A 57671-nucleotide genomic window follows, 5' to 3' on the forward strand; every position below is an offset into this window, starting at 1 on the left:
GGCTCGGGTTCTGCCCCCTCTGCCGCCAACTCGTCCCAACCTAACAAAGCACTACTAGTGCTCTGACCACGAACGTTCGGGGTGTTGGATGACACGCCGTCCGGGGTGCCGGCCGCTGGGCGTGGGTGGTTCAGGCTGTGGTGGTGGCAGAACCTGTTCGTGTTCGGCGGCTCAGTGACCATGAGGGTCAGCAGGACGGCCACCCGCTCGGCGCACCGTGGAGCCCTGCCCTGACCACCGTGCCACAGGACTTCGTAGACGTCGGGCGACGGGCCTTCGGCGAGGTGGTCGCCACCATGGGGAAGGCCCGCCGCCGCAGAACACCTCCGGCACCCCCAGTTGCTGATCCGGGAGAGCAGTGGACCGCCACCCGAGGCCAAGCGCAGCTGACAGTCTCCCGACCGGCGAAGGGGAACCGTCGCGCCGGGCCCGTGTCGCCATGGCGTTCTCCGGCGATCTGGTCAGGCCACGGGCACCCGCCGGTCGCGACCCGCGATCCATGCGGCCACGACCGTGGCTACACCGAAGGCGACGAGCATCACGACGACGTAAAGGTTGACGCCCGCCGACGAGGGTGCGGAGCTGCCGGTGATCGCGGTGGCGCTCAGCACGCTTCCACCGACAATGTTCAGCACGACCGTGCCGACGCCCAGCATTACCTGCACGAGGGCGGCGACGACGCCCTGCCTTTCCTCGCTCACGAGCGTCGTCGAGAGGTTGAAGCCCGAGGTCACCACCGCGCCCGCGGTGAATCCGAGGAGACCGGCGCAGATGACGGCGGGCACGAACGATGCGGTCGAGAACAGGAGGCCGAGCGCCGAGATCGTGCCGATGAGCACGCCGCCGACGAGCGTGCGCGCGGGGCCGGTGCGGCCTCCCAGCCATCCCGTGAGTACTCCGCCGGTCGCGGCACCGAGCGCCGGCGCCGCGAACAGGAGGCCCAGCGCACCGGTCTCACCCGCGAGACCGTAGCCGAGGCCGTCGGCCGGCGACGTCTGTCCGATGATGCCCATCAGCTGCAGAAGTGCCTGGTAGGCGCCGGCGCCGAGCATCACGACCAGCAGCGTCGCGATCACGGGGCGCGTCAGCATGCGCAGATCGACGACCGGCTCGGGGATCCGCAGTGCCGTGAACGCCCATGCCACCAGCAGCACGGCGCCCGAAACGAGAAGGAGGATCAGTCCGATGTTCGCCCAGCCCGCGGCGGGGCCGAGACTGATATAGCTGAGTACTCCGGCGAGACCGAGTCCGAGCAGGAGGGTGCCCACGACGTCGACACGACCACGTGCGTGCACGGGCGACTCGGGGAGGAACACCCGCACGGCGGCTGCGGCCACGAGTGCGAGTGCGGCGGACAGCACGAACACCGCGCGGAAGTCGAACGCCTCGACCACCGCTTCGAAGAGGAAGGGGGACACGATCCCGAGGATCGCCGACCCCGAGGTGACGATGCCGACCGAGGTCATACCCACGCGCGCGGGAAAGACCTGGCGGATGTACACGACAGTGATGAACACCGAGCCCACGGCGGCTCCCTGAATGACCCGGCCGAGCAGGAAGATTCCCACGGTGGGCGCGACGAGGCACACGAGTGCGCCGACGCCGCCCACGAGGAGTGCGAGCACCAGCACGCGACGTTTGCCGTAGACGTCAGCGCTCTTGCCCAGGAGCGGCGCCCACATCGCGCCGGCGAGGATCGCGCTGGCGTTGAGCCAGGCGCTCTGGTCGGTGCCGAAGAACTCCGCCATCTGCGGCAGCACGAGCAGCGGCGCGACTATGACGGTGTCGACGAGCGTGTTCGCGACGATGAGGATCGCGACCCACCACACGATCCGGGCGTTCCACCGGCCGTCGTCTCGGGCCGAGAACTGATGAGTGCTCGCGGTTGTCTGCGTCATTGTCCACTTCCAGGAGTCCGGTACGACGCCTTCTGCGCCGAAGATTTCGGCCATTCTTGTGTGAAGTAGTTCCGGTGCGTCGAAGATGCAGGAACTGGGCACTCATCACCTACGTGGCGCAGTAATCCTCACTTCCACCCGAAAGCGCGAGCGAAACAGCAACCGCCGGCTGCGGGTTTCCGGAAGCCGTCGCGCGACGGATAAGGTCGGGAGGCGTCGAACGGAGGGCCAGGGCGCATGACTGGGGACGGATCACGGGCGCGTCGCCCCGGCGGGCGAACGCGTCAGGTCACCGAGCGGCTGTCGGCTGCAGCGCTCGACATCCTCGCCGAGAAGGGCGTCGACGGACTGCAGTACGAAGAGCTCGCCGCCCGCGCACAGGTCGGGCGCGCGACGGTCTACCGACGGTGGCCGAACCGAGACGATCTCCTCCGCGACGTGCTCGCCCGGTTCGCCGAGGCATCGGTGCCGATCGCCGACACCGGCGACGTCGTGCACGACCTCACGACATTCCTGCATGCGTTCGCGGAGGCCTCTGCCACGCCGACGGGTCGTGCAGTCCTGCAGATCCTCGTCCGACGCTCCGACGAGGGAGACGGGCTGCACCGCATGGGGCTCGAACTCCTCGATCGTCGCACCGACGACCTGCAGCGGCGCCTCGACCGGGCAACCGAGGCCGAGCAGCTACCGCCCGTCAAGGCACCTTTCGTCAACATGATGCTCGCAGGCCCCGTGCAATGGTTCGTCCTGCGCCGGTCACGCCCCTTCACGCTCACCGACGCACGCGAGATCGTCGAACTCGTCGTAGCCGGATTGTGGCGGGATCACCGCGACTGAGACCCGTAATCTTCGTCGACCGGCCAGTCAGGGTCCATTCCCTGCGATGTTCGTCCGGGTGCGCACGGCCGCTCGCCTTAGAGAGATAGGTTGTCTCATTAGCGGGCGGGAGGGCTCGCTCCGACGAAGGGACTCACCATGGTGGACACGTCGAGCTTCGGATGGGACGGCCACGTGGCCCCCACGCCCCTCGAGGAGTACTCGCGGCGCTACGCCGACTTCTTCGAGATGCGCCGAGAGGACGGCATCCTCGAACTGCGCCTGCACACGGACGGCGGACCGTACGTGCACAACTGGGCCGCCCACAACGCTTGGAACCGCGTATGGCAGGACGTGGGCAACGACCCCGAGAACCACGTGCTCATCATCACGGGCACGGGGGAGACCTGGTTCCAGGGCGACCCGCGACAGACCTGGCCCAAGCCGCTCGTCGAGGAAACGCCGGACTACATCTTCCAGCAGACGATCGACGCGTGGAAGCTGATCGAGAACTTCGTCAACAACATCGACATCCCCACCATCGCGGCGGTGAACGGACCCGGGATCCACACCGAGTTCGCGCTCATGTGCGACGTGACGCTCGCGGCAGAGGACGCCGACTTCATGGACCCCCACTTCATGGCCGGTACGGCACCGGGTGACGGTCTCGCACTCGCGCTGCAGCACCTCATGGGCACGAAGCGCGCCGCGTACGCCATCTACGGCGGGACCTCGATTCCCGCACGGAAGGCGCTCGAGTACGGGCTCGTCAGCGACGTGCTGCCCCGTGAGGAGGTCGTACCCAAGGCATGGCAGCTCGCGCGCGACATCATGAAGCGCCCGCGGTTCGCGCGCTGGGCGACGCACAACATCCTCAACCGCCCGTGGCGCAAGCTCGTCGCCGAGGACTTCGGCTTCCACTTCTCGCAGCAGTCGCTCGCCACGGTGGCGTCGAAGGCGCTCATCCCCGACCCCGACCTGGTCGCCGACGCCCGCCAGCGCAAGGTCTGGTAGCGCGGATGAGGGGAGGCGAAGCGTCACGTGTCTCCACCGGCGACGGAGTGACATCATTCCGCGTCGAGGGCGCCGGGCCTCCCCTCGTCCTCGTTCACGGGCTGCAGGTGGGGCAGAAGATCTTCGCCGAACTGCTGCCGCACCTCGTGTCCGCTTTCACCGTGATCACGTATGACCAGCGGGATCGGGGCGAAACCGCCTTCGCGCCGGTGCCCTACACAACCACGATCTGGCCGATGACCTCGCCGCGCTGATCACGGCGCTCGGATTCTCGCGCGCGCACGTTCTGGGAACGTCGTTCGGTGGGATGGTGGCGCAGGCCTTCGCGTTGCGTCATCCCGACCTTCTCGACACTCTCGTGCTCGGCGCGACCTCGCAGGCCCCGTTCCGACCCGAACGGCTCGCGGGTCCCGTGGCGGGGCTTCTGGGCGCGCTGGAGGCCGGCGACGACGAGAAAGCCCGTGCTCTCCTCGCGCGGATGGCGCCAACCGTCGCCTCCGCCGCCCAGGATGGGGGCCTCCGAAGCGCGCCCGCCCGCAACGACGCGCTCATGCGTCGCTTCGCGGCGACGCGTGCCTTCGACACCCGTGGGTGTCTGGCTGCGATCGGCGCGAGAACCCTTGTCGTGCACGGACGCGACGATGCGATGGTGCCGATCCAGGATGCGCTGTCGATGGCGGGGGAGATCGCACACGCCGATGTCCTCGTGCTCGCGGGGGCCGGTCACGCGTGGGAGAACGACCAGCCCGCGCGCGCTGCGAGCGCGATCGCCGCGTTCCTGGCGGACACGCGGTGACCACAGTCGCACCCGGTGACTGCAGTCGCGTGCCGTGACGCCGTGCCCTGACGTGGCGCCGTGACGTGGCGCGACGTTCGTCACCTCTCACGCGCTGCCTCAGGTCACCGTACGCGCTGCCCGCCGAGGCTCACGTGGCGGATGCGGTCGCGCAGTCCCCGCAGGTCGTCGAGGCGGCCGTCCACCACGACGAGATCGGCGAGCATCCCCGGGGCGATGGCGCCGAGGCCGTCCTGCCGGAGCAGGGCGGCAGCACTCGAGGTGGCAGCCCGCCACGCGTCCTGCGGTGTCATCGACGATGCCTCGGTCATGAGCTGCAACTCGTCGAGGTTGCTCGCCGAGGGGTGGGCGTAGGGCGGGGAGTCGGTGCCCATCGCGATCTTGACGCCCGCGTCCACCGCTCGGGCGAAACTCGCCCGGTGCGCCTCGAGAGCCTCACGCGCGAGTGCCAGGCTCTCGGCGGGGATCGGCACGCCGCGGTCGGCAGCGTCGACGATCGCGCGGGTTGCCGAGAGCGTCGGCACGAGCCAAGCGTCCGCGCGCAGCATGAGATCTATCGCCTCGTCGTCGAGGTGATACCCGTGCTCGATCGAGCGCGCCCCGTGTCGGAGCGCCGCCTTGATCCCCTCGGTGCCCTGCGCGTGCGCAAAGAAGTCGGTCCCCGCGGCCGCTGCCTCGGCGGCGATCACCTCAAGCTCGTCGTCGCGGAAGTGCGTGTGTCGCGGATCGTCCCCCGGCGACATGACGCCCCCGGTGGTTGCGATCTTGATCGTGTCGGCCCCCGCGCGCAGCACCTCTCGCACACCGCGGCGCACGTCGTCTACTCCGTCGCGCACCGCGCGCGGCCGCCCGGGGTGCGGCATCATCATCGACATCGAACGGCTACCGCCGGAGGGGAGGTGCAGATCGCTGTGGCCTCCGGTTTGGGACAGCATGACGAGCGCGATCTGCAGGCGCGGCCCCTCGATGAGCTTCTGCTCGATCGCCCGCTTGACGCCCAGGTCCGCACCGGCTGCATCGCGCGCCGAGGTGATCCCCTGATCGAGGAGGAGGGACAGATTGCGCAGAGCCTCGTAGTACTGGAGAGAGAACGGCTCCTGTTCGGCACGGGAGATGTTGAGGTCTCGCACCATGACGTGCACATGGCAGTCGAACAGCCCGGGAACGATCGACATCTCCGAGCAGTCGACGACGTCATCGCCGTCCAGGCCGGTTCCGACGTCGACGATGCGGTCACCGCTCACGGCGACGTCGACCCGCGAGGTCGAGGCTCCGTCGAACACGGTACCTCCCGCGAACACCGTGCGCTTCCGCATGTCGACCCTCGGCCCGTCAGCCTCCGTCAGCACTCGACCACGTTAACGGCGAGGCCACCCAGCGCCGTCTCCTTGTACTTGTGGCTCATGTCTGCGCCCGTGTCGCGCATCGTCGTGATCACCTGGTCGAGCGAGACGCGGTGCTCGCCGTCGCCCCACAGGGCCATTCGCGCTGCATTGATGGCCTTCGACGCGGCGATCGCGTTGCGCTCGATGCACGGGATCTGCACGAGCCCGCCGATCGGATCGCACGTCAGACCGAGGTTGTGCTCCATCGCGATCTCGGCGGCGTTCTCGACCTGGCGAGGGGTCCCGCCCATGATCTCGGCCAGGCCCGCCGCCGCCATCGACGACGCCGATCCGACCTCCCCTTGGCAACCGACCTCGGCACCCGAGATCGAGGCGTTGGCCTTGTACAGGGTGCCGATCGCCGCCGCGGTGAGAAGGAACCGCTCGATGACCTCCTCGCGAGCGCCCTCGGCCGTCGATCGACCCGCGGGCGTGTAGTGCAGCGCGTAGTAGAGCACGGCGGGCACGATGCCCGCCGCCCCGTTCGTCGGCGCGGTCACGACCCGCCCGCCGCTCGCATTCTCCTCGTTCACGGCGAGGGCGATGAGGTTCACTCGCTGTTGCCAGTGCTCGCTGTCGTGGTCGGGATCCTCCGCTGCCAGTCGCGCCGCCCAGTCGCCCGCCCTGCGGCGTACCTGCAAGCCGCCGGGCAGCACGCCCGCGCGACCGATGGACGAACGCACGCATGCTTCCATGACGTCCCAGATGTGCTTGAGTCCCGCCCTGATCTCGTCGTCCGAGCGTCGGGCGCGCTCGTTCTCGCGCATCACGTCGCTCACCGCGAGGCCGGTCTCGTCGCACACGGCGAGAAGCTCCGCCCCCGAGCGGAACGGCAGGGGAGGCATCTGCGGCTCGGGCTGGTCGGCAGAGGATTCGTCGCCTTCGCGCACGATGAACCCGCCGCCGACCGAGAAGTACGTCTCGCTGGCGAGCTCGTCGCCGGCGGCGTCGACCACGGTGAACGAGAGGGCGTTGGGGTGCCGGGGGTGTACGGTCAGCGGGCGCAGGACGAAGTCCTTCATCCGGCAGGGGACGGGGTGTCGCCCGCCGAGCGAGACCATGCCCGTGCGCGTGATCTTGTCGAGACGCGCGGTGATCTCGTCGGGCGTGATCTCGTCCGAGCGTGCGCCGGCCAGCCCCAACAGGACGGCCGTGAACGTGCCGTGACCGGCACCCGTCGCGGCGAGGGAGCCGAAGATCTCGACGCGAACCTGTGCCACCTGGTCGATGACGCCTCGCTCGCCGATCAACCCGACGAACTCGGCAGCGGCCTTCATCGGGCCGACGGTGTGAGAGCTCGACGGGCCGATCCCGACCGTGAACAGATCGAACACCCCGACGGCTGGCTGCGCGTACGTCATGGGGCAGCACGATACGTTGTGTGATCACCAACCGCTTCGAGATGCGGAATCACTGCCGGGATGCCTCTATCCGTGCAGTAAAGATGTCGGCAGAGGAACCATCACGCCGGTTGCCATACCCTGCGCGTTCACGTGCATCCCCTCCTTCTTCAAGCTGCGCAGCACCACCGAGCGGTCGGCGATGGACACGCCGTGGACGCTCTCCTCGATGGCGACTTCGAGTCGCTGGACGTCGGCGAGGGTCTTCATCCACACCGACAGCACGAGGTTGTAGGGGCCGAGCGTCGAGACGGCCAGACGCACTTCGCTGAGGCGCGTGATGGCCGATCCCACCCGGCCCGCCATGGCGGCCGGCACCCGCAGGAAGTACCACGCGTGAACGGGCCAGCCCGAGTGTGCGCGTGCGACCTCCGTGCGCACGACGAGTCGCCCGCGGGCGCTGAGCGTCGTGAGAGTCTCGCGGATCCGCCGCTGCCCGATCCCCAGACTCCTCGCGATGGCGGCGACTGTCGCGCGTCCGTCATGGGCGAGGATCTGCAGCAGTTCGTGCTCCAACTGCTCGTCGACGCGGGCGCGCGTCGCCATCGAAGACACGACCGTGCGTTCGACGGCCGTGGCTTCACTCGCCGACAACGCCCGCAGACGCCACTGGCCCGCGTCGGTGAACGGCGACGAGAGGATGTGCGTGCGGGTGGCGCGCACACCCTCGAGCCGACGTATCCGGCCCATGATGTACTCGCTCAGGTCGTTCAGGTCGGCGGCACCGACCATCACGAGGAGATCGCGCCCTCCGGCGGTGTGATCGACCGTGAACGCCTCGGGATCGGCAGCGAGTGCGCTCGCGATCTGCAAGGTCGCGCCAGGCTCCGCTCCGACCTCAAGGATGGCGGACGGTCCGCGTGCCTCGGCGCCAGGGTGACCAGCGACCCACGCCAGCCCGTCGTCGGTCAGTCGCTCCCAGCGGCGGGCGAGTGTGACCGAATCCACTCCGATGATCGGCGCGAGCGCTGCCCAGCGAGCCCGCGGGTTGATCTGGAGTGCATGGATCAGTCGCCGATCGGTCTCATCGAGGCTGTGAACCTGCGTAGAAACCTCGCGTGTGTTCATGAACCTTCATCTTAGGCCCTCGTGCTGCCGCACCGAGCCACCATGGCGCATTGTCTGAGACACCCGTGTGAGGAGCCGCCAATGCAGCGAAGACTTCCGGGAGCTCGCTCGACGTTCGGCGTCGTGGGCTTCCTCGTCGTCATGGAGCTCGGCAGCGGCGCGCTCCAAGGCTGGTTCTCGCCGCTGCTTGCTGCCATCGGTCACCAGTTCGACGTCGGCGCCGGCGCGCTGAACTGGGTGAACGCGATGTACATGCTCATGACGGTCGCGTGCGTACCCATCCTCGCCAAGCTCGGCGACATGTTCGGCCACAAGCGCCTCCTCGTCGTGGCGTCCACTCTCGTGGCCGTCGGTTCTTTCGTCGTCGCGTTCGCGCCGAGCTTCGAGGTCTTCCTTCTCGGCCGGGCGCTGCAGGCCCCGCTGGCGGCATTCCTCCCGCTGGAGTTCGCGATCGTCCGCGCGCGAGACGAGCGGTCAGCGAGCAAGAGCATCGGCGTCCTCGTCGGCGCACTTACCCTCGGAGCCGCCGTCGGCTCGCTCCTGTCAGGACTCCTGTTCGGCGCGATCGGCGACCTCGGCATCGTCCTGCTGATCCCCGCGGTGTTCATCGCGCTGTGCGTGCCGGTCGTCGTGCTGCTCGTCCCCGAGACGACGGTGCGCAGACACGGACGCGTCGACGTGATCGGCGCGATCCTGCTCACGGCGGGCCTCCTCGCCGTGCTGACGGGTGTCTCGAACGCCGGTACGTGGGGCTGGTCCGACCTGCGCACGATTGCCCTGATCCTGGGCGGCACCGTGCTGCTGGCGCTCTGGGTGTTCGTCGAGCGCAGGATCCAGGATCCACTCGTCGACCTGACGATGCTCACCCGCGGTGGCCTCGGGCTGCCGATCATCGCATCGGTGCTCTTCGGCGCACAGACCTACGGCGGGCAGACGGCGAGCTTCCTCTGGCTCCTCGGCGACTCCGCGCGCGACAATTACGGACTCGGAATCGCGCCCGCGGCCGCCGGCGCGATCATCGTCCTGTACGCGCTCGCGGCGTTCCTCGGCACGCTCATCGCTGATCGCCTCGCACGCAGGATCTCGGCGCCGCGCGCGATCGCGCTCGCGGGAGTGGTCGCAGCCGCGAGCTTCGCTCTCATGATCTGCTTCGCGGGGGTGAGCGCGCTGTTCATCACCTCCATGGCGATCGGCGGGGTCTCGGCGGGCGTCCTTCTCGCGGTCCTTCCGGCCGTCGTCGTGCGCAATGCACCGGCGGACTCGGTGGGGATCGCCTCGGCACTGTTCAACACGGCCCGCACGGCGGCGGGGGCGGCGGCCGGTGCGGTCTTCGCGCTCGTCATGACTCTGTTCGTGACAGCGAGCACCGCCGACGCCACGACCGGTGCCCGGTCGACCCCGCTGTCGTTCTTCGCCGTGTGGGCCATCTGCCTCGCAGTAGCTCTCGTCCTCGCGGTCGTCGGGCTGCGGATCCGGGTCACAGCGCCCGCCGCCGCGCCGCAGTCCGCACCAGACCTTCCCACCGTCCAGACGATCGAGGACCGATGACCATCACACCAGCGCCACCTTCCGACCACGCGACCGATGAGATCCGCGATGCCGTTCTCGCCTCGCGGACGGCATGGGAGGACCCGATCATCGCCTTGAGTGCCGACATCCACCGCAATCCCGAACTCGCGTTCGCCGAGCATCACGCCGCCGCGCGCGTGGCCGACACCCTCCGTGCAGCCGGATTCACGGCGACCGTGGGGGCCTTCGGACTCGACACCGCGGTCGATGCGACCTACGGCGAGGGCGACATCACCGTCGCGATCTGCGCCGAATACGACGCGCTTCCCGGCATCGGACACGCGTGCGGTCACAACGTCATCGCCGCGGCCGGTGTCGGCGCTGCGATCGCGCTCGCGAGCGTCGCCGACGCCATCGGCCTTCGCGTGAAGCTCCTCGGCACTCCGGCCGAAGAGCACGGCGGCGGGAAAATCCTCATGCTCGAGGCCGGCGCGTGGGACGACGTCGACTTCTCGCTCATGGTGCACGGCGGCCCGGGGCGCGACCTGCGCTGCGCCGACGTGCGTACTCAGGCCGTCGCGCGGTTCGACGTGTCCTTCCAAGGCCGTCCAGGTCACGCGGGCGCACCCAGCCCCGACGGGGTGAACGCCGCGAACGCCGCGACGATCGGCCTCGTCGGGCTCGGACTCCTGCGGCAGCACTTGCCCGACGGCACGCGGGCCAACGCTTTCGTCTCCGAGGGCGGCGAGGCGACGAACATCATCCCGTCGGCGACGCGCGTCCGCGTCGAAGTGCGTGCGGGCACGCTGGAAGCCGTCGAGACCGCGCGACGCCGGATCCTCGCGTGCTTCGAGGGCGGCGCCGTCGCCACGGGATGCGAGTGGAACTGGGAGGATGCCGGGCCGACCTACGCGGATGTCGTGCAGAACCCCGTGCTCGCCAGCGCGTGGGATCGCAACCTCGCCGTGATCGGTCGCTCGCCGCAGCCGTACGCGGGGGCGCCGGGCGGATCGACCGACATGGGCAACGTCTCGCACGCCGTGCCCGCGATCCATCCGCTCATCGCGATCGAGGGTTGCGCCTCGGCGCCGCACACGCCGGCGTTCACGAGCGACGCGATCGGCCCGGCCGCCGACCGCGCGGGGATCGACGGCGCGCTCGCCATGGCGCTCACGGTCGTCGACGCCGTCGCGCACGTGCGTGCGGGGCGGACGCTCGGCGCGGAGGGTACGACGGTCGGCGGGGAGCGATACCACGGTCGGTGACGAGCGATACCACGGGCCGATGCCGCGCAGACGATCGATCTCAAGGATTGACGACATGATCGTCAGCCAGAACCTCACGAAACGCTACGGTGAGAAGACCGTCGTCGACGACCTCTCGTTCACGGTACGGCCCGGTGTCGTCACGGGATTCCTCGGACCGAACGGCGCCGGAAAGTCCACCACGATGCGCATGCTCGTCGGCCTCGACAGGCCGACCCGCGGCGAAATCACGATCGGCGGTCGGCGGTATCAGGATCTTTCCGACCCTGTGCGGCACCTCGGTGTCATGCTCGACGCGCGGTCGGCGAATCCCGGCCGCACAGCGCTCGATCATCTCCTCGTCGTGGGGGAGACCCACGGCATCGGGCGCCCCCGCGCACACGAGGTGCTCGAGATGGTGGGCATCGGCGCCGTCGCCGACAAACGCGCGGGTGGCTTCTCGCTCGGCATGAGCCAGCGACTCGGTATCGCTACCGCGCTCATCGGCGACCCGGCGACACTCGTCCTCGACGAGCCGGTCAACGGCCTCGACCCGACGGGGTGCTCTGGCTCCGGCACCTTCTCGTGCGACTCGCCGTAGAGGGGCGCACCGTCTTCCTCTCGTCGCACCTCATGAGCGAACTGTCGCTGATCGCGGAAGACCTCGTCGTGATCGGTCAGGGACGCCTGCTCGCCTCGGGCACCGTCGACGACGTCATCGAGTCGGTCACGCCGCGAACAACCCGCGTCGTGACGCCCGATGCAGGGCGCCTCGCCGACGCCGTACAGAACAAGGCCATCGACGTTCGCCGCACGGACGACGACACCCTCTTCATCAGCGGGTGCACCGCACGTGAGGTCGGAATCATCGCGGCGGCCACGGCCGTCACGCTCTACGAACTCGTCACCGAACGCGCCTCGCTCGAGGAGGCGTTCATGCACATCACCCGAAACGCCGTCGAATACACGTCCCACGAGGAGGTCGCCGCATGAGCGCCGCACTCGCCGTCTCCGCCCCCGCGAGGAAGTGTGGGTGCTGTTCAAGCGGCAACGACCAGCAGAGAGCGACGGCAGAGCCACGGCAGCCGGATCGTTCCTACCCGGCGTTGGCGGCCACGGACGACCGCCCCGTTGTCTCGAATGAAGCGGAACCTGCACCAGCAGCCGAGGACCGGCAAGGACAAGGGTGGACGGTAGATCGGGAGCGGCGAGGATCGCCGGGTGGACGCTCACGGCCGGGGTCGGTTGGGGCAGCCGGGGCTGTGGGTGCCGGTGGAGTCGAAGTCGAAGCGGAGGCTGCACTTGTACCGCTTCGGGCCGACCGGCGGCTTGAGCGAGGGGTGCGAGGGGGTGCATGCGGGCGGGGAACCGATCGGTCGGTGCGGGTGGGGTGGCGGCCCAGGTGGGCGAGGTCCGGGCCGCCGTGGCGGGGTCAAATCCAGCCGTAGTGGCGCGCGGTGTTGGTGAGGATCGCGGCGAGCTGGTCGGAGATGCCGAACCGCTCGACGCTCGCCGGCAGGCTGGCCGCGAGGTCACCGCCGGGCGGCCGCTCGGTCGCGGCTTTCCAGTCGGCCAGCATCTCGATCAGGTCGACGAGGGTCATGCCGGCCACGCCCCGGTCGTGGTGCTCCGGGTGGTGCGCGTTGTGGGCGTAGTGGTGGGCCAGGCCCTCACCCATTGCGACGAGGGTCGCCCGGTACTCGTCGGAGCCGTACTCGGCGGCCTGGAGCCTCGGTACGTACGCGTCGTACGTCTCCCGCTCAGGCGGCTCCACCTTGGACAGGTCGTGCCGGGTAGAGCGGTCGATCAGCTCCTTGATCGGGGCGCCCATGAGGGTGCCAACGCGGAGGCTGTGGGTGAGGGTGTCGGGGCGGCTGTCGTAGGTCACGGTGTCCTCCGGGGGTCGGGTGGTGCGGATGGCGGCGGCTGCGCCCTGGGATAGCCACACGGCGGCTCCGGGTGCGGCCTCGGCGTCGGCCAAGCGCTGGCGGAGCTGGTCGCGTCGGAGGGCTTCCACGGGCAGCCGCGCAGTTGGGTGGTGGACCGAACCTTCGGCTGGCTGGTCCAGCACCGGCGACTCGTGCGTGCCTACGAGACCTTCCGCAGCGGTCCCGGGCAATGGTGCATTGGGCCATGGCTAACACAATGAGCCGCTACCTCACAGGGGAATCCACACCATCCTGGTGAATCGAAAGCACCTAATCGGACCTATCTCCCTGATCGAGATCAGATGCCCTCTGAGAAGCCCGTCCAGCCATGCGGTGCCGTTCCATCCCGTAAGGTGGCGATTCGGTGCCTCAACACCGCAGCGCTGCCTGTTTACCCGCAGTGGAACGGGCCGCGTTCCACCGTCCCGAAGTTCCGGTACGCAACGTCGATCACGATGCACCGGCTGGCGGTGCTGGACGTGGTCACCGGACCCGCGTAGTACTGGAAGTTGCCGGAGTCAGTGTCTCGTCCGCTGCGCGTGCCGCAGTTGTTCGGATTGTTGGTCGCGCACCGCGCGATCGACACGTACATCCACTCCGGTGTGCCGCGGGTGCCGGTGTTCTGCTCCTTCTGCACCCAGACGCAGTTGGTGCCACCGTTCGCGGGCGAGTAGTACACGAACAGCGAGAGCGTGGTGTCTTCGCTGTAGAGGTGGTAGCCGCCGACCCGGCTGCCCGCACAGGTCGGATGAGGGCTCAACGGCGGGTGGTGGGCAGCCGCAGGGGACACGGGTACCGTGAGCCCGGCCGCTACCAATATGACGGCGAGCACAACGTTGGTCACGATGCCGGGGGGACGTCGGCGGGTTCTCGCCATCAGGACTCCCTGTCTCTGGCAGAGCCGCGACCTCAGCCAAGGCGCGACCTTTACAGTCAGTATCGATTAGACTGCCGAAGGTGGGGAAGGGTGTCGTGGTCTGAAACCAGGAACCACGGTGAGGTCCCTGCTCAGCCCGAACGGCCTGCAACGAGGCACCTTGCTGCTGTCCCCCGCCCTGGTCGCCCGCCTCACCGACCGCCTCACCGCAGACCACCCCGATCTGCCGGCCGGCATGCCGGAGCGCATCCTCGACCAGGCGCTGGCCTTCCTCGCCGCAGCCGCCGTCACCACCGAGCCAATCGGCCCGTCCGACCTGGTCGACATCGGGCTGGCACGCCCTCATCCCACCCGTGACTACGCCGTCCTCTGCAACCAGATCGCTGGACGGTTCGTCCACCACGAGCCGCAGGACGGCAGCGAATGGCCGACCGTCCCCGGCTCCAGTCCGGTGCCACTGAGCCGCGCCGTCGGCGCGATCACCGCGGCCGGCTACCAGGTCGACCTGCCCCTATGGCGTGCGTCGGCCGACTGCACGCAGTGCCACGTCGGCTGCCACGACAGCCCGAAGAACTGACTTACCACCGTGTTCTGCAACGGCGGCCGTAGGCTCGGCAACGAACCGACGGCCGCCACCGCAGACGGGAGCAGGCATGCCCGAACTCCACTGGGACGACCTGCCTACCGACGTCCGCCACGCCGTCCAGACTCACACCGGCTCTGTCCGGGCCGCACGGTCGGCCTCGACCGGCTCCGTCTCTGGGCTTTCCCCTGAGATGTGGACACCCTGAGACTGGATGTTGGTCCAGAGGAAGGGGTGTCCCCGTTGGGGCGTCCATCGAAGTACACGGAAGAGTTTCAGCGTGACGCGGTTGACCTGGTCCGTTCGTCGGGGCGGCCGATCAACCAGGTCGCCCGTGAGCTCGGGATGAGTCACGAGACGCTGCGGAACTGGGTCCGTAAGCGGGAGCGACAGACCGGTACGGGTCCGGCGGCCTCCGGTGGCGGGGTGTCGGTGGCGGACAAGGACGCCGAGATCGTCCGTTTGCGGCGTGAGGTGGCTGAGCTGCGGCAGGAGAAGGAGATCCTGCGCAAGGCAGCCGCCTATTTCGCGAAGGAGATGGATCGGTGACCAGCCGCTTCCGGTTCATCTCCACCCACCGCGCCAGGTTCGGCGTCAAGCGGCTGTGTCGGGTCCTGGCGGTGTCCCGTTCCGGGTTCTACCGCTGAACCGCGGGTGAGCCGGCCCGGCAGGCCCGCGCCGTCGCCGAGGATGCCCTCGCCGAGCAGATCACCCAGGTTCACGCCGACTCCGGCGGCACCTACGGGTCCCCTCGGGTGACCGTCGAACTGCGCGTCCAAGGTGTGCGAATCAACCGCAAGCGCGTCGGGCGAATCATGCGGCAACGCGACCTCGTCGGCCGGCATCTGCGCCGCCGCAAACGCACCACCATCCCGGATCCCGCCGCCCCGCCGGTGCCGGACCTGATCGGCCGCGACTGGTCTTCCGCACGGTCATGCCCGCTCGCTGCGGGCACCAACGGCGCCTCTATCCCAAGACGCACAAGTCAGTTACCGTCGCGACTGTGCCGGGGCCCTGCTGCGGGCGCGTGCGGTTGCCGGGTGGTCGGGTCGACCCACCCAGCCCGGCAGCACCAGGGCCCTTGATGCATCCCACGCTACGCCGTCGCGCATCTCAGCTGTCGAGCATTACCTTGACGCACATCTATCCGTCGCGACATTGTCCAAGCATGGTGGACACTAGCCCCAGATCGGTTTTCCGCCGCCTGTGGCCGGCCTTCCTGGCCGCCGCCCTGCCGGTCGCGGTGCTGGCTGTGGGCCTGGTCACCGGACCAGCGGCCGGAGCCGACACCGTGTCGACGCGGGCGGGCGCCGTCGCGCCCTCGACCCCGCCCATCACACCGGCGCCACCGGCCCCGCCCGCGCTGCTCACAGCCACCACGGTGACCTCGACGTCGGTCACCCTGAGCTGGACCGCCTCCAGCCCCGGCTGCTGCGCCATCACCAACTACACCATCATGTACCCCGAGCCGTTCAGCGACGTGATCCCCACCGCGACGGTCGGAAACGTCACCACGGCCACGATCACCATCTCGCCGACCCGCCAGTACCACATCAGGGTGGCGGCCAAGGACTCGGCGGGACGCACCTCCCCCTGGTCGAACCAGATCACCGTGGTGGCTCCGGCCACCGACAGCGGCCCGGACACCGTGCCACCGGGCTCGCCGACGAACCTGACCAACCGGAACGGCACGCTGTACTGGTCGGCCGCGCCGGACAACGTCGGCGTGACCGGTTACCACGTCTACAAGTTCGACGGCTGGTACACCTCCACGCTGCTCGGCACCGCCACGTCGACGACGTACCAGCTGCCGCCCTCGGCCACGACGGGACCCGGCCCGCGCATCCAGTTCTACGTACGCGCCAAGGACGCCGCGGGTAACCTGTCGGCCGCGTCCAACACGGTCGACGCGACCAGCTCGACGCCCCCGGCCGACCTCCCGCCGACCGCGCCGAGGAACCTGGCGGTCAGCCGGATCACCTCGACGTCGGCCACCCTGACCTGGACGGCGGCCGAGCCCGGCTGCTGCGACATCACCGGACACACGATCGGATACTTCCAGGCGTTCCACGACCTGGGGGAATCCGTCCGGGTCGGCAACGTCACCACGGCCACGATCACACTCAGACCAGCCACGCAGTATCGCGTCATCGTCCAGGCCACCGACTCGGCCGGGCACAGCTCTCCCTCGTCGGACCCGCTCACCATCATCACCCCGGCGACCGACAACGGCCCCGACACCGTGCCGCCGAGCGCCCCGGGCACGCTGACGGCCAGCGACGTGACGACCACGTCCGCCACACTGAACTGGACGCCTTCGACGGACAACGTCGCGGTGACCGGCTACAACGTCTACCGCTGGGACGGGGTCTTCACCTCGACGCTGGTGGCAACCGTGCCAGGTACCAGCTACACGGCGTCACTCGTGCCGTCCGTGCGCAACCGCTACTACGTGCGGGCCCGGGACGCGGCGGGCAACGTGTCGATCGCGACCAACGAGGTCCGGATCGACCCGCCGACCGGCCCGACCACTCCACCACCCAGCGCCACCTGCACGGTGACCTACCAGAAGCAGTCGGAATGGCAGGGCGGTTTCGTCACCGACATCACGATCATGAACACCGCCACGACCGCCGTCAACGGCTGGACCCTGGACTTCACGTTCCCGGGTGACCAGAGGATCACCACGCTCTGGAGCGCCACCCACGCCCAGTCCGGCTCCGCCGTCACGATCCGCAACGCCAGTTGGAACGGCACGATCGCAGCCGGCGCGAGCGTTTCGTTCGGCTTCCAGGGTACGTGGAGCGGCAGCAACGCGGCCCCCACGAGCTTCTCCCTCAACGGCGCCCCCTGCCTGTAGGGAAGGACCCCTTGTTATCAGGGCTACTCGGTTTCAGTCCTGGTGTCGGGCCTGCGTCCAACAGACCGCGTTGTTGGTCAGGGGACGTACGCGATCAGGCGATGAGGTGGTTCAGGCGGTAGTGGTCTCACCAGCGTGGTCGATGCTTGCGGACGACCGCGCGTTTCCGGTGAGAAGGCGCCAGCATTGGGGTGATGTTCCGGGTAAGACGGGGCGGGAGGTACATGGCCGAAAGCCGCCAGTCTTCCACCTCCGTGGGTGGCAAACTCCAGCCTGCCTCCGACGAGCCGTTCTGCCCTGCTCCACCCACCGACATCAAGGTGTCGCTGGTCGCCGCAGCAGGACGGGCTCGTATTCCGGTTTGCCGTGCGATCTCACCCTCCGCGTGGCGTACGGCTGGGCGAGGCGCGTGTCGGCAACCGAGTACGGCGGAAGATGAGGACAGGTATGACGGACCAGTCGCAGGTCGAGAAGGCGCGGACCCTGCGGGCGTTGCACGAGGCACCCGTACTGGTGCTGCCGAACGCGTGGGACGCCGCCAGCGCGGCCCTGGTGGTGCAGGCCGGAGCGGCCGCCGTCGCGACGACGAGCGGCGGTGTCGCCTGGTCGCTGGGACGCACCGATGGGGAGGGCCTCACCCGGGCCGAGATGACCGAGGCGGTACGCCGGATCGCTGCCGCCGTCCGCGTCCCGGTGACCGCCGACATCGAGGGTGGGTACGGCCCCGGGCCCGAGGACGTGGCCGCCACGGTGCGGGCCGTGGTGGAGGCCGGCGCGGTCGGCATCAACCTTGAGGACTCCCGCGCCTCCGACGGGACGCTGTACCCGACGTCGGTGCAGGTGCAGCGGATCGAGGCCGCCCGCAACGCCGCCGCGGAGGCGGGCCTGCCGGACCTGTTCGTCAACCTTCGTACGGACGTCTACCTGTTCGGGATCGGAGCGCCGGACGGTCGCCTGGAGGACGTGCAGGCGCGGGCCGACCAGTACGCCAAGGCCGGCGCGGACGGGCTGTTCGTGCCCGGCCTGCTGGACCTGGACGTGCTGGCGTCGCTGACCGCCTCGACCTCGCTGCCGGTGAACGCGATGGCCGGCGCGGGTGGGCCCAGCGTAGCCGAGCTGGTCGGCGTGGGCGTGCGGCGGATCAGCGTCGGCACGGGGATCGCCGAGGCGGCCTACGGGCTGGCGCAGCGGGCGGCGCGGGAACTGCTGGAGACGGGCACCTACCGTTCGCTGGACCGGGCGGCGAGCTACGCCGACCTCAACGGGCTGTTCACGGTGCAGTAGCCCCGGGTGCGCGGTGGAGGTGGGCGGGGCGTCGTCGGCGCCGATCGCATCATGCGACCGGACCGCCAGCGGCGCCCCGGCCATCGGGCGATGGCGGCCTGCCCCGTCGACGTCGATGCCTGCGGCACGTCGCCGCCCCCGTCGGCCGGGCCGGACCTGGCGGGCCGGTCGGGTGCGGGCACCGGCCCGTACCGCCGCCGGATCCCACCCCACCCCACCCCACCCCGGCGCGGGCGCGATTGATTGTCCGCGACGGTCAATTCTTCCAATCAACCTGTCGTCCCGTTTGACTTGGATCAATCGATCAAGTCAAGGGGGTTGGGATGTCGATCAACTACGACGGCAGGCGGTTCCGGAAGGTCGGCGCGGGGCCGGACGAGGCGGCGACGGCCCTGTACCGGCAGGACGGCGACCTGGTCTGGGGGCAGTTCTCCGGCGGCGACGTCCGTCAGGGGTCGCTGACCGGCCGCGCCGATCCCGTCGGCCGGATCGACTTCACCTACACGATGGTGCTGCGCGACGGGAAAGTCATCGCCGGCCGGTGCCGGAGCACCCCGCAGGTGCTGCCGAACGGCCGGATTCGGCTCGACGAGGACTGGGAGCGGTTCGGTACCGAAGCCGACCAGGGAACGTCGGCGATCGAGGAGGTGTCGTGACGAGCAGCAGTCCGTCGGATGTGGCCTGGCGCGGTCTGAGCGACGTGACCACCGGCCGGGTGTTCCGCCCGGACGATCCGGGCTACCGGACGCACACCAGCTTGTTCAACAAGCGGTTCGAGGGCCGGCACAGGCCCCTCGGTGTGCTCGTCGTGGCCGACGTGGAGGACGTCCGGCGGGCCCTGGCCTGGGCGCGGGAGCAGCAGGTGACACCGGTGGTACGCGCCGGCGGGCACAGCTTCGCCGGCTACTCGGTCAACGACGGCCTGGTCATCGACCTCAGCCGGCTGAGCCTCGCCCGCGCCGACGGGTCCACCGGCCTCGTCACCGTGGGCGGCGGTGCCCGCCTCGGCCAGGTGTACGACGCGGTCCGCCCGTACGAGATGGCGTTCTCCGCCGGCACCAACCCGCTCGTGGGGGTCGGTGGGCTCGTCCTCGGCGGCGGCTGCGAGTACGCCTCGCGCCGTTTCGGTCTGACCACGGACGCGCTGGTGGAAACCGTCGTCGTGACCGCCGAGGGTGCGGTGCTGACCTGCAACGATCGGGAGAACGCGGACCTGTTCTGGGCGTGCCGCGGCGGCGGCGGCGGGAACTTCGGCGTCAACGTCTCCTTCACCTTCCAGGCGCAGCCGGTGCCGGACGTGACGACGTTCAGCCTCAGCTGGGCGTGGGCCGACACGGCGAAGGTGGTGGAGGTCCTGCAACAGGTGCTGTGGCAGGCGCCGGACGAGTTCGCGGTGCGCATCGGGTTGAGTACCCACGGGGCGACCCCGTCGAGCATCGGCGAGAATCTCACCGTCACCGCCGCCGGCCAGTTCCTGGGCCCGGTGTCGGGGTTGATGCCGCTGCTCGACCCGGTCCTGACGGTGGCCACGCCGACCGGGCGGGAGGTGCTCGAACGCACCTACTGGGATGCCCGTGGCGCGATGACCCATGCCACCTCGGCCGACGAGTTCGCGCTGCGCACACGCTATGTCAAGACACCGGTGTCGGGTGACGGCATCGCGGCGATGATGTCCTGGGTCGAGCGGTGGCCCGGCAGCAGCAACCCGGACGGCGGCGGCATCGGCCTGTTCTCCTGGGGCGGCGCGATCAACCGTACGCCGGCCGACGCCACCGCGTTCGTGCACCGGGACACGATGTTCCTCGCCTCGATGGACACCTCGTGGACCGATGCGGACCCGGCCGGGCTGAGCGAGACGAACCTGCGCTGGCTCGACGGCATGTACGAGGCGATGGCGGGGCACCTGTCCGACTCCTCCTACCAGAACTTCGTCGACCCGGCGCTCGACACGTGGCGGCAGGCCTACTACGGGGACAACTACTCCCGGCTGGTCGAGGTGAAGAACCGCTACGACCCAGACGGTCTTTTCCAGTTCGAGCAGGCCGTCGGCTGCTGACGCGGGCGGGCCGCCACCATGACAAGGAGTAGCGATCGGTGACTGCGACAGCGCAAGCCCGGGGTAAGCCGGCCGGTGTCCTGGCCACCCTCCGGGCGACGCCGCCCTCGGCGCGGTACCTGCTCGGCGGCGTACTGATCAATCAGGCGGGTGCCTTCGTCCAACCGTTCCTGGTGCTGTACCTGACGCAGCAGGGGTTGTCGGTCGGCCGGGCGGGTACCGCGCTCGCGGCCTACAGCGCGGGCGCGGTGCTGGGCCTGCTGCTCGGCGGGGAGCTCACCCACCGGCTCGGTGCCCGCATGACCATCGCGGCGGCGATGGCCAGCTCGGCGGTGCTGGTGATGCTGATTCCGTCGTTCGCGTCCACCAGCCGATTCACCTACCTCCTGATCGTGGTGGGGGTGGCCGGCGCCTTCATGCAGGCGTACCGGCCGGCGGCGGCGGCGCTGCTCAGCGACGTCATGCCCGCCGAGCACCGGGTCATGGCGTTCTCGATGCTGCGCATCGCCATGAACGTGGGCGCCGCGGTGGGCCCGCTGCTGGCGGCCGCGCTGATCCTGGTCGACTGGGATCTGCTGTTCTACGTCAACGGCTTCACCGCCCTGACGTACGCGCTGCTGGCCGTTGCCCTCCTGCCGCAGACGGGCCGGACCGACGGGCCGGCCGGGGACACGAGCGGGGTGCTGCCGGGCAGAGCCGCCTACGCCGTGCTCGCCCGGGACGGACGCTTCCTGCTGTACCTCGCGTCGATGCTGCTGAGCGCGGTCATGTTCGCGCAGTTCACGACCACCCTGCCGCTGAAGGTTGCTGCGGCCGGGCACCCTCCGGCGCTCTACAGCGCAGCCCTGGTGACCTCGTCGGTGCTCGTGATCCTGTGTGAACTCAAGGTGACCACGTACGTCAGTACGTGGGTGGCGGCGGTCGCGGCGGCCGGCGGTACGACGGTCATGAGCCTCGGCATCGCCGGGTACGCCTTCGTGGACGTCTCGGCGGCGCTCGTCATCGTGGCCACCGTGGTGTTCGTGTCCGGCATGATGGTCAGCGGGCCGACGCTCTGGGCGCACCCCGCCAAGGCGCCTGCGGCGGTCAAGGGCCGCTACATCGGCGCGTCGCAGGCCGTGTTCGGTCTGGGTTCGGCGATCGGGCCGGTGGTCGGCGTGTTCGCCTGGACCCAGTGGGGTGACGGGGTCTGGCTGCTCACCCTGGTCGTGGGGTTGACCTCGGCGGCGACCGCGGCGGTGGGCCTACGCGAGCGCCCCGACGGTGCGGCGCAGGTCACCGCCAAGCTCTGAGTCCTCGGCTCGTACCCGCAGGTAGAGGTATTCGTCGAGGACCTTGGCCAGCGAAACGGCTGGCCTGCCGATTCTGGTCGGCAGGTCAGCCTCCCCGGTACCGGCCTCCCGCAGCAGTTCCCGGGCCCATTCGCGGCCGGTGGTCAGGTGCCGGACGAAGGCGTCGGCGTCCCGGTTTCCGTACATGCGCGCGGCGATGGCCGCGTCCCACGGCATGACGGCGGTGGGGCGCAGGGCATAGAGCGCCTTCGTCGCGGCGGTGGGGCCGAGGGTGCGCCCGCGCGGGCCGGCGGCGACCGGAAGCGCGGCCAGTTCGGCGTACGCGGTGCCGAGGGCGTCGATCTCGGCGGCGGTCAGTTCGCTGATGCTGCTGCTCGGCAGGAGCGTCGACTGTCGATGCCACCACCGGGTCACGTTGCTGTCGTAGGCGTCCGGCTCTCCGGGCCGGGGATAGCGGATTCGGCAGCCCCAGGAATTGAGCCAGGTCAGCAGGGCCGAACGGTGGTCGGCGCGGCCGAGGTCGGGTGCCGGTTCGGTCACCCGACGGAAGCGCAGCCAGCTGGTGTCGACGCTGCGGAAGGCGTTGAACTGCGCGGCGCAGTGGCGCAGGTCGGCGAGTGTCGGGCGCGGTATCACCGGGACACTGTAGCGGTCGAATGCGGCGACTCACGAGTGGTGCCGCAGCCTGCGGCACGGAACTTTTGGACGCTGGTGAGGGCGGCCGAGGTTGGCTAGTATCAATTTGCGATCCGGCTATGCCGGATTGTGACGGCCGACTATGTCTAATGACGTTCGCCTCCTTTGTCCCCCTGGCTTGGTTTGCCTTGCCCTGCGGACTTCGCTCAACGGCGGGTATGGCCGGAGTGGAGGGCAGTCAGGGTCTTCGGGGTGAGTCGGTGGGCGAACGCGCGGCCATCCTCCGGGCCGCCGTGCGCGAGTTGGGTAATTCGGGGGAATTTCAGGGAGGTTTTGCATCATCTGTCGACCTTGACGACCGTCACCACACCAAATAAATCCCTGGGGGTTCGTTATGGGACGGCCAGAAAGGCCACTGGATAAGGCAAACAGCCCCTTTGCCTCTTTCGCTGCTGACCTACGAGAGCTGCGCAATCGTGCCGGTACGCCAAGCTACCGACAGATGTCACGAGTTGCGCTCTTTGCCCCATCCGTACTGTCCAGCGCGGCGAGCGGCAGGCGACTGCCCTCGTTGCAGGTGACCCTGGCCTTCGTCGACGCGTGCGGCGGGGACCGGCGAGAGTGGGAAGCGCGGTGGCGCGACCTGACCGGACAGCGAGGCCGGCCGGGGGCCGTCACCGGCAGCAGACCGCCGCGGCACCGGGCGGCCGAGCCCGTCGGCACGGGCTCCGTGGCCGAGGCCACCGAGCCGTCGCCACCGCACTGGATCACGCCGCCCCGCTATGCCTGGCCGCTGAGCCCCGTCGTCGGGGTGCCCCCGCCGCGCCCCGCCCAGTTGCCACCCTTCCCGGCCTCCTTCGTGGGCCGGCGGGCCCAATTCTCCGAGGCGGCGGCCCTGTCCACGGGCCGCACGGGGGCACCACTGCTGCTCAGCGGACAGGTCGGGGTGGGCAAGACCGCCTTCGCGTTGCGCCTCGCCCAGGAACAGGTCACAGCGCTGCCGGACGGCGAACTCTACGCCGACCTCGGTGGCAGCGGCGCCGCCCGGGTCGACCCGGGCGCCGTCCTCGCCGCCTTCCTTCAGGCGCTGGGGGTGCCGGCCGACCAGGTACCCTCCGACGTCGCACCGGCAGCAGCGCTGTACCGGTCGCTGATGGCCCAGCGGCGCATGCTGGTCCTGCTCGACGACGCCGCGGACGAAGCCCAACTCAGACAGCTCCTGGTGCACTCCCACTCCACCGTCGTGCTGGTGACCAGCCGAAGCCGGCTGCTGGGGCTCGACGGAATGCACCGCATCCACCTGGAGCCGCTGCCACGCCCCGAATCGGTGGCACTGCTGCTGGGACTCGTCGGCGGCCGCAGGACCAGCGCCGAGCCCGCCGCCGCCGGACACATCGCGGAACTGTGCGCGGACCTGCCGCTCGCGCTCGACGTCGCCGGACGGCGGATCGCCGCACACCCCACCTGGCCGCTCACCCATCTGGTCGACCACCTGGGCGACCGGCAGCGGCTGCTCGACCGGCTGCGGGTGGGCGACCTCAGTGTCCGGGACCGGCTCGCCTCGGCGTTCCGGCGACTCCAGCCCGCCGCCCGCGAGGCGCTCGCCCTCCTCGCCGCCCGGGACCGGGGCAGTGTGTCCCGGGCCGGCCTGGGCGTGCCGGCCGACGTCGGCGACGACATGGTCGAGACCCTGGTGGACAGCGGCCTGCTGCAGTACACGCCGATCGCGGGACGGTTCCGGTTGCCGCCCCTGGTGCGGTTGTTCGTCACCGAACAACGCTGCCGGCGCGACCACACCGGGTCGGCCGAGTGCGTCGACTGCCGGGCCGAGGAGCTGGCGTATCCCCGCCGGCAGACCGCCCGACCGACCACGACCCGTCGTAGCGCGTCCGTCGCGCAGTTGATTGTTCGGTGACCGGCAGGGTTCCGGTCAACCGCGCGCCCACCTTGAATGAACGCGTCGACAGTGCCGACGACCCCGCGGCCGAAGGGAACACGGTGGACGCAGACGGTGTGGTGCTCGTACTCGGGTGCGGGATGCAGAGGTACCGGGAGTACCTGCTCGCGTCGGCGGCGGCCCGCCACCGGCTGTGGCTGTTCAACCCGCAGCCGCCCGACTGGCAGCAGCCGTACCTGACCGGGGCGACCCAGGTCGACGTGCTCGACCGGGACGCCGTCCTCGCCCAGGCCCGGGAACTGGCCGCGAACCGCCCGGTGCGCGGCGTCCTGAGCTGGGACGAGACCCTGGTGGTCAACACCGCCCACGTGGCCGCCGCACTGGGCCTGCCCGGTGCCACCGTCGACGGTATCGAGGCCTGCCGCGACAAGCACCGCACCCGCCGGCTGCTCACCGCCGCAGGGCTGCCGCAGCCGCGCTACGGGTGGGCGGACGACGCCGAGGCAGCCGTTACGCTGGCCGAGCACATCGGCTTCCCGGTCGTGGTCAAACCGCGCGGCATGGGCGCGAGCATCGGCGTCGCGCTCGCCCTGGACGCACCGCAGGCACGGGCGGCCTTCCAGATCGCCGACGAGGCGAGCCGGATCGGCGCGGTCGCCTACCACGGCGGCGCACTCGTCGAGGAGTACCTCACCGGACCGGAGATCAGCATGGACGCCGCCGTCGTCGACGGCGAGTACGTACCCCTGTTCCTGGCCCGCAAGCAGGTCGGCATGCATCCCTACTTCGAGGAACTCGGCCACGTCGTCGACCCGGCCGACCCGCTACGCGAGGATCCGGACCTGCTGCGCATCCTGCGCGCCGCGCACCAGGTCATCGGCCTGCGGTACGGCATCACCCACACCGAGCTGAAACTGACCGACTGCGGACCGGTCATCGTCGAGATCAACGGACGCCTCGGCGGCGACCTGATCCCCCTGCTGGGGAGCCTGGCCACCGGCATCGACCCCGGCGCCGCCGTCGTCGACGTCGCACTGGCCCGACGACCGCAGGTCGACGCGACCCGGCACCGCGTCGTCGGCATCCGCTTCGGATATCCGCCCGCAGACTGCCGGGTCGACGCGGTGCAGGTACCGGCCGCCGACGAGCAGGCGGGCATCCTCCACGCCGCCGTCCTGGTCGAACCCGGCACGGAACTGCGGCTGCCGCCCGGCGGATACATCTCCCGGCACTCCTACGTCATCTGCGCCGGCGCCACGGCAGGCGAGTGCGACGACAGGCTCGCTGCTGCCGCCGCCGCGGTGCGGATGCGCGGACAGGCACTGACCGGCACATCGGCCGGCTGACCCGACACCGTCAGCCACCCCAGCCGCCCGACCGGCACGACCGCCGGTCGGTGAGCTGTCGGCACCATCCACCCACCACTGTGGAGCGCCCATGACACATCGTGAGGTTCACCTGCTCGCCATCGGCGCCGGGCCGTCCAACCTGGCCCTGGCCGTCGCCATCGACGAGACCGCACCCGAGGACCTGGCCCGGGGCACCCTGCTCGTCGAACGCGACGACTCGGTGTCCTGGCAGCGAGGCATGCTACTGCCCGAAGCGCAGAGCCAGGTGTCGTTCCTGAAGGACCTGGTCACCCTCCGCAACCCGAAGAGCCGGTTCTCGTTCATCAACTACCTGCACTCCGTTGGCCGGCTCGACGATTTCATCAACCTGGGCAGCTTCCTGCCGTACCGGGTGGAGCTGGCGAACTACCTCCAGTGGGCGGCCGACTCGCTGAGCCGGGTCCGGGTGGAGACCAGCCGCGAGGTCACCTCGATCGAGCCGCGCCGCACGGCCGACGGCGTGGTCACCGGCTGGCTGGCCCACCTGGCCGACGGGGAGACCATCGGCTGCCGCTACCTGTCCGTCGGCATGGGGCGAGACCCGCACGTGCCGGAGGTCTTCGGCGGGTTACGGCGGGACCTCCTCATCCACAGCACCGAGTACGTCCCGCGCATCGCCGCGGTGCCCCAGGACCGCCCCTACCGGGTCGCCGTCGTGGGCGGAGCGCAGAGCGCGGCGGAGATGTTCGCCGCCGTGCAGCAGGACCTGCCCGGATGCACCCCGACCATGATCATGCGCTCGATCGGCCTGAACAACTACGAAAGCAGCAAGTTCACCAACGAGCTGTACTTCCCGTCGTTCGTGGACCAGTTCCACGCCGCCCGGCCACCGGCCCGCACCCAACTGCTCGCCGAGATGCACCGCAGCAACTACGCCGGGCTCGCCCCCGGCATGCTGGACACGCTGTACCGGCAGTTCTACCTCGACCGGCTGGGCGGACACCGCCGACTCCGGATGATCACGATGGCGGACGTCACCGGCGCCGTCGAGGACGGCGGCGAGGTGGTACTGACCCTCAACGACCGGATGAGCGGCCGCACCGAGGAACTGCGCGTCGACCTCGTCCTGCTCGGCACCGGCTTCGTCAGCGCCATGCCGCGCATGGTGCGGACGCTGGGCGACACCCTCGGGCTGGACAGCATCCAGGTCACCCGCCACTACCGGCTGGTCCTCGACGGCCCGGCGACCGGCGCGTGCTACCTGCAGGGCGTCAACGAGGCGACCCACGGCATCGCCGACTCGTTGCTCAGCGTCCTGGCGGCGCGCTCGGACGAGATCCTCCAGGACCTCCTGGCCCACCGCGCCGACGTCACCCCGGCCGCCGTCATCCCGGCGCTGGACACCGCCCCCGTTCCGGCCCCGCGCAGCGCCGAGAGCGTGCCCTCCATCGCCTAGCCACGCCACCGACCGTACCGAATCACCTGAGGAGTATCCGGTGGACATCAAACCGCTCGACCGCGCCGACCTTCGCCACGAGAACGGGCTCGACGCCCAACGACTGCTGCCCTGGCCGGCGCTGAACGCGCCGTTCGAGGGCTCCTGGTGCGTGATCCGGCCAGGAACCGCCTCGACCGCACACGCGCACCACGAGTACGAGATCTTCATCGCCCTCGCCGGCACCGCGGTCCTCGACTCCCAGGGACAACGCCGCCCGTTCGTCGCCGGCGACATCGTGCACTTCCCCCCGCACGTCGAACACCGCGTGATCAACGAGGGGGAGACCGACTTCGAGATGTACAGCGTCTGGTGGGACCAGGACATGGCCCGCCGTTTCCTCACCCGCGACGGACAGGACGGCCCCGCGTGAACGCCGCCGACACCGACGACCGCCGGGTGGTCATCATCGGCCCGCCACCCACCCCGAACGGCGACCTGCACGTGGGACACATCGCCGGCCCGTACCTCGCCGCCGACGTCCACGCCCGCTACCTGCGCGCCGCCGGCCGCAGCGTGCTCTACGTCAGCGGCACCGACGACAGCCAGACCTACGTCGTCGGTACCGCCGCCCGGCAGGGCACCAGCCCCGAGGCGCTGGCGGACAAGTCGTGGCACGACATCCGGGCGGCCTTCGACGCGGTCGGCATCGCCGTGGACGGGTTCGCGCCGTTCGACGACGGCTACCGGTCGGCGGTGCTCGACTTCGTCGACCGGCTGTACCGGGCCGGGGCGTTCGAACTGCGGACGGTCCGCATGCCGTACTCCGCCGCCACCGGCAGGTACCTGATGGAAGGGCTGGTCAGCGGCGAATGTCCGGTCTGCCTGGCGGTCAGCCGGGGCGGCCTGTGCGAATCGTGCGGCCACCCCAACAACTTCGACGACCTGCGTGACCCGTGGTCCACCGTCGACCCCGACGACCCGGTGACGCTGCGCGAGACACAGATCCTGGTCCTGCCGCTGGAGCGGTACCGCCCGCAACTGGAACAGTTCTACGCCCACCGGCGGCTGCCGTGGCGGCCGCACATGGAACAACTCGTGCGGGAACTGCTGGCCCGACCCCTGCCGGACTTCCCGATCACCTACCCCACGGACTGGGGCATCCCCGCGCCCTTCGCCGAGACCCCGGGACAGGTCCTCAACGCCTGGGCGGAAGGCATGCCCGCCTCGATGTACTGCACCGCCGTCGGACAGGCCCACGCCGGTGAACGGCCCGCCGCAGCCGACGAGCTCTGGCGACGCGACCGCGACATCCAGCTGGTCTACTTCCTCGGCTTCGACAACGCCTACTTCTGGGGCGTCACCCACCTGGCGCTGCTCCTGGCCCACCAGGACCGCTACGTGCTGCCCGACACCATCGTCTGCAACGAGTTCTACGAACTCGAACACGACAAGTTCTCCACGAGCAAGGGCCACGTGATCTGGGCCCGGGACCTGCTCGCGGAGGTGCCACGCGACCTGGTGCGCTTCTACCTGGCCCTCACCGCACCCGAGCACGCCCGGACCAGCTTCAGCAGCCCCGCGCTGACCAAGGTCGCGCACACGCGGCTCGTGCAGCCCTGGAACGACCTCGTCACCGACCTCGCCGCGGCGGCGCGGACGCTCGGCGTACACGGTGCCGCCCTACCGGCGGGCCCCGCCGCCCACACCCGGCGCACCGCCATGACCGCCCGGTTCACCGCCTGCTACGAGCTGCCCGGATTCAGCATGTTCCGGGCCGCCGACCTCATCTCGTTGCACGTACAGCGGCTCCGGGAGTCAGCCGCCGCCCTGACCGCCGCCCTGCCCGAACTCGACGCACCCGCCGCGATCGAGCGACTCGGCGACCTGTACACCGAGGTCGGCGCGCTCGCCGCCGCCGCCGCGCCGATCCTGATCGACCTGGGCGCCGCCGTCGCCGCCACGACCAGCCGACCGGGCCAGGCCGCGCCCGACAGCGGACCGGTGCGCGCTGTCGACCTGCCCACCCTGCCCGCCGTCGCACCCGCCCAGCACCAGGTCCCGTGCACATCACCGTAGTCGGTGGCGGCGTGATCGGCCTGCTCACGGCGGTCGAATCGGTCCTGGCGGGACACCGGGTCACCGTGGTGGAGCAGGCCGCACTACCCAACGCCGCGGCGGCCTCCGCCGACCGGCACCGGATCATCCGTGCCCTGCACCTCGGCGACGGCGGCGCGACGACCGCGGCGGCGCGGGCCCACCGCCGGTGGATCGAGCTGGAGAAGACGCTCTACACCCGCTTCTACGACCGGGTGGGCGCGCTGAGCGTGCTGCCCGAGGACCAGATCGTCCCCGCCGTCTCGCTGCTCGGGTACGCCGGTGTCTGGTCGCGGGTGCTGCGCGGCGCTGACCTGGCCGAACGGTACCCGATGCTGTCGTTCGCCCCGGACGCCACCGCGGTGCTGGAACGGGAGGCCGGGGTCCTGCTCGCCGACCGGGTGCTGCGCGGCTGCCTCGGCTGGCTGCGCTGGCAGCCCACGGTCGGGTTCGTCACCCACCAGCCCGTGCGGGCGATCGACCCGGCGGCGAAAGCGGTGAATCTGGCCGACGGCACGGTGCTCACCGGCGACGCGGTCCTGGTCGCCGCCGGGGCCTGGTCCCGCGACCTGCTGCCGCCGTCGGTGGCGAACCGCCTGACCCTCTACCGCCAGAGCATGCTCTACTGCGACGTCGACGACGAACGGGCATGGTCGACGCTGGCCGCCATGCCCTCGCTCGGCGGCCCACAGCGGCGGTGGCTGGTCCCGCCGGTGGCCGGGACACCCCTGAAACTGAGCGCGCACAGCGCCTGCCGCCCGGTGTCCGCCATCGACGACCACGACACCGACGCCGCGTGGCGCGAGCATCTGCTGGACGCCTTCGCACCGCTGATCCCGGCGCTGCGCGGCGACTGGGTGACCGCCGCCCGGGACTGCTACTACCTTGCCGACGACGTCAGCGGCGGCGCCCTCGCCGCCCGCCTCGGCGACCAGGTCGTCGCGTACGCCGCCTGCGGCGGCACGTCCTTCAAGTTCGCACCGCTCATCGCCGAGGCGCTCGTCCGGTGCGCCGACGGGTCGCTTGCTGAGATGCCGGCCGTGCCCACCGTGACGGTCGTCGACGCAGACCGCCCGATCGATGTCGTACCACCGGAAGGGGACAGACAATGAAACTGCTCGCCGTCGAGGCAGTGCAGAACGGCACCTACTACGCCTCCCGATACCAACAGATCACCGACCTGGGCGTGGACCTCCACGTGCTCAACGGCGAGGGGACGCCCGACTTCTGGCCCGCCCCCCGCTACCGGGTCGCCGGGTCGCGGCACGTCGACGCGATCACCGCCGCCGCCCGGCAGTGGCATCAGCAGGAGGACTTCGCCGGGGTCCTGACGTTCTCCGAGTCCGGGGTGGTCGCCGTCGCGGCCGTGGCGCAGGCCCTCGGCCTCCCCGGGATCGGACTCGAAGCCGCCCGGACCAGCCGCAACAAGCTGCTGATGCGGGAGGCCCACGAGCGGGGCGGCGCGGCGCACCCGGAGTTCGCCTTCGTCGCCGACCGCGACCAGGCGCTGGCCGTGGCGGGCAAGTTCGGGTACCCGGTGATCCTCAAGCCGACCCTCGGGGCGGCCAGCAACTTCGTCTTCCGCGTCGACTCCCCCGACCAGATGGCGCAACGGTTCGACCAGGCCAGCGCGGGCATCCAGACCATGTCGTGGTACCTGATGGAGACCGAGGGCGTCGACCTCGGCCCGCACGGGCTGCTGGTGGAGTCCTTCCTCGACGGCGACGAGTACCTCATTGAGGCCCTGGCCTGGGACGACGAGGTGTACCTCGGGTCGGTCGTGGACCGGATCACCGTCGAAGGCGACACCTTCGACGACGACGTGCACCACGCACCCACCGCGCTGACGCCCACCCAGCTCGCCGACGTGCAGCGCGTGGTCGCGGCCGGCGCCCGCGCGCAAGGGCTGCGCCGCTGCGCGATGCACGCCGAGGTGCGCTTCCACGACGGCCGCCCCCACCTGCTGGAGATCGCGGTGCGTCCCGGTGGGGGAGGACTGGACCACATGGCGCGGCTGTCGGCCGGCTACGACCCCATCCAGGCGGTCGTGGACGTGGCCAGCGGTCGACGCCCGGCCGTCGACCACTACCAGCCGACCGGGGTGCACACCGCGGCCATGTGCCTGCTGTGCGCATCGGGCACGATCGACAGGGTCGAGGTGCCGGCGGAGGCCCGCGACGACCCCCGGATCTTCTTCCTCAAGGTGACCGCCACGCCGGGTGACGTCATCCTCCGACCCCCTGCCGGCAACAACATCCTCGGTTTCCTCGGCGCCACCGGCACCTCCCTGGACGACGCGCTCGACGTGGCCGTGCGGCGCGCGGGTCAGATCCAGGTGGAGTTCCGCGACCGACCATGACCGGCCGTCCAGCCACCCGTCCCACCACCCCCTGACAGGAGGAGACCATGGCGCACCCGTCCCCGGCCGCCGGCACCGGGCCCCACCGCGTGGCCCGCCCACGGCACTACCTGATGTGCCGCCCCGGGCACTTCGACGTCTCCTACTCCATCAACCCCTGGATGCACCCGGAAAAGCCGACCGCCACGGCGGTCGCCGTGGCCCAGTGGGAGAACCTGCGGCAGATCTTTCTCGACCTCGGGCACCGGGTCGACGAACTCGATCCCGTGCCCGGCCTACCGGACATGGTCTACACCGCCAACGGTGCGCTTCTCCACGACGGCACCGTCGTCGTCGCGCGATTCCGGCACGCGCAACGTGCGGCCGAATCCGACGCCTATCTGCGCTGGTTCGCGGCGCGCGGATATCCGGTCGTACACCAGGCCGACCGGATCAACGAGGGCGAGGGTGACTTCCTGCTCGTCGGCCGGCGGATTCTGGCCGGCTTCGGCTTCCGGACCGATCCGCTCGCCCACCACGAGACGCAGGAAATCCTCGGGCTGCCGGTGATCGGTCTGCACCTCACCGATCCGCGCTACTACCATCTCGACACCGCGCTGGCGGTGCTCGACGACGACGAAATCATGTACTATCCGGCGGCGTTCTCGCCCGGAAGCCAGGCGGTCCTCCGTGAACTGTATCCGGACGCTGTCATCGCCACGAGCGCGGACGCGGAGATCTTCGGACTCAACGCGGTCAGCGACGGACGGCACGTCGTCCTACCGGCCGCCGCCGTCGACCTCGCCGCCCAACTGAGGAAACGCGGGTTCGTGACGATCGGGGTCGACATGTCGGAGCTCCTCAAGGGTGGGGGCGGCGCGAAATGCTGCACCCTCGAGCTGCGGTATTCGTCGACGGCCTGCGCCTCGCCACCCGCGCCCGAGCGCTGAGGAGCCTGATGCTATGACCAGTCGCCCCGTCATCATGGTGGGATTCGTGCCCGTCGCGCTCACGTCCCTCGCCGAATTCCAGCCACCCGGATCGGTGATCGTCATCGAGGAACCGGACGTCATCCGCAAGCGCGACGTGGCCGAAAAGGTGCGCGACGCCCCGGTCGCCCGGGGGGTGATCCCCTGGGAGTACCAGGTGGCGGGCGCCGCGGACGCCTTCTACAACACCCATTCCGACCTCGACCCGGTCGCCATCGCGCCGTTGCAGGAGTACGCGACGCCGTTCGCCGCACGCCTGGCGGAGCGCTTCGGACTCCCCGGCGCCGGATTCGGTGCCGTCGAACTGCTGCGGAACAAGGCACTACTGCGCACCGTGACGGCCGCCGCAGGAATCGCCAACCCCGAATCCGAAACGGTGACCGGCGTCCAGGACGTGCTGCGGTTCATGTCCGCCCACCCCGGCCGGGTGGTGCTGAAGCCGGCCAACCGCCAGGCGGCGGTGGGTACCCGCATCGTCGACCACCCCGACCAGGTGGAGCAGGCCTGGTCGGAGTGCGTGCTGCAGGACGAGGGCGTGATGGTGCCGGACCGGGGATTCCCGCTGCACATGCTCGTCGAACGCTACGTCCACGGACACGAGTACAGCGTCGAGATGCTCGTCGACAAGGGCGAGCAGGTCTTCGCGAACATCACCGACAAGGTGCTGTTCGCCGGTGACCGACCGATCGAGGCCGGCCACGTGGTCCCCGCCGACCTGCCCGCCGCCACCGCCGAGCTGCTGCTGGACCAGACCCGGCAGGTACTCCGGGCGGTCGGCTTCGGCACCGGAATCGTGCACTGCGAGTGGATCGTCACCGACGGCGTCTCGTACCTGGTCGAATGCGCCGGACGGTTCGCCGGCGACGGCATCATCGACCTCGTCGAACGGGCCTACCCGGTCGAGCTGGTCCGGGCCTTCTGGACCCTCCTGCGGGGTGAGCCGCTGCCGCACCCGCTGCCGACCCGCGCCGAACAGGCCGCCGCCGTCGCGTTCCTGCACGGGGAACCGGGCGAGGTACTGCACGTCGCCGGCCTGGAGGAGATGACCTCCGCGCCCGGTGTCGTCAGCGGCTACCTCGGCGTGCAGCCCGGTGACCGGATCCGGGAACTGCGCAGCTCCTGGGACCGCATCGGAGCGGTCACCGTCGTCAGCCCGACCGCCGAGGAGGCGTTGCGCCGGGCCCAGGACGCCACGCGCCTCGTGCAGGTCAAGGTCCAGCCGGCGGCCCCGGACACCGAACACCCGGCGGCCGACCAAACCGGGGAGGCGACCGCATGACCGACCTGGACACCCTGGCCGACGAACTCCTCGACGTCATCGCCGCGGAGGATCCCCTCAACGACGCGCTGGAGGGATACCCCGGGATCGGCCACCTCCTCGGCGACCCACGGACGCAAGCCCAGCAGGAACTCCGCGCCCGCGCCGTCGACGTGGCACGGCGGGCCCGCGCCCTCGACCGCGTCGACGACCCGGTGACCCTGGCGGTGCTGCTGCACCAGGCCGACGACGTGGTGGCCCGCATCGACGCCGGACTGCTGGCGATCAGCCTGGCCGACTACCAGAGCTCCCCGATCGGACGCCTGCTGGGCGCCCTGCCCGAGACCCGGCCGGTCGGCGCCGAACAGGAAGAGGGATACCTGCACCGGCTCGCCGGGATCCCGGCGTACCTGACCGCCGCAGCGCAACGGCATCAGGAGGCCATCGCCGCGGGCCGCACCCCGGTCGCCGCACGGGTACGCCACGCGCTGACCCGCCTCGACGACCACCTCGCCGACCCGGCAGCCGACCCGCTGCGCCGGCCACCCCTGGGCGAACCGGCCGCGGCCCGGCGTGACCGCCTGCTCCACGACGTGGTCCGGCCGGCCCTCGCGGCGTACCGCGACGCGGTGGCCGACACCGTGCTGGCCCACGGACGCGCGTCCGACCGGCCCGGCCTGTGCTGGCTGCCCGACGGGGAGGCCACCTACGCGGCACTCACCCGGATGCACTGCACCACCAGCGCCACCGCCAAGGAACTGCACCAGCTGGGACGCCACAAGATCGAGGAGATCGAGGCCGAGTACGCCACCGTGGGAGCCGCGGCACTCGGGATCGACGACCCCGCACAGGTACGCGCGCGCCTGCGCCACGACCCCTTGTTGCGCTGGTCCGACGCGGCCGAGCTGGTAGCGGCCACCAGAGCGGCGACCGCCCACGCCGAACAGCAGGCGCACCGCTGGTTCGGGCTGCTACCGGACCACCCGTGCGCGGTGGACCCCTCCGCCGACCCGTACGCGCCCAGCGCCTACTACCTGCCGCCGGCCGCGGACGGCACCCGACCGGGTACCTGCTACGTCAACGTCGCCGACGCCCCCTCCCGGGGCCGCTACCTCACCGAGGCCCTCACCTTCCACGAGACGGTGCCGGGGCACCACATCCAGTTCGGTGTCGCCCAGTCGCTGTCCGGGCTCCCCGCGCTGCGACGGTTCGCCTGGATCAACGCGTACGTCGAAGGCTGGGGACTGTACGCCGAACGCCTCGCCGACGAGATGGGCCTCTACACCAGCCAGCTGATGCGGCTGGGCATGCTGGCGATGGACTCCCTGCGGACGGCCCGGCTCGTGGTGGACACCGGACTGCACGCGTTCGGGTGGAGCCGCCAGGACGCGGTCGACTACCTGACGGCCCACACCGTGATGGACGACGCGGAGGCGCAGCGCGAGACCGACCGGTACATCGACATGCCCGGCCAGGCCCTGTCGTACCTGGTGGGAAGGATGGAGATCCAGCGCGTCCGCGCCGACGCCGAGCGGAGTCTCGGGGCCGACTTCGACCTGCGCGCCTTCCACGACACGGTCCTCGGGTCCGGCGCCCTGCCGATGGACGTCCTGGCCGACGTGGTGTCGGCCTGGGTGTCCACGGTGACCGCGCGGAGGTGACCGTCAGCTCCTGGCCCGGTCCGGCGAAACCGGCGCCGCTTCGACGCCGCGCCGTCAGGAGCGGTCGCCCAGGCGCTGGCGGGCCAGGAATTGCGGCACCACCATGCGCCACGCCCCCGTCACCAGCTCCGTCATGTACTCGTGGTCGAGCCGCGCGACCCGGCAGCACACCCACTGGAAGCGGAGGTCGGCGGGGCCGGGCAGATGGAACAGCTCAGGCTCGGCCGCGACGAGGGCGGCGCGCTCCTCCCTCGGAAAGGAGAATCCCATCGTCTCCTCGTCGCGCGAGAAGGCGACGTACACCACCGAGCCGACCCTGAACTTGATCCGGTCACGGATCAGATGCTCCGTACTGCGGGGCAGCGTCCGCGCCAGCGCACGCACATCGTCGACGGTCACCACGGCAGGCAGCCTACGGCCCGCCGACGATCGACGACGGTGGACACCTCGGACACGCCATCGGTACTGTCCGATTGCAGCAGGGCACCGGTGGGCAGCCCGTGCCGCCCAGGGCCGCGCCGGGCGCCGCGGCGAACCGTGCTGCCGTCACCGGCTCTGAGACGGAAGACAGGGATTCCATGACCCACATTCGTAGCGTCTCCGGTGACCAGCGGCTGAGCACCGCCTTCACCCTGTACCCGTACGCGTTCGACGCGACACCCGCGCCGGACGGGAAGGACCTGCGGGCCCTGCTCCCGTACCACTCGGGCAACCACACCCTGGTCGTCGAGGACGGTGCCGACACGCTCGCCACCGCGGCGGCGATCCCGATGCGGCAGAACCTGCGCACCGTCGTCATGCCGATGGCCGGCATCGCGTGGGTCGCCACCCGCCCCGGGGCCCGCCGTCAGGGGCACGGCAGCCGGGTACTGCGTCACCTGCACGCCGACATGCGCGAACAGGGGCACCGGCTGGCCACGCTGTACCCTTCCCACCCGTCGTTCTACGAACGGCACGGCTACCTCAGCCTGCCCCTGCGCCGCACGGTGACCTTCCCGCCGGAGGGCCTCGCCTCGCTGCTGCGGGCCAGGCTTCCCGGCACGGTGTCCTGGCAGAACATCCGCGACGGGTTCGACGTCTACCGGGCATTTCAGCGACAGGTGTTGACCCAGCGGCACGGCTTCTGCTACACCCCCGACTACCGGGCCGCCCGGATGGTCGACGCCGCGGACCGGTGGTTGGCCATCGCCACGCTCGACGGCGAGGTCGTCGGCACGCTCACCTACCGCATCGACGACTTCGGCGGTCGCCTCGACGCCGACGAGCTGCTCTACACCCATCCGGCGGGGCGGGCCCTGCTGCTGCAGTTCCTCGCCGAGCACGCCTACCAGGTGTCCCACGTCTCGCTCACCGTCACCGCCGACGAGCTGCCCGAGACGTGGGCGACCGGCCTCAGCGCACGGGTCGAGGCCGAGGTGTCCTTCCCCAACGGGGCGGCGATGATGGGACGACTCCTGACGGTGGACGCGCTCCAGGGTGTGGAGTGCGGCGCCGGGCAGGTGGAGATCCGCCTGGTCGACGACGCCGACCTGGCGGGCTGCTACCTCCTCGACGGCAGCAGTGGGACGCTCGACGTCACGCCCGGCCGGGAATCACGTGCGGAGGCCACCCTCACCACGGCCGGACTCTCCGGTCTCGCGTACGGCGTACTCGATCCGGTCGACGTCGCCGCGCGCGGCCTGGGCGAGGTCTCCGACAAGGCCGCTGCCGCGCTGCGGTCGTTGCTGCCCCGACGCCTGCCGTACGCGATCGGCGTGGGCTGACCCGTGCCGGCGGTGGCCGGCGCCGGCCCCACGCGGGCGCCGGCGTGGCGCCACGGGCTCCGCCGGCCCCGACACGTGACGATCCTGCTTCCGGCCGGGGCCAACTGCCCGTACCGGACCGCCGGCACCGTCCGCCCGGTCCTGCGGCGGCAAGGCCGGTGGACGAGGGCCCGACACGGGTGCGCCGGGCCGGCGGCCAACCGGCCCGGCGCACGCATCCCGCGTCACCGAGGTGTGCTCGTGACCGGTCAGGAACGACCGACGACGGCGGTCACCCGGATCTCGACGTGCATCGTCGGCGCGGCCAGCGCCGCGACGCCGATCATGGTCCAGATCGGTGAGCGGTCACCCATCCGCTTGCGGAACTGCTCGATCATGATCTGGGCGTGCGTGTCGCCGATGAAGTCGGGATTCTCCGGTACGTGGAAGGAGTCCACGGACACGACGTCGCGCCAGGTGGCCCCGGCCGTGGCCAGGGTGCGCTCGACGTTGTCGAAGGCCCGGACGATTTCCTCCTCGAGCGACTCGGGGAAGGTCAGCTGGTCGTCCCAGCCGCCCTGGCCCGAGATGTCGACCCGGTCGCCGATCCGTACGGCCTGCTGGTAGTGCCGGTTCTCCAGCATCCACGGTCCGTAGCCGGGCGTGGCGAAGAACTGTGGCTCGGTCATGGTCTCCCCCTGTCTGTGACTTCATGCTTGAAGTGAAGGTAGCACGGATAACTTCAACCGTGAAGTGAGGGTGCCTGGGTATGGTGTCGCCATGGCACCCACCGCGACCCCGGGCCCCGACGGGGACGGCACCGACGAGGCGCTCTGGCTGTCGGCGGACGAGAAGGACGCCTGGACCGGACTGGCCTCGCTGGTCCTGCTGCTGCCCGGCCGGCTGGAGACGCCCCTGCAGCAGGTGGCCGGCCTGACCCTCTTCGACTACCTGACCCTCAGCCACATGTCGGAGGCACCCGACCGGCGGCTGCGGATGAGCGAGCTGGCCTATTTGGCCAACGGCTCGCTGTCCCGCCTGTCCAACGTCGTCAAGCGGTTCGAGCAGCGCGGCTGGGTCGAACGGTTCCCCGACCCGGTGGACCGCCGCTACACGATCGCCGCGCTCACCGACGCCGGCTACGACGTCGTGGTCGCCGCCGCGCCCGCCCATGTGCGTTCGGTGCGGCGGTACGTGCTCGACCCGCTCACCCCCGCCGACCGACGCGCGCTGATGCGCATCGCCGCCAAACTCAAGGTGCGGCCGGTCGACCTGACCCAGGAGACGACCGGTCCGCAGTAGCCGCAGCCTCCTCACGGCAGCGGATGGCCCTAGCTTCGCGGAAGCACGGTGATGGCCACGATGGCGCTGTTCACCACGGCGGCCGTCACGGTGCGGGCCACGGCTGCCGCCGCGGCGTCGGCGCCCCAGACGCCTCGCTCGAGTTCCTTGGCCCGGCTGATCACCGGGGCCGTCCACGGGATCTCGCGGTGGAACTGCGGGAGCGTCCCGCTCGCCGAGAGCAGCGCCGTGAGCGCGGCGACCCGGACCGGCGGCTCCACGCCGTCGACGAGGACCTGCCGGACGTCGGCGAGCAGGCGCGCCCGTCGTGCGGTCCGGCCGTCCCGCAGGGCCGTGGTCCGGAACAGACCGAGCACCGTGCGCGGCTCCCGGTCGATGTCGCCTCGCGCGATGAGCCGTGCCAGTACCGGCTCACGCAGGGCGGGGCCGATCGCCGCGAGGACCGTCTGCACCCCCCTCGGCTTCTCGGCGAGGTAGTCCCACGCCGGGCGGAGCAGACCATCCGACGGTGGGTGACCCGCCACACTGCTGACCCGGCCCCGGCCCGTCGTGGTCAGGTGCTCGCCGAGGGCGAGGTCGGCGAGGACGGCTCCGCCGAGGACGTAGAAGAGCGTGTTCTCTCCCGCGACGGTTCCGGAACGGGGCTGGAACAGCAGCAGCAGGAGATCTTCCACCAGGGTCGGAGTGTCCGGATACGGGCGGGGTTCGGCGTTCATCGGCGAGGCTCCCAACGGAAGAGCCGGGTGGCCAGGGCGACGGCGATGACGACCCAGCCCAGGGTGGGCGCGAGCAGCAGCAGGGAGTCGGTCACGGCGACGCCCCCGTTCCAGGCGTTCCTGGTCAGCTCGGTGGCCGCGCCGCCGGGCAGCAGCCGCTTGACCCAGGCGAGGTCCGCGGTGCCGGTGATGCCCACCCAACTGGCCACGGCGATCACGCCGAGGGTGACGGGCAGGGTGGTGACCTGGGCGTGTTCGGGGGAGTTCGTCAGCCCGGCCGTGGCGAGCGCCAGACCGATCATCATGGCCACGGTCGCGAGGACCGCCACCACCAGCAGGGCGACGTTCGACGGTCCGCCGGCGATCACGGCCAGGGCCGTCAGGATCGCGGCCACCTGGATCAGGGCGAGCACGGCGACGGGCAGCAGCAGGCCGGTGAGGATGCGGGCGTCGCCGGCCGCGGTGGAGCGCAGCCGCTTGAGGAAGAGGTTCTGACGTCGGGAGGCCAGGGTGGTGACGGCGGTGGCGTAGAGCCCGAACGCGGCCACGGTGAAGGTCACGATCGCCGCGATGTAGCCGAGGCTGCCGATGGCGGCGAAGGTCTCGTGCTGGCGGACGAAGAGCACGCAGACGGCCACCGGGACGATGAGGCTGGTGACCAGCACCAGCCGGTTACGGAAGATCTGGATCAGTTCGCTGGACGCGATGGACAACATGGCGACTTTCCTCTCAGGGGACCGGATCAGGCGCTGATGGCGCGGAACACGTCGTCGAGCCGGGTCGACCCGGCCGCCAGGTCCCGCAGCTCCACCGCGTGCTCCTGCGCCCACCCCAGGAGAAGGTGCAGGTCCTTCTGCAGGGCGAAGGTCTCGATCACGACCTTGCCGTCGGCGTCGACGGCGGCCGGCAGCGGCAGCGCCGGCACCGGTGCCGCGAGGGAGAACCGGATCACGGCCGGCAGGGTGCGGGTCAACTCGGACACGGTGCCCTCACGCTGGAGGCTGCCCTGGTGCATGAGCCCGATCCGGTCGGCACGCTGCTGCGCCTCTTCCAGGTAGTGCGTGGTGAGCACGATGGTGGCCCCGTCCTCGCGCAGCCGGTCCACCGTCGCCCAGACGGCGTCGCGGGACTGGATGTCCAGGCCGGTGGTCGGCTCGTCGAGGAAGATCAGTTCCGGGGTGCCGTAGACGGCGGTGGCGAAGTCCAGCCGCCGCTTCTCGCCGCCGGAGAGCTGGGACACCCGCCGTCCCGCCCGCCCGGTCAGGTCGACGACGTCGAGCACCCGGCCGACGTCGTCCGTGCGTCCGCTGAGCCGGCCGATCAGGCCGACGGACTCACGGACCGTGAGGTCCGGGGAGAATCCGCTCTCCTGGAGCATCACGCCCATCCGGGGACGGACCGCGCGGCGGTCCTGCGGGCTGTGTCCGAAGACGCGTACGGTGCCGGAGGTCGGCTTCCGGTGTCCCTCGACGACCTCCAGGGTCGAGGTCTTCCCGGCTCCGTTGGTGCCCAGCAGCGCGTAGAGCTCCCCGGGCCGTACCTCGAAGGTGAGGTCCCGGACGGCGTGGAAGTCGCCGTAGGTGAGGTTCAGCCGGTCGACGGTGATGACGGGTGTGGTGGACATGTACCCATGACAGCGCGGACACGCCCCGGCCCGTCAGTGGCGCGGTGTCACGACCGTATGTGACGTGGTGTCACTGGTCGGGGCCGCGGGCTGCCGGATACTGGGATGGTGACCGCACCAGCGCCACGCTTCACCGCGTCGACACAGAAGAGGCTGCGCCGGCTCAACCTCGCCACCTCACTGCCGCCGGTGGTGTTCGCCGCCGTGGTCCTGGTCTACATGGACGCGCGTGTCTGGTGGCACGTCGTCGTCCTGGCGCCGGGGGCGGTGGCCGCCCTGGTCGCCTTCGAACGGTGGACGGCCAACGACCTCGCCCGGTTCGCGCTGCCCTGCGTCGTCGTGGCGGGAGCGGTATGGCCGGTGGGGGTCCTGGTGACCGGCAGCCCCAACGCGTACTGGGGTATCTGCGCCGTGGGATCGCTCGCCCTGCGCGAGGTGCGGCGGCGGCGCGCCCTGGCGATGGCCGGGTTGTTCGGCTTCGTCGCCGTGATCGGCGCCACGCGGCTGCTGGTGCAGCGGGACGACCTCGGCGGTGTCCTGGGGCTCTACGTCCTCATTCCAACCGTCCTCACCGTCGTGGTGACCGCCCTGACGGTGGCGGGGGAGCGGTTCTTCGACCTCATCCGGGAACTCGAACAGACCCGCGAGCGCGAGGCCGAGCTGGCCGTGATGCGGGAGCGCGTCCGGTTCGCCAGCGACCTGCACGACATCCAGGGCCACACCCTGCACGTGGTCAAGCTGAAGATCGCCCTGGCCCAGCGGCTGCTGGACCGCGACACCGCGCGGGCGCAGAAGGAACTCCGTGAGACGTACGCCCTGGTCAGCGACACCATCGCGCAGACCAAGGAACTCGCGTACGCCCAACGGCGGCTCAACCTCACCGCCGAGGTCGAGAACGCGAAGAACCTGTTCGAGGCCGCCGGCATCCGGGTCCGGGTGACCCGGGAGGCCGAGGCCGACGCCCGCAGCAGCGAACTGCTCGGGCAGGTGCTGCGGGAGACGACCACCAACATCCTGCGCCACGCGCAGGCCACCCAGGTGCAGATCACCCTCACCGGGGCGGGTATCACCATCGTCAACGACGGTGTGACCGCCGGCACGCTGCCCGAGCTGCGGGGACTGGCGGCGCTGCGGCAACGGGTAACGGGTGACGGGGGTGAGCTGATTGTGGAGCAGTCGGACGAGCGGTTCCTGACGGCTGCGGCCTTCCCACCCGCTCGTGCCCACGCGGCCCCGACCGCCTCGGGGGAGGACGCCCGATGACCACCATCGTGCTCGCCGACGACGAGGCGCTGCTGCGGACGGCCATGGCCGCGCTGCTGCCCATGGAGGGCGACATCATTGTCCTGGCCGAGGCGTCCGACGGCGAGTCGGCCGTCGAAGCCACCCTGCGGCACCGGCCCGACGTGCTGGTCATCGACCTGGAGATGCCGGGCGTGGACGGGCTCACCGCCGTCGCCGAGATCCGCCGCGTGCGCCCGGAGCAGGTGATCCTCATGCTCACCCGGCACGCCCGTCCGGGCGTGCTGCGCAAGGCGTTGCGGCTCGGCGTCCAGGGTTTCGTCAGCAAGTCCGCCGAGCCGGCGCACATCACCGAGGTCATCGCCACCCTGCACGCGGGCAAGCGCTGGATCGACCCGGACGTCTCCGCGCTCGCCGTCACCGAGGACTGCCCCCTCACCGACCGCGAAGCCGACGTGCTGCGGGTCACCGGCGAGGGCTACTCGGTGGCCGACATCGCCGCCCGGCTGCATCTCGCCCCGGGCACCGTGCGCAACTACCTCTCCAACGCGATGCGCAAGACCCAGACCCGGACCCGCCACGAAGCGGCCCGCTACGCTCGCGAACACGACTGGCTGTAACCGGCCGGCCGGCCCGTCACCGCCGGGCGCGACCACCCCCTGTCGATCGATGGACAGAGAACATGACCTCCACCTGGATCACCACCCCGATCACCACCGACCTCGTTCGTGGCGCGCTCGACCTGCAACGCACCGCGCGCGGTGTGCTGCCGCACCGGCTGCCCGCCTGGGCCCGGGCGCAGAACACCGACGGTCAGCTCGCCATGGTGGAGGCGCAGCCCGCCGGCGTGCGGGTGGCCCTGCGCACCCGCGCCACGGCGGTCGAGCTGGACACGCTGCCCACCAGGCACGTCTACCAGGGAGTCCCGGCCCGCCCGGGCGGCGTCCACGACCTGCTCGTCGACGGCCACCTGACCGACCAGGCCAGCGTCACCGGCGGCGACACGGTGATCATCGACATGACCACCGGGACCGCCGAGCACCGACCCGGTCCACCCGGCACCGTCCGCTTCACCGGCCTGCCCGACCGGGTGAAGGACGTCGAGATCTGGCTACCGCACCACGAGACCACCGAACTCGTCGCCCTGCGCACCGACGCCCCCGTCGCACCCGTACCCGACCGGGGGCGCCGGGTCTGGCTGCATCACGGTAGCCCCATCAGCCAGGGCTCCAACGCCACCAGCCCCACCGCCACCTGGCCTGCTGTCGCCGCGTCCGTCGGCGGCGTCGACCTGGTCAACCTCGGCTTCGGCGGCAGCGCGCTGCTCGACCCGTTCACCGCCCGCACCATGCGCGACACCCCGGCCGATCTCATCAGCGTGGAGATCGGCATCAACCTGGTCAACAGCGACGTGATGCGGCTGCGCGCCTTCACCCCGGCCGTGCACGGCTTCCTCGACACCATCCGGGACGGCCATCCCACCACGCCGCTGCTGGTCGTCTCATCCATCCACTGCCCCATCCACGAGGACACCCCCGGCCCCGGCTCGTTCGACCTCGCCGCCCTCAGCGCCGGGCAGGTGCGCTTCCGGGCCACCGGCGACCCGGCGGAACGGGCCAGCGGGAAGCTCACGCTCGGTGTCATCCGCGACGAGCTGGCGCGGATCACCGCCCAGCGCGCGAGCGACGACCCGAACCTGCACTACCTCGACGGCCTCGACCTCTACGGCGAGGCCGACTACGCCGAGCTGCCGTTGCCCGACGAACTCCACCCGGACACCGCCACCCACCGCCGCATCGCCGAACGCTTCGCGAAGCGGGCGTTCACCCCTGACGGGCCCTTCGCCGGGCGGGACTCCTGACCGGTCCGAGGTCAGTGGTGTAGGGGACGGTCAGCACCGATCGGGCCCGTGCGCCTCAGTCCGGCTTCCCCGCGCTCGTCGGGCCAGTCCGCCACCGGCTGTTCCGGTGGCGAACATTCGGACTCCCGGTCGTAGGTCAGGCGTCGCTCGATCCGCCGGTACACCTCGGCGCGGTCGGTGGGGTCGACCGCCGGCCTGGCCGGAAGACCTCCGGTCGGGCACGCCGGAGGGCGGTCACCTGCCGCCCGGTGGAGGGCTGCCTGCCCAGCAGGTCGGTCAGCGGCGGTCGAGCGCCGACTCCAGGCGTTGGATGAGGGTCTTGCGGCCCTTGCCGGCGCGTTCCGTGCGGAGCGCGGCCCGCAGTTGCCTGGCGTCGAGGTCCCGGACGCGCCGGGTCGCCTCGGCGACCGTCAGGTCGCTCAGCGGGACGGCTGCGGCGGTGCGGCGGGCCTGCTTGGCCGGCCCGGTGTTGGCGACGTACTGCTTGCCGGAGGTCGACCCCCGGCGCTTCTTGACGTCGGTGGCCCGTTGCTGCTCGGGGGAGAGCTTCTTCCACGCCTGTTCCGGAAGGTAGCGGTCGGTCTCGCCGTCATGCCGTGCCCGGGTGGTGCCCTGCCTGGTCCGCCACTTCTGGTCGCCCCAACGCTGGAGGGACTTCTGGCGCTCGTCCTTCGGACCCTGGAAGCCGCCGCCGCGCTTCTCGTACTCGTTGGTGAGAAGCTGCGACTTGCGCGCCGACCACTGCCCCGGCCGGCCGCCCCGGTCGGACGCCCGGATCTCTTCCTTGAGCTGTTCCCGCAGCTCGGGCTTCGTGTATCGCGCCATGGTCGTGAGTACCCGTCGTCGGACGTCGTAACCACCGCCACCGGCACGGGGTGCCGTGGATGCTTCTGGCTGCCACCAGCCGAGCGGTCCAGCCGGTCTCGCCATCGGCCCAGGCCGACCTGCCCGCAGTGTCGACGTCGGCCTCGGTCGCGCAGTGGCTCACCGAGCACCGCGGCCGTCGGCCGAAGGCCGCCAGGCTCGCCGCTCACCAGGCCGGGCGATCGGCCCCACCACACCGACTGTCGGATCACGGTCAGCGTGCCCCGCCGAGACGGATGTTCCCTACCCTCGTGATATCGATCCCGGTGCGCGCCGAAGCCGGCCGGCGACCCCGTCATGGAGGTGGTCCATGTCCCCCCACCACACCCTGTTCGCTTCCCGCTTCCGCCGTCGTCCACCGGCCCTGCTCCTGATCCTCGGGTTGCTCCTGGGTCTCGCCGCGCCCACGGTGGCGGCGGCACCCGTGTCCGCCGGGCCCAGCGTGCTGACCCTCCCGTTCTGTACCTCCAGCGGCTTCTTCGATCCGGATCCGATCGTCGGCCCCGTCACCACCGGTACGACCTGGACATTCATCGGGGCCCGGAGCAACGGGCCCTTCACCTACCGGTACTGGATGGCGCAGCGGCCATCGGGCGGGTCGTCGATCCTGTACTACCAGCACAGCCTGGTCGCCGAGTGCAACTCAGCGAACCTGCTGGTCTCCAGCACGGAGCTCACGACCACCAGCGTCTCCGCCAGCAGCATCTACTGCACCCGCTACACCGACATCTCGTCACCGGTGATGGCGAGCACCGAACGGTACGTCGGGCAACGATGGGTTCCCACCACGGGGCTCACCCCGACCGCCACGATCCGGTACTGGCACGGGGAGTGGTACTCGCTCACCTCCCTGACCTGGAACTACAGCTACAGCTACGTGGTGCGGTGCTGAACACCCGTCTGCTCACCCGGGTCCTACCACACCGGACAGACGGAAACCAGACATGTCAGTCTCTGTTTAGAGGAGTCCTCGCCCATGAGCAGGAGCGTCTCGCGCGTCGTCGCGGCGGTGGCCCTCACCGCCGGGCTGGCCCTGGCTCCGGTCCAACCCGCCCAGGCGGCACCGCCCGGCGGCCAGTACGACTACACCGACCCCGCCCAGACGGGCTGCTCGGCAACCGCCATCACCATCTGGTCGAAGCAACTCCAGCACCCGGTCACCGGCGTGGTGAACGGTGTCATGGAGGTGCGCTACTCCACGGCGTGCCAGACCAACTGGGTACGAGTGAACAACTACGTCAACGGCGCCGCGGCCACGAAGATCATGATCCGTCCGCGAGTACACGCCCCGGAAGGTGGGTCGCTGGAGTACGCCTCGGACACCACCGTCGACGTCTACCACGGCTGGAGCTACGGGCTGCAGTTCTACGCCCCGTCCTGGGTCTGCATCCAGGTCGGCGCGACGCTCACCCTCGGCAACGAGGTGATCGGCTCCAACGGGCAGTCCGTCGACTGGGTCTGCTGACCGGCGCCGGACCGGTCACCGCATTCCGCGGTCAGCCCGTAGCTGGGCGAGGCGCGCTTCGACGAGACGGGTCAACGGATCGTCCGGTCCGAACTCGTGGACGGTCCTGGCATGCTCGCGCCTCCAGTAGGTCAGCGGGTCGGTGAGCATGCCGTCGACGTCGGCGCCCGCCTCGCGGAGGGCATCGAGAAGCCCGGGGAGGACGCGCAGCGTGCCGAGCCGTTGCTCCACGATCGCGGTGTGCGGGTGGTCGGGACCGAGCACCCGCGTGCAGTCGGACAGGAGACGTTCCCACGCGCGCGCAGCGCCTGCCCGGTCCCCGGCGGCCTCGATCCAGTGTGCGGCGTTGTGCCGGATCGTCAGGGTGTGGGGATGATCGGGGCCGAGGACCAGGCGGTAGGCGGCGGCGAGGGCCTCGTGGGCTGTCGCGGCAGCCGCGTGGTCACCCGCGTGTCCGTACGACCGGGCCAGGTTGGCGCGGGCCCGCAGGGTGATCGGATGGTCGGGGCCGAGGATCTCCTCGCAGTCCCTGACCAGCGCCGTGTGGGCTGCCGGATCGGCGGCGTGGCTGGACGCGTTGACCTCGCATCTCGTAGCCAGGGTGTCCGGATGGTGGGGGCCCAGGATCCGCAGGCAGTCGGCGAGGACCAGGTGAAGGTCGGTGGGCTCCCCGGCCTGGGCGAGGAGTACGGCGAGGTTGTTCCGGGTGGCGATCGTCTGCCGGTGCTGGTGGCCGAGGACCCGGCGCTGATCGGGGAGGAGGCTCTCGTACCCCGCGATCGCCCCCGGGCGGTCGCCGGCCTCCGCCCGCATCCGCGCGAGATTGTGGCGGGTCGTCAGGGTGGCCTCGTGGTCGGGGCCGAGAACACGCAGCTGCTCCGCCAGTAAACCGGTCAACGTGGTGGCGGCACCGGCGTGGTCGCCGGCGAGGCCCTGCCAGTAGGCGAGGTTCCCCCGGGTGGTCAGCACGTCGGCATGATCCGCCGGGTGCAGGCGCTGGTCGTCCAGGAGCAGTTCGCGGTACGTGGCGACGGCCCCGGCGTGGTCACCTGCCAGTCCCCGGCTCCCGGCGAGACAGTGCCGGACGTGGCGGGTGTGCTCATGATCAGGGCCGAGCAGCCGGCGCGCGGTCGCCCACAGGCCGCTCCAGTAGGTGACGGCGGCACGGACATGGCCCTGGTCGCGGAGGCTGGCCCCGGTGTGAAAGAGCACCGGGTGGGCACCGGGCTGCCACAGCAGCTCCCCGCTGTGGCCGAGCAGCGCCTCGGCGTTCGCGCGCAGGCCCTCCTCCGCCGTCGGGGTGCGGTAGCTGCTGCGCCAGATCCGGGCCAGGGCGTTCGCGGCGGTCTGGGCGACCGTCCGGGCCTGCTCGGGCAGCAGCCTGTCCCGGGTGGCGCGTTGCACCAGGGCGTGGACGCGGACCTCGTCGCCCTCGATGGTCAGCAGGCTGAGCCGCCGAAGGTTGCGCAGGCCGTCGAGGAGGTCCTCGGTAGCCGGCCGTGGCCCTGTGCCGCGCAGGTACGCGTCGCACGCCGCGGCGACGACCACCGTGAGCGGGATGCCATTCGGGTCCAGGAAGCTGGCGAGGTTCAGCAGCGGCCGAGCCTGCCCGGCCGGGGACAACCGGTCCGCGGCCTCGATCGACAGGGACCAGGTGACGGCGATCGTGGCGGTCTGGTCGTCCGGCAGCGCCTCGGTCTCCGGCACCAGCTCGGCGAGCGTCCTCCTGCGTTCGGCGAACCTGCGCCGGTAGCCGGCACAGGTCAGGTCCCGGTCGAGGAGGTACGCGGCGGCCTGGGCGAGGGCCAACGGCAGGTACCCGAGGTCGGCCGCCAACCGCTCGGGCTCATCCAGCAGCGCCGGATCGTCGCCGAGCTTCTCACCCAGGTACCGGTGCGCCTCCTTTGGCGTGAACAGGCCGACGTCGACGATGCGCCGACCCTGTGCGGCGAGGACGGCGTCCCGCCGGCGGGTGGTCACCAACACCCGACCGCCGGCCGTGCGCGGCGGCCACAGACCAGCCAGGTCCCCGGGTGCGGTGAGGTCGTCGAGGACGATCAGCCAGCGCCGGCCGTGCGGCTCCGCGAGCCAGGACAGGAAACGGGCGGCGCCCTCGGCCGGGTCGGCCGCCTCGACGCCGGTGAGGTCGGTCGCGGCGCTGGAGAACGCGCCCAGCACGGCCACCCGGGACCTGGCGGTGACCCACATCAACAGGTCGACGTCGCCGTCCCGCCACGCTCGGTCGGCGAACTCGGCGGCGAGCTGGGTCTTGCCGACGCCGCCCAGGCCGGACAGCACCTGGCAGGACCCCACCGTCGAGCCGGCCGGCACCGCAGCCAGCAGGTCCTCGTCGGCCTGCCGGCGCTGCCGGCAGTCGGCCAGCGCCGGAACGACACCGAAGCGGCGCGGCCACCTCGACGCCACCCGGCCCTCGTCGACGCCGGCCGAGTGGACGTGGATGGACGAGCCGTAGAAGACCCCGGCCGCCCCGTGGTTGCCCGTCACCTGGACCACCGCCGGACCGGAGCCACCGGGGACGGCCGGCCCTACGCCGTCCCCGGCTCCGCCGGGGGGCCGGGCCTACCCCCACCCGGCGCCTGATTGGTGATCGTCACCGGCGCGTGGAACGTGCCGACCGCACCGAAGTTGGTGTCCACCCGGAAACGGTCGCCCCTGCCGGCGACATCCGCGCCCGCCAGGTCCAGCAGGCGCTGGGCGGTGGCGAGGACCTCCTGGTCCGCGTCGGCACCGCACACGGCGAGCGCCACACCCAGGCGGACCGGGGTCACCTCCGCCTCCGCGTCCAGCACGCCGACATCCGAGCCCCGGCGAGCCAACAGCCGGGACAACCGGCCTTTCAGAGCTGCGTACGTATCGGCGACCGCGCTGTTCGCAGCCGTCGACACCCCCGCCGCGGCACCCGTCGCCAGCGCGGCGAGGATCAGTTCGACACCGGTCACGACCACCTCCCACGCGCCAGCGTCACAGATGGGGTCAACCGCCGTGACCCCGTGCCGAGCGTCCGTGCCGGCGTCGTTGTCCAGCTCACCGAGCTGACCGCGAGTAGCGCCGCGAGAGACCCTGCGATGCCAGTGTGCGGTGATCGGTGGCACCGACCACCCGCTGTTGGTCCACCACGAGCCGCTCGAGGATCGAGTTGGCGACGCGGGGCCGACCCCGCCTCAGCGGTTGTCGTCGAGCGTCTGCCGGAGGGTCACCGCGAACGCGTCCGGGTCGCCGGGCCAGCCGAACTCCCCACCGAGGAAGCCGCCGTGGTGGCTGGGGAAGATCACCGCCGTCGTGCCGAGCCGGTCGGCGACGGCGAGCCCGCCGCGGTGGGCCAGCTCGCCCTCCGATTCGGCCCCGACGCCGACCACGATCCGGGTCGACGCCGCCCGCAGGGCGTCGAAGTCGTGCTCATGGTGGGTGCAGGTGATGAGGTTCTGCCCGAGCAGCACGTCGTCGCGGGAGCCGTCGTCGTCGGTCGGCAGGCCGAACGCGGCCGGATCGGGTGCCGGCCGCTCGGCGTAGTCGGCCGGGATCTCGCCCCGGAACCCGGTGAGCGCCATGAACCGCGCCATACCCGCACCGAAGCCGTCCCGTTCGTACGCCTGGCGAACGTCGGCGGTCGCGGCCAGCGCCGGCTCCCGATCCGGCAGCACCTGGACGGCCGGAGGCTCGTGCGCCACCAGGACGCGCACCTGCTCCGGGTGCCGGGCCACCAGCACGAGCGCGTTGACGGCGCCGCCGCTACTGGCGAAGATGTCCGCCGGCCCGCCACCGAGGGCCTCGATCACCCGGTGCAGGTCGTCGGCGTGCTGCTCGGGCGTGGACTCGCCGCCGGTGTCGGCGCGCCTGCTGCGTCCGGCCCCGCGCGGGTCGACGGTCACCACCGTACGGTCCCGGAAGTGCGCGGCGAGGCTGGTGAACCCGGTGGCGTCCATCGGGGAGCCGATCATCAGCAGCGTCGGTGCGGTGCCGGCGCCGCCCTCGCGGACGTCGTAGTGCAGGGTCGCCCCCGGCACGTCCAGGACGTGGGTGCGTGCCTCGGTCATGGTGATGCCCTTCTGACGGTGCCGGTGGCGGCCGGTCCGGCGGGACGGTCGGCTCGCCCCGGGACGGGACCACAGGACAGCGGTCGAGCGGTTCGACGCGAAGCTATCACCGGCCACCGACAGAAAAGCTCCGCTCGACCGCTTCCACCCACCCACGGTGGACAGGCCGCTGCCCGTACGGGCCCCAACGCCGGTCCCGGTGACTCGTCACGGATCCACCATGGTGATGATCACACTCTGTGCGCACCCGCCCGTTGTTCGTCACGCACATGCGAGCATCTATGCGCGTTACGTGAGGGCGGGCGTTGGTGGTGGGGGGAGCATGCCCACAAGTCGGGTGCAGCGTGACCAGTTCGGAGGCCTGCTCAGGACCCTCCGCCGGGAGCGGGGGCTGACCCAGGAAGAGCTTGCCGAGGCGGCCGGGTCCAGCGTCCGCGGCATCCGGGAGATGGAAAGCGGCCGGGTACGCAGCCCACAACGACGGACCGTGGTGCTGCTCGCCGACGCCCTGCGGCTGGCCGGGGAGGACCGCGACCGCTTCGTCACCCTGGCCCGGGCCGACCGGCAGCCACCCACCAGCGGAGCAGCGCCGCCCGACGACGCGGTGGTGTCCAGCCGCCCGGCGGTGGTCGTCCCCGGGGAACTGCCCGCCGCGGTGCCCGACCTGACCGGCCGGGCGGAGATCCTGGACCGGCTCTCGACACTGGCCGCCGACGTCACCGCCGGACGACCCGACACCCCCTCGGTGGTGGTGCTGCACGGGCCGCCGGGAATCGGCAAGACCAGCCTCGCCGTCGCCGCCGGACACCGGCTCAGCCCCGCCTTCGCCGGCGGACAGCTCTTCGTCGACCTGCAGGGCGTCCCCCCGGACGGACCGGTCGACCCGGCCGAGGCGCTGGCCGGAATGCTGCGGTCACTCGGGGTACCGGACGCGCGGGTGCCGGTGTCACCCGCCGAACGGGGCGGCCTGTTCCGCACCCTCACCCGCGACCGGCCGCTGCTGGTCGTCCTGGACAACGCCGCGAACGAGGCCCAGGTCCGCCCCCTGCTGCCGGCCGGGCGGGGATGCCTCGCGTTGATCACCTGCCGGCGGCCCCTGACCGGTCTCGCCGGCACGGCCCGCCAACCCCTCGACCTGCTCGACCCGGCAGCCGGTCGACAACTGCTCACGGCGATCGTCGGCGCCGACCGGATCGCCGCCGAACCCGCCGCCGCCGACCACCTCGTCAAGCTCTGCGGCCGGCTGCCCCTGGCCCTGCGGATCGCCGGGAACCGCCTCGCCAGCCGACCGCAGTGGTCGGTCGGCTGGCTGGTGGACCTGCTCCGCGACCAGCGCCGACGGTTGACCGTCCTGACCGCCGGCGACCTGGGTGTCCGGTCCGCGTTCGAGGTCTCGTACCGGCAACTGGACCCCACGACCGCGCGGGTGTTCCGCCGGGCCTCGCTGATACCCGGCACCGACTTCGCACCCGCGCTGGTCGCCGCCGTCGCCGGCACCGACGAGGAGACCGCGGCGGTGGCCCTGGAGGAACTGGTCGAGGCCGGCGTCCTCCAGACCACGGGGGACCGGTACCAGTTCCACGACCTGGTCCGGCTCTACGCCCAGGAACGCCTCGACGCCGAGGACCAACCGGCCTGCCGGACCCGGGCGCACACGCAGATGGTCGACTGGCTGCTGCGGCGTACCCGACAGGCCGGCGCCATGTTCGAACCGGTCGCCTGCCGGGCCGATTCCCCGTTCGACGACGACCGGGCGGCGGCCTCCTGGCTGGACCGGGAGGCCGGCAACTGGCTGGCCGCGCTCCGCGACGCGGCCCGCTCCGGTCGGCACGCCGACGTGGTCGCGGTCGCCCGGGCCCTGCACTGGTACTCCGACGCCACCAGCCACCGGCACTCCTGGGACGAGATCTTCTCGCTCGGGGTGGCCGCGGCCCAGGCCATCGGCAGCCCTCGCGACGAGGCAGTCCTGCTGAACTTCCTGGGCTGGGCCCGGTACTTCTGCCGGGACCGCAACACCGACGGGCTGGCCGCCCTGGCCCGGGCCCTGGACCTGGCCCGGCGGATCGGGGACCGCCGGGAGGAGGCGTGGGCGCTGACCTACACCGCCGCGATCCACATCCGGCTCGGCCGCGCCGCGACCGTCATCGACCACTGTCGCCGCGCCGTGGACCTGTTCCGTGCGGTCGGGCACGCCCTCGGCGAGCACAGCGCGGCGAGCGTGCAGGGCGGCGCGCTGGCCGCGCTCGGCCGGTTCGCCGAAGCGGCCGAGCTGCACCGCGAGGTGCTGGCGTTCTACCGCCGGGGCAACGGTCTCAGCCGTACCGGCGCGGCGGTGGCCCAGGCCGGCGCGATGACGAGCCTCGGGGCGGACCTGGCCGGGATGGGCCGGTGGCGCGAGGCCGCCGACGAGTACGCCCGCGCCTGGCGGGTGTTCCACCGCTGCGGCGCGACCTTCAGCGAGGCCAGCGCCCTGCACCGGTACGGGCTCGCGCTCCAGGCGCTGGGTGAGGTCGACGCGGCGGCCGAGGCGCTGCGCTCGGCGCTGGCCCTGTACGCCGCACTGTCCTGCCCGTGGTGGGAGGCACAGACCCTGTACGCGCTCGCGGGCCTGGCCGGGGCGGCGCCGGACCGGGCCGCCGACGCCCGCGTGCTGCGCCAGCGGGCCCTCGACCGGTGCGGCGAACTGGACGCCCCGGAGGTGCGGACCCTGCGCGCCACCCTGCGACGCGAACTGGCCGAGTCCTGACCGCACCGGCACCGGGCCCCGCCGACGACGCGGCGGGGCCCGGTGGACGGGGTCAGTTGCAGGTGGTGCCGTTGAGGGTGAACGGCACCGGGGCGGCCGGGGAGCCGTTCGCGGTGAAGCCGACGGTGACGGCGCCGCCGGTCGGGATGGCGGCGTTGTGGTTCTCGTTGGTGACGGTCACCGCCGACCCGGTCTGCTGGAAGACACCGTTCCAGTGGCCCTGGAGGGTCTGCCCGCCGGGGAAGGACCAGCCCAGCGACCAGCCGTTGATGGCCGGGCCGTCGTTGTAGACGGTGACGCTGGCGCTGTAGCCGGTGCCCCACGAGTTGGTGACGACGAAGGAGACCCGGCAGGTGCTGGCGAGCGTCGTCGCCGGCACGAGGTTGCCGTAGTCGTCGCGGGCGGTGGCGAAGTCCTGGAACCCGAAGCCCGGCCCGGCCGACCGGGTGGTGGTGCCGGCGGCGAGCACCGTGCCGTCGGAGTTGACGGCGAAGACCGGGCCGCCACTGTCGCCGCCCCGGGCGGACTCCTCGCCGTCGAGCTGGGTGGCCTCGACGAGGTCCTCGATGTCGGTGTAGTGGAAGTCGACCCGCAGGTTGCAGACGGGACCGCCGATCTCACCGGCGGAGGTGTACCCGGACTGGCACAGCAGCTGACCGGGGATGACCTGGGTCCAGCCGACCACCTCGGCGCGGACCTCGTCGTGCTGACCGCCGACGTAGATGTGGTCGCCGGGCGACGCCGTCGAGATGATCATCGTGTCGTGGTCGTCGTTGCTGTCGACCGCGTAGCCGACCAGCGTGCCGGTGTTGGTGGTCGTGTTCCACCCGACGTGCCAGGGCGAGCCGATGGCTCCGCAGTGCTCGGCGGTGAGGACGTACCCGTCGCCCGTGTCGGCGTCGCGGACCCCGAAGCCGGCGGTGCAGCCGGGGGTGGTGAACCCGATGCCCGACCCGCCGTCGAACGGGGCGACGTCGTTGGCCCGGGACCGCTCGACCATCCGCTCGCGCTCGACGACACTGGTACGCACCCCGGTGGCCGGCAGCTTCGGCAGCCTGGCGCTCCGGGCGCCCTCGACGGCGAGCTCGATGCCGCTGCCGTCGGTGCGCAGCCGGACCGAGTGGATGGCGTCCGCCGGGTCGGCGGCCACCACCGGGGCGAGCCTGGCCGCCGCCGCGCGCAGCTCGGCGCGGGAGTAGGTCGCGTCGACCACCTCGACCGGCGCGGTGCGGCGGGCGGCGGTGACGGCCGCGACGACGTCGGTGGGCGGCGCGCCCTTCCACCACAGGGTGACGTGGTCGTCGACCAGGCCGATGCCGGCGTAGCCACGGGCCGGGGTGCGCTCCACCGCGGTACGGATGACATTGGCCGCGTCGACCAGCGGAGCCTGGGCGAGCATCCGGTCCAGGGTCGGTGCCGGGATGATGTCGAGGATGGACGTGGCGGCCCCGGCCGCCGTCGGCTGGCTGGACTCCGCGTACACGGAGGCGGAACCGGTGAGCGCCGTCGCAGCGACCAGTGCCCCGACGACCACCGTACGGGTGATCGCTTCCCGAAGTTGTGTCATGGCGCTGAGTCAAACAACGCCCGATGCCGGGAGACAGGCAGGACGCCCGGCAGGAGTCATCCTGCCGGCGGCCGACCGGTGCTGGTCACGTTCCCGGAGGGTGTGTCGGCCCGGAGCCGACACGCTCCTCCCGCAGGACGGTGGCGATCGCCTCGAGGTCCGCGGCTGACAGCCGCATCGTCGCGCCCGTCGACCAGTCGTCGATCTGATCCGGTCGGCGTGCCCCGGTGATGGCGCCGGTGACGCCCCGCCACGCCAACACCCAGGCGATGGCGACCGCGCTTGTCGTCGCGTCGTGCCGGGTGGCGATGTCGGTGAGTGTCCGGGTGAGATGCAGTGTCTTCTGCAGGCCGCGCCCCCGGAATCGGGGATCGCGCGACCGCCAGTCGGTCGGCGGCAGCGCGGCGGTGCGTTCCGTGCTGAACGCGCCGGTCAGGAGACCGGACCCGAGCGGGCTGTAGGCGATGACCCCGACCTGGTTCCGGGCGCACCAGGCGATCTCCTCGGCGGCACCCCGGTCGAGGGCGGACAGCGGTGGCTGGAACGAGTCGACCGGCGCGAGGGCGTGCGCCCGCCGCAGTTCGTCGAGCCGGTGGTTGGACAGGCCGGCCGCGCGGATCTTGCCCTTCGTCCGGAGGTCGGCCATCGTCTGCCAGTACTCCTCCAGCGGCGTCCCGTCCGTGGTGGGCCAGTGCATCTGGAGCAGGTCGACGCACTCCAGCCCCAGTCGCCGTAGCGACGCGTCGAGTTGCCGTTCGATGCTCTCGCGGCGTCCGGCGACGGTACCCGGTTCGACGTCGTCGCCCCAGACCGGCCCGCACTTGCTGAAGATGTACGGACGGGAACTGCGGGGCAGCGAGGCGAGTGCTTCCCCGACCAACTCCTCGGCGTGGCCGAGGCCGTACACCGGCGCCGTGTCGAGCCAGTTCAGCCCCGCGTGCTCCACGGCGTGCCGGATGGTGTCCAGCGCCGCCGCCCGGTCCTGTGGACCCCAGCCGAAGAACCAGTCGTCTCCGCCGAGCGCCCACGTACCGAGTCCGATCCGGGTGATGGTGAGCGGGGACCGTCCCAGTCGTACCGATGGCAGCGCGGTCATGATGCCTCCGTTCACTTGTCCGACCGTTGGCGTTCGATTCTTCCGACCCCGTGCGTGGGTCATGGTCTCGTATCGGTGGCGAGAAGACAATTGCGATGCTGCCACGCCGGTCAGGGACGACAGTGACAGGAAACCACCGTGACAGACGGGTCCGTGACGATGGGGGCGGCGACATTCGGCGCCGAGTGTGGACAGGACAGCGGCGATGGTCGGTGAGGAGAGGTGAAGCGTGACCGGAACCGAATTCTTTGCTCCGTCAGGGGAGCAGAACATCACTATCAGGCATTTTTTCCACGCACCCCGGGATCTCGTCTTCAGGGCCTGCACGGAAACTGACCTGCTTGCCCTGTGGTGGGGATCGGAGGACATGGAGACGGCTGTCGACGTGGACGTGCGGCCGGGCGGAAGATACCGGTACGTCAGTCGGGACGGCCACGGCAACGAATTCGCGATCGGCGGCGTCTATCACGACGTCGTGGTTCCCGAGTTGATCGTGCAGACGTTCCAGTTCGAGGGGATGCGCGGGTTCGTCCAGCTCGAAAAAATCTCCTTCCAGGAGGTCGGTGGAGGGACGAGGTACCAGTCGGAATGTGTCTTCTCGTCGGTCGGTCAGCGCGACGAGATGGTGCGTTCCGGCATGGAGGTGGAAACCCGGGGCAGCATGCGGCGGCTCGCCCGCGTCGTCGAGAGCCTCCGGGTGGGCGCGGTCTGACCACTCGCCTACCGCTCCGGGGAATCGGCGCCGGTGTCCCGCCGGCGGGACAACCTGGTGAACGGCAGCAGCGCCGAGCCGCTGGCGCGTCCGCCCTTCAGGGAGTGCTGATCCGCAGGTGGACCGGTGCCCGGGTCGTGCGCCTGCTCCGCCGCCCGGTCGAGGATGGAGACGATCCAGGAGGCCAGGTCGGTGCTGGCCCGTTCGGCGGCGGCCCGCCAGCTCGCCAGTCGCGACTCCTCCACGGGGACGGGAGGCAGGGCCGGCACGGCGGCCTGGTCGGGCACCACCCTTCCGCGCGCTTCCCGAATGCGCTGCCGTAGCCGGTTCCGGGACCACCTGTACTGTTCGGCCCGGTCCAGCCACACGTCCTGTTCCGCCGGGGGAAGGGCGGCCACCTCGGCATGGTGCTGAAAGCTGAGGTTCTCGCGCCGCCTGGCGGGCTCGAACTTCCGGGCGACCCAGGCGTAGTTACGCAGCGTCTGGTAATCGAGACCGAGTGTCTCCACGGTTCTCGCGTACCGACTCTCGTACCTGTCCTGTCCGTAGATCAGCCAGTCGCCGAGGCACCAGGCGAACGAGTCGACCAGCCCGTAGATCTTCGGACCGGCCTCGGCCCACTGCTCGTAGGTGGTCGCCGGCGGGAACCGGAGCCCCACGCGGGTCGTCAGGATCTGGTGGCGTTCGGGGGTGATTGCCGGGTGCTGCTGGTCCGGGCCGAGGAAATAGTCGGTGGACTGCTTCACCAGGCGCTGCGAGCTCGGTGTCGGCTTGTCGGGTACATGCTTCACGCTGCCACCTCTTGCTGACTGTTGGACACTGGCACTCGACACCGGTCCCCGCGTGGTCGGAAACAGAGTGGGAACGAGCGTGTCGACGGCTGTCCGCCCGTGTCGGGAGCGCGAGTGAATGGGCGAGCAACCCGAGTCTGCCGGTGACTGCCATCCGTGACGGCATGTGCTGACCCTGCTCACGAAATCGGCCGTCCGCGCAGAAATGAGGCGGCGAGTCCGGCCGGAGCGGAGCGGCT

The 57671-nt window shown here is 71.0% G+C and carries 51 protein-coding genes and 4 pseudogenes; 35 read left to right on the forward strand and 20 right to left on the reverse strand.

Annotation, left to right across the window (positions count from 1 at the left end; all coding sequences use genetic code 11):
• Nucleotides 1-203 (reverse strand): annotated as a pseudogene (locus tag AWW66_RS34805) (hypothetical protein); the annotation flags it as partial.
• 258 nt (nt 204-461) lie between these two features.
• The gene (locus AWW66_RS08165) at nt 462-1952 is read right to left on the reverse strand and encodes an MFS transporter (RefSeq protein ID WP_211271869.1); all 1491 of its coding nucleotides are present in this window, start codon (nt 1950-1952) and stop codon (nt 462-464) included.
• 183 nt (nt 1953-2135) lie between these two features.
• Here AWW66_RS08165 and AWW66_RS08170 point away from each other — a divergent pair, with 183 nt between their 5' ends.
• From AWW66_RS08170 to AWW66_RS08185, 4 genes are all read left to right on the forward strand, one after another.
• Nucleotides 2136-2735, forward strand: coding sequence for a TetR/AcrR family transcriptional regulator (locus tag AWW66_RS08170; protein WP_067362123.1), 600 nt, complete (start codon nt 2136-2138; stop codon nt 2733-2735).
• 138 nt (nt 2736-2873) lie between these two features.
• Nucleotides 2874-3728: an enoyl-CoA hydratase/isomerase family protein gene (locus AWW66_RS08175; RefSeq protein ID WP_067362126.1), complete on the forward strand. Its 855-nt coding sequence runs from the start codon at nt 2874-2876 to the stop codon at nt 3726-3728.
• A gap of 107 nt (nt 3729-3835) precedes the next feature.
• Complete coding sequence (locus AWW66_RS08180) at nt 3836-3982, forward strand: alpha/beta fold hydrolase (RefSeq protein WP_157527267.1); 147 nt, start codon at nt 3836-3838, stop codon at nt 3980-3982.
• A complete protein-coding gene (locus AWW66_RS08185) occupies nt 3958-4524 on the forward strand; it encodes an alpha/beta fold hydrolase (RefSeq protein ID WP_245648044.1) in 567 nt (188 codons plus the stop codon). The genes AWW66_RS08180 and AWW66_RS08185 overlap by 25 nt, the downstream gene beginning before the upstream one ends.
• Before the next feature lie 104 nt (nt 4525-4628).
• On the opposite strand, the gene AWW66_RS08190 is transcribed toward AWW66_RS08185, so the two are convergent.
• From AWW66_RS08190 to AWW66_RS08200, 3 genes are all read right to left on the reverse strand, one after another.
• Nucleotides 4629-5873 carry a metal-dependent hydrolase family protein gene (locus tag AWW66_RS08190; RefSeq protein ID WP_245648026.1) on the reverse strand — a complete coding sequence of 415 codons (1245 nt, stop codon included), beginning with the start codon at nt 5871-5873 and terminating at the stop codon, nt 4629-4631.
• Nucleotides 5867-7270 (reverse strand): L-serine ammonia-lyase, encoded by a 1404-nt coding sequence (locus tag AWW66_RS08195; protein ID WP_067362135.1) that lies wholly within the window; start codon nt 7268-7270, stop codon nt 5867-5869. Before AWW66_RS08195 ends, AWW66_RS08190 begins: the two co-directional genes overlap by 7 nt.
• A gap of 66 nt (nt 7271-7336) precedes the next feature.
• Nucleotides 7337-8377, reverse strand: coding sequence for an Lrp/AsnC family transcriptional regulator (locus AWW66_RS08200; protein WP_067362138.1), 1041 nt, complete (start codon nt 8375-8377; stop codon nt 7337-7339).
• Between the two features lie 123 nt (nt 8378-8500).
• Between AWW66_RS08200 and AWW66_RS08205 the strand changes: the two genes are divergently transcribed.
• The 3 genes and pseudogenes from AWW66_RS08205 to AWW66_RS08215 all read left to right on the forward strand — a co-directional run bounded on the left by AWW66_RS08205 (nt 8501) and on the right by AWW66_RS08215 (nt 12123).
• Nucleotides 8501-9925: an MFS transporter gene (locus AWW66_RS08205; RefSeq protein WP_211271870.1), complete on the forward strand. Its 1425-nt coding sequence runs from the start codon at nt 8501-8503 to the stop codon at nt 9923-9925.
• Entirely contained in the window at nt 9922-11151 is a 1230-nt protein-coding gene (locus AWW66_RS08210; protein ID WP_067362144.1) for an amidohydrolase, read from the forward strand. Before AWW66_RS08205 ends, AWW66_RS08210 begins: the two co-directional genes overlap by 4 nt.
• A 55-nt stretch (nt 11152-11206) precedes the next feature.
• Nucleotides 11207-12123: pseudogene (locus AWW66_RS08215) on the forward strand (ATP-binding cassette domain-containing protein).
• 439 nt (nt 12124-12562) lie between these two features.
• Here the strand turns inward: AWW66_RS08215 and AWW66_RS08220 are convergent.
• Nucleotides 12563-13078, reverse strand: a complete 516-nt coding sequence (locus tag AWW66_RS08220) for a DUF5662 family protein (protein WP_211271871.1) — start codon at nt 13076-13078, stop codon at nt 12563-12565.
• A gap of 371 nt (nt 13079-13449) precedes the next feature.
• Nucleotides 13450-13935, reverse strand: a complete 486-nt coding sequence (locus tag AWW66_RS08225) for a hypothetical protein (protein WP_157527269.1) — start codon at nt 13933-13935, stop codon at nt 13450-13452.
• Between the two features lie 118 nt (nt 13936-14053).
• Between AWW66_RS08225 and AWW66_RS08230 the strand changes: the two genes are divergently transcribed.
• The 8 genes and pseudogenes from AWW66_RS08230 (at nt 14054) to AWW66_RS08265 (ending at nt 22010) form a co-directional block, all read left to right on the forward strand.
• Entirely contained in the window at nt 14054-14512 is a 459-nt protein-coding gene (locus AWW66_RS08230; protein WP_245648029.1) for a glycine-rich domain-containing protein, read from the forward strand.
• Nucleotides 14513-14752: 240 nt separating this feature from the next.
• Nucleotides 14753-15067, forward strand: coding sequence for a transposase (locus AWW66_RS08235; RefSeq protein WP_245648031.1), 315 nt, complete (start codon nt 14753-14755; stop codon nt 15065-15067).
• A gap of 149 nt (nt 15068-15216) precedes the next feature.
• Nucleotides 15217-15603, forward strand: a pseudogene (locus AWW66_RS36360) (IS3 family transposase); the annotation flags it as partial.
• Between the two features lie 83 nt (nt 15604-15686).
• Nucleotides 15687-17378 (forward strand): cellulose binding domain-containing protein, encoded by a 1692-nt coding sequence (locus AWW66_RS32550; protein WP_169807074.1) that lies wholly within the window; start codon nt 15687-15689, stop codon nt 17376-17378.
• Between the two features lie 447 nt (nt 17379-17825).
• Nucleotides 17826-18662: an isocitrate lyase/PEP mutase family protein gene (locus tag AWW66_RS08250; RefSeq protein ID WP_067362150.1), complete on the forward strand. Its 837-nt coding sequence runs from the start codon at nt 17826-17828 to the stop codon at nt 18660-18662.
• Nucleotides 18663-18985: 323 nt separating this feature from the next.
• Nucleotides 18986-19318 (forward strand): avidin-fold protein, encoded by a 333-nt coding sequence (locus tag AWW66_RS33525; protein WP_067362153.1) that lies wholly within the window; start codon nt 18986-18988, stop codon nt 19316-19318.
• Nucleotides 19315-20718: an FAD-binding oxidoreductase gene (locus tag AWW66_RS08260; protein WP_245648041.1), complete on the forward strand. Its 1404-nt coding sequence runs from the start codon at nt 19315-19317 to the stop codon at nt 20716-20718. Before AWW66_RS33525 ends, AWW66_RS08260 begins: the two co-directional genes overlap by 4 nt.
• 38 nt (nt 20719-20756) lie before the next feature.
• Nucleotides 20757-22010 (forward strand): MFS transporter, encoded by a 1254-nt coding sequence (locus AWW66_RS08265; RefSeq protein ID WP_083978325.1) that lies wholly within the window; start codon nt 20757-20759, stop codon nt 22008-22010.
• Here AWW66_RS08265 and AWW66_RS08270 read toward each other — a convergent pair.
• Entirely contained in the window at nt 21963-22646 is a 684-nt protein-coding gene (locus tag AWW66_RS08270; protein WP_067362159.1) for a hypothetical protein, read from the reverse strand. The genes AWW66_RS08265 and AWW66_RS08270 overlap by 48 nt on opposite strands.
• Before the next feature lie 394 nt (nt 22647-23040).
• Here AWW66_RS08270 and AWW66_RS36365 point away from each other — a divergent pair.
• From AWW66_RS36365 to AWW66_RS08320, 11 genes and pseudogenes are all read left to right on the forward strand, one after another.
• Nucleotides 23041-23256 (forward strand): annotated as a pseudogene (locus tag AWW66_RS36365) (helix-turn-helix domain-containing protein); the annotation flags it as partial.
• A 120-nt stretch (nt 23257-23376) separates the two neighbouring features.
• Complete coding sequence (locus tag AWW66_RS08275; RefSeq protein WP_169807075.1) at nt 23377-24561, forward strand: NB-ARC domain-containing protein; 1185 nt, start codon at nt 23377-23379, stop codon at nt 24559-24561.
• Between the two features lie 83 nt (nt 24562-24644).
• On the forward strand, nt 24645-25889 hold the full coding sequence (locus AWW66_RS08280) for an ATP-grasp domain-containing protein (RefSeq protein ID WP_211271872.1): 1245 nt from the start codon (nt 24645-24647) through the stop codon (nt 25887-25889).
• Between the two features lie 91 nt (nt 25890-25980).
• A complete protein-coding gene (locus AWW66_RS08285) occupies nt 25981-27327 on the forward strand; it encodes a lysine N(6)-hydroxylase/L-ornithine N(5)-oxygenase family protein (RefSeq protein ID WP_067362165.1) in 1347 nt (448 codons plus the stop codon).
• Between the two features lie 40 nt (nt 27328-27367).
• Complete coding sequence (locus tag AWW66_RS08290) at nt 27368-27739, forward strand: cupin domain-containing protein (protein ID WP_067362168.1); 372 nt, start codon at nt 27368-27370, stop codon at nt 27737-27739.
• Nucleotides 27736-29385, forward strand: coding sequence for a class I tRNA ligase family protein (locus AWW66_RS08295; RefSeq protein WP_067362170.1), 1650 nt, complete (start codon nt 27736-27738; stop codon nt 29383-29385). The genes AWW66_RS08290 and AWW66_RS08295 overlap by 4 nt, the downstream gene beginning before the upstream one ends.
• Complete coding sequence (locus AWW66_RS08300) at nt 29370-30515, forward strand: FAD-dependent oxidoreductase (protein ID WP_067362173.1); 1146 nt, start codon at nt 29370-29372, stop codon at nt 30513-30515. Before AWW66_RS08295 ends, AWW66_RS08300 begins: the two co-directional genes overlap by 16 nt.
• On the forward strand, nt 30512-31762 hold the full coding sequence (locus AWW66_RS08305; RefSeq protein ID WP_067362176.1) for an ATP-grasp domain-containing protein: 1251 nt from the start codon (nt 30512-30514) through the stop codon (nt 31760-31762). Before AWW66_RS08300 ends, AWW66_RS08305 begins: the two co-directional genes overlap by 4 nt.
• A 47-nt stretch (nt 31763-31809) precedes the next feature.
• Nucleotides 31810-32691, forward strand: coding sequence for a dimethylargininase (gene ddaH, locus AWW66_RS08310; protein ID WP_067362179.1), 882 nt, complete (start codon nt 31810-31812; stop codon nt 32689-32691).
• A gap of 13 nt (nt 32692-32704) precedes the next feature.
• Nucleotides 32705-34009: an ATP-grasp domain-containing protein gene (locus AWW66_RS08315; protein WP_067362182.1), complete on the forward strand. Its 1305-nt coding sequence runs from the start codon at nt 32705-32707 to the stop codon at nt 34007-34009.
• The gene (locus AWW66_RS08320) at nt 34006-35649 is read left to right on the forward strand and encodes a DUF885 domain-containing protein (RefSeq protein ID WP_067362185.1); all 1644 of its coding nucleotides are present in this window, start codon (nt 34006-34008) and stop codon (nt 35647-35649) included. The genes AWW66_RS08315 and AWW66_RS08320 overlap by 4 nt, the downstream gene beginning before the upstream one ends.
• Nucleotides 35650-35703: 54 nt before the next feature.
• On the opposite strand, the gene AWW66_RS08325 is transcribed toward AWW66_RS08320, so the two are convergent.
• Complete coding sequence (locus AWW66_RS08325) at nt 35704-36051, reverse strand: MmcQ/YjbR family DNA-binding protein (RefSeq protein ID WP_067362189.1); 348 nt, start codon at nt 36049-36051, stop codon at nt 35704-35706.
• 176 nt (nt 36052-36227) lie between these two features.
• Here AWW66_RS08325 and AWW66_RS08330 point away from each other — a divergent pair, with 176 nt between their 5' ends.
• Nucleotides 36228-37412, forward strand: coding sequence for a GNAT family N-acetyltransferase (locus tag AWW66_RS08330; RefSeq protein ID WP_067362193.1), 1185 nt, complete (start codon nt 36228-36230; stop codon nt 37410-37412).
• A 248-nt stretch (nt 37413-37660) separates the two neighbouring features.
• Here AWW66_RS08330 and AWW66_RS08335 read toward each other — a convergent pair whose 3' ends face one another.
• Nucleotides 37661-38080, reverse strand: a complete 420-nt coding sequence (locus tag AWW66_RS08335) for a Rid family hydrolase (protein ID WP_067362196.1) — start codon at nt 38078-38080, stop codon at nt 37661-37663.
• Between the two features lie 91 nt (nt 38081-38171).
• Here AWW66_RS08335 and AWW66_RS08340 point away from each other — a divergent pair, with 91 nt between their 5' ends.
• Nucleotides 38172-38693 (forward strand): MarR family winged helix-turn-helix transcriptional regulator, encoded by a 522-nt coding sequence (locus AWW66_RS08340; RefSeq protein ID WP_067362198.1) that lies wholly within the window; start codon nt 38172-38174, stop codon nt 38691-38693.
• 29 nt (nt 38694-38722) lie between these two features.
• On the opposite strand, the gene AWW66_RS08345 is transcribed toward AWW66_RS08340, so the two are convergent.
• The 3 genes from AWW66_RS08345 to AWW66_RS08355 are packed head-to-tail and all read right to left on the reverse strand — an operon-like array spanning nt 38723 to nt 41033.
• Nucleotides 38723-39409: a GOLPH3/VPS74 family protein gene (locus tag AWW66_RS08345; protein WP_067362201.1), complete on the reverse strand. Its 687-nt coding sequence runs from the start codon at nt 39407-39409 to the stop codon at nt 38723-38725.
• Complete coding sequence (locus AWW66_RS08350; protein ID WP_067362203.1) at nt 39406-40125, reverse strand: ABC transporter permease; 720 nt, start codon at nt 40123-40125, stop codon at nt 39406-39408. Before AWW66_RS08350 ends, AWW66_RS08345 begins: the two co-directional genes overlap by 4 nt.
• 26 nt (nt 40126-40151) lie before the next feature.
• Nucleotides 40152-41033 carry an ABC transporter ATP-binding protein gene (locus AWW66_RS08355; RefSeq protein ID WP_067362206.1) on the reverse strand — a complete coding sequence of 294 codons (882 nt, stop codon included), beginning with the start codon at nt 41031-41033 and terminating at the stop codon, nt 40152-40154.
• A gap of 105 nt (nt 41034-41138) precedes the next feature.
• Here AWW66_RS08355 and AWW66_RS08360 point away from each other — a divergent pair, with 105 nt between their 5' ends.
• The 3 genes from AWW66_RS08360 (at nt 41139) to AWW66_RS08370 (ending at nt 44136) form a co-directional block, all read left to right on the forward strand.
• Complete coding sequence (locus tag AWW66_RS08360) at nt 41139-42296, forward strand: sensor histidine kinase (protein ID WP_067362209.1); 1158 nt, start codon at nt 41139-41141, stop codon at nt 42294-42296.
• Nucleotides 42293-42895, forward strand: coding sequence for a response regulator transcription factor (locus AWW66_RS08365; protein WP_067362212.1), 603 nt, complete (start codon nt 42293-42295; stop codon nt 42893-42895). Before AWW66_RS08360 ends, AWW66_RS08365 begins: the two co-directional genes overlap by 4 nt.
• Nucleotides 42896-42957: 62 nt before the next feature.
• Nucleotides 42958-44136, forward strand: coding sequence for an SGNH/GDSL hydrolase family protein (locus AWW66_RS08370; RefSeq protein ID WP_067362215.1), 1179 nt, complete (start codon nt 42958-42960; stop codon nt 44134-44136).
• A gap of 276 nt (nt 44137-44412) precedes the next feature.
• Here the strand turns inward: AWW66_RS08370 and AWW66_RS08375 are convergent, their stop codons facing one another.
• Nucleotides 44413-44961, reverse strand: a complete 549-nt coding sequence (locus AWW66_RS08375; protein ID WP_067362217.1) for a hypothetical protein — start codon at nt 44959-44961, stop codon at nt 44413-44415.
• Nucleotides 44962-45310: 349 nt separating this feature from the next.
• Between AWW66_RS08375 and AWW66_RS08380 the strand changes: the two genes are divergently transcribed.
• Both AWW66_RS08380 and AWW66_RS08385 read left to right on the forward strand, forming a co-directional pair.
• Entirely contained in the window at nt 45311-45892 is a 582-nt protein-coding gene (locus AWW66_RS08380; protein ID WP_067362220.1) for a hypothetical protein, read from the forward strand.
• Between the two features lie 84 nt (nt 45893-45976).
• Nucleotides 45977-46465 carry a DUF2690 domain-containing protein gene (locus tag AWW66_RS08385; protein WP_067362223.1) on the forward strand — a complete coding sequence of 163 codons (489 nt, stop codon included), beginning with the start codon at nt 45977-45979 and terminating at the stop codon, nt 46463-46465.
• Between the two features lie 15 nt (nt 46466-46480).
• Here the strand turns inward: AWW66_RS08385 and AWW66_RS08390 are convergent, their stop codons facing one another.
• From AWW66_RS08390 to AWW66_RS08400, 3 genes are all read right to left on the reverse strand, one after another.
• Nucleotides 46481-48970 (reverse strand): tetratricopeptide repeat protein, encoded by a 2490-nt coding sequence (locus AWW66_RS08390; RefSeq protein WP_157527273.1) that lies wholly within the window; start codon nt 48968-48970, stop codon nt 46481-46483.
• A gap of 41 nt (nt 48971-49011) precedes the next feature.
• Nucleotides 49012-49425: a hypothetical protein gene (locus AWW66_RS08395; RefSeq protein ID WP_157527275.1), complete on the reverse strand. Its 414-nt coding sequence runs from the start codon at nt 49423-49425 to the stop codon at nt 49012-49014.
• A 222-nt stretch (nt 49426-49647) separates the two neighbouring features.
• The gene (locus tag AWW66_RS08400; RefSeq protein WP_067362232.1) at nt 49648-50520 is read right to left on the reverse strand and encodes an alpha/beta fold hydrolase; all 873 of its coding nucleotides are present in this window, start codon (nt 50518-50520) and stop codon (nt 49648-49650) included.
• 322 nt (nt 50521-50842) lie between these two features.
• Between AWW66_RS08400 and AWW66_RS08405 the strand changes: the two genes are divergently transcribed.
• On the forward strand, nt 50843-53266 hold the full coding sequence (locus tag AWW66_RS08405; protein WP_169807076.1) for an ATP-binding protein: 2424 nt from the start codon (nt 50843-50845) through the stop codon (nt 53264-53266).
• A gap of 52 nt (nt 53267-53318) precedes the next feature.
• On the opposite strand, the gene AWW66_RS08410 is transcribed toward AWW66_RS08405, so the two are convergent.
• Complete coding sequence (locus AWW66_RS08410) at nt 53319-54833, reverse strand: cellulose binding domain-containing protein (RefSeq protein WP_067362238.1); 1515 nt, start codon at nt 54831-54833, stop codon at nt 53319-53321.
• An 85-nt stretch (nt 54834-54918) separates the two neighbouring features.
• A complete protein-coding gene (locus AWW66_RS08415) occupies nt 54919-55929 on the reverse strand; it encodes an aldo/keto reductase (protein ID WP_067362241.1) in 1011 nt (336 codons plus the stop codon).
• 229 nt (nt 55930-56158) lie between these two features.
• Here AWW66_RS08415 and AWW66_RS08420 point away from each other — a divergent pair, with 229 nt between their 5' ends.
• Entirely contained in the window at nt 56159-56641 is a 483-nt protein-coding gene (locus AWW66_RS08420) for an SRPBCC domain-containing protein (RefSeq protein ID WP_067362244.1), read from the forward strand.
• A gap of 8 nt (nt 56642-56649) precedes the next feature.
• On the opposite strand, the gene AWW66_RS34295 is transcribed toward AWW66_RS08420, so the two are convergent.
• A complete protein-coding gene (locus AWW66_RS34295; protein WP_245648043.1) occupies nt 56650-57432 on the reverse strand; it encodes an LmbU family transcriptional regulator in 783 nt (260 codons plus the stop codon).
• Nucleotides 57433-57671: the final 239 nt, after the last annotated feature.

The organism is Micromonospora rosaria (assembly GCF_001567585.1).
Classification (GTDB): Bacteria; Actinomycetota; Actinomycetes; order Mycobacteriales; family Micromonosporaceae; genus Micromonospora; species Micromonospora rosaria.

What these genes read in the sequence shown, in the direction of transcription:
- AWW66_RS08410 (WP_067362238.1), bottom strand. Translation starts at nt 54,833, where the DNA reads ATGACACAACTTCGGGAAGCGATCACCCGTACGGTGGTCGTCGGGGCA.
- AWW66_RS08330 (WP_067362193.1), top strand. Translation starts at nt 36,228, where the DNA reads ATGACCCACATTCGTAGCGTCTCCGGTGACCAGCGGCTGAGCACCGCC.
- AWW66_RS08225 (WP_157527269.1), bottom strand. Translation starts at nt 13,935, where the DNA reads ATGGCGAGAACCCGCCGACGTCCCCCCGGCATCGTGACCAACGTTGTG.
- AWW66_RS08175 (WP_067362126.1), top strand. Translation starts at nt 2,874, where the DNA reads ATGGTGGACACGTCGAGCTTCGGATGGGACGGCCACGTGGCCCCCACG.
- AWW66_RS08375 (WP_067362217.1), bottom strand. Translation starts at nt 44,961, where the DNA reads ATGGCGCGATACACGAAGCCCGAGCTGCGGGAACAGCTCAAGGAAGAG.
- AWW66_RS33525 (WP_067362153.1), top strand. Translation starts at nt 18,986, where the DNA reads ATGTCGATCAACTACGACGGCAGGCGGTTCCGGAAGGTCGGCGCGGGG.
- AWW66_RS08405 (WP_169807076.1), top strand. Translation starts at nt 50,843, where the DNA reads ATGCCCACAAGTCGGGTGCAGCGTGACCAGTTCGGAGGCCTGCTCAGG.
- AWW66_RS08370 (WP_067362215.1), top strand. Translation starts at nt 42,958, where the DNA reads ATGACCTCCACCTGGATCACCACCCCGATCACCACCGACCTCGTTCGT.
- AWW66_RS08315 (WP_067362182.1), top strand. Translation starts at nt 32,705, where the DNA reads ATGACCAGTCGCCCCGTCATCATGGTGGGATTCGTGCCCGTCGCGCTC.
- AWW66_RS32550 (WP_169807074.1), top strand. Translation starts at nt 15,687, where the DNA reads ATGGTGGACACTAGCCCCAGATCGGTTTTCCGCCGCCTGTGGCCGGCC.
- AWW66_RS08385 (WP_067362223.1), top strand. Translation starts at nt 45,977, where the DNA reads ATGAGCAGGAGCGTCTCGCGCGTCGTCGCGGCGGTGGCCCTCACCGCC.
- AWW66_RS08340 (WP_067362198.1), top strand. Translation starts at nt 38,172, where the DNA reads ATGGCACCCACCGCGACCCCGGGCCCCGACGGGGACGGCACCGACGAG.
- ddaH (WP_067362179.1), top strand. Translation starts at nt 31,810, where the DNA reads ATGGCGCACCCGTCCCCGGCCGCCGGCACCGGGCCCCACCGCGTGGCC.
- AWW66_RS08345 (WP_067362201.1), bottom strand. Translation starts at nt 39,409, where the DNA reads ATGAACGCCGAACCCCGCCCGTATCCGGACACTCCGACCCTGGTGGAA.
- AWW66_RS08365 (WP_067362212.1), top strand. Translation starts at nt 42,293, where the DNA reads ATGACCACCATCGTGCTCGCCGACGACGAGGCGCTGCTGCGGACGGCC.
- AWW66_RS08305 (WP_067362176.1), top strand. Translation starts at nt 30,512, where the DNA reads ATGAAACTGCTCGCCGTCGAGGCAGTGCAGAACGGCACCTACTACGCC.
- AWW66_RS08165 (WP_211271869.1), bottom strand. Translation starts at nt 1,952, where the DNA reads ATGGCCGAAATCTTCGGCGCAGAAGGCGTCGTACCGGACTCCTGGAAG.
- AWW66_RS08335 (WP_067362196.1), bottom strand. Translation starts at nt 38,080, where the DNA reads ATGACCGAGCCACAGTTCTTCGCCACGCCCGGCTACGGACCGTGGATG.
- AWW66_RS08360 (WP_067362209.1), top strand. Translation starts at nt 41,139, where the DNA reads ATGGTGACCGCACCAGCGCCACGCTTCACCGCGTCGACACAGAAGAGG.
- AWW66_RS08380 (WP_067362220.1), top strand. Translation starts at nt 45,311, where the DNA reads ATGTCCCCCCACCACACCCTGTTCGCTTCCCGCTTCCGCCGTCGTCCA.
- AWW66_RS08200 (WP_067362138.1), bottom strand. Translation starts at nt 8,377, where the DNA reads ATGAACACACGCGAGGTTTCTACGCAGGTTCACAGCCTCGATGAGACC.
- AWW66_RS08210 (WP_067362144.1), top strand. Translation starts at nt 9,922, where the DNA reads ATGACCATCACACCAGCGCCACCTTCCGACCACGCGACCGATGAGATC.
- AWW66_RS08320 (WP_067362185.1), top strand. Translation starts at nt 34,006, where the DNA reads ATGACCGACCTGGACACCCTGGCCGACGAACTCCTCGACGTCATCGCC.
- AWW66_RS08355 (WP_067362206.1), bottom strand. Translation starts at nt 41,033, where the DNA reads ATGTCCACCACACCCGTCATCACCGTCGACCGGCTGAACCTCACCTAC.
- AWW66_RS08195 (WP_067362135.1), bottom strand. Translation starts at nt 7,270, where the DNA reads ATGACGTACGCGCAGCCAGCCGTCGGGGTGTTCGATCTGTTCACGGTC.
- AWW66_RS08285 (WP_067362165.1), top strand. Translation starts at nt 25,981, where the DNA reads ATGACACATCGTGAGGTTCACCTGCTCGCCATCGGCGCCGGGCCGTCC.
- AWW66_RS08170 (WP_067362123.1), top strand. Translation starts at nt 2,136, where the DNA reads ATGACTGGGGACGGATCACGGGCGCGTCGCCCCGGCGGGCGAACGCGT.
- AWW66_RS08400 (WP_067362232.1), bottom strand. Translation starts at nt 50,520, where the DNA reads ATGACCGAGGCACGCACCCACGTCCTGGACGTGCCGGGGGCGACCCTG.
- AWW66_RS08350 (WP_067362203.1), bottom strand. Translation starts at nt 40,125, where the DNA reads ATGTTGTCCATCGCGTCCAGCGAACTGATCCAGATCTTCCGTAACCGG.
- AWW66_RS08250 (WP_067362150.1), top strand. Translation starts at nt 17,826, where the DNA reads ATGACGGACCAGTCGCAGGTCGAGAAGGCGCGGACCCTGCGGGCGTTG.
- AWW66_RS08415 (WP_067362241.1), bottom strand. Translation starts at nt 55,929, where the DNA reads ATGACCGCGCTGCCATCGGTACGACTGGGACGGTCCCCGCTCACCATC.